The 56200-nt window shown below is 57.1% G+C and carries 62 protein-coding genes, 3 pseudogenes and 1 CRISPR repeat array (1 of these 66 cut by a window edge); of the genes and pseudogenes, 51 read left to right on the top strand and 14 right to left on the bottom strand.

Annotation, left to right across the window (positions count from 1 at the left end):
* The 26 genes from BISA_RS07335 to BISA_RS07210 all read left to right on the top strand — a co-directional run.
* A protein-coding gene (locus BISA_RS07335) for a hypothetical protein (RefSeq protein ID WP_033891080.1) crosses the window boundary here: on the top strand, window positions 1-149 show its final stretch. The gene continues 280 nt to the left of window position 1, outside the view; the window shows 149 of its 429 coding nt (coding positions 281-429); its start codon lies beyond the left edge, outside the window; the stop codon is at window positions 147-149.
* Window positions 127-1560, top strand: a complete 1434-nt coding sequence (locus tag BISA_RS07330) for a terminase (protein WP_033891078.1) — start codon at window positions 127-129, stop codon at window positions 1558-1560. Before BISA_RS07335 ends, BISA_RS07330 begins: the two co-directional genes overlap by 23 nt.
* Before the next feature lie 56 nt (window positions 1561-1616).
* Window positions 1617-3083 carry a phage portal protein gene (locus BISA_RS07325; protein ID WP_237746114.1) on the top strand — a complete coding sequence of 489 codons (1467 nt, stop codon included), beginning with the start codon at window positions 1617-1619 and terminating at the stop codon, window positions 3081-3083.
* Window positions 2995-4695 (top strand): VG15 protein, encoded by a 1701-nt coding sequence (locus tag BISA_RS12280; RefSeq protein WP_051917401.1) that lies wholly within the window; start codon window positions 2995-2997, stop codon window positions 4693-4695. The genes BISA_RS07325 and BISA_RS12280 overlap by 89 nt, the downstream gene beginning before the upstream one ends.
* Before the next feature lie 56 nt (window positions 4696-4751).
* The gene (locus BISA_RS07315; RefSeq protein ID WP_033891076.1) at window positions 4752-4955 is read left to right on the top strand and encodes a hypothetical protein; all 204 of its coding nucleotides are present in this window, start codon (window positions 4752-4754) and stop codon (window positions 4953-4955) included.
* A gap of 87 nt (window positions 4956-5042) precedes the next feature.
* Window positions 5043-5591, top strand: a complete 549-nt coding sequence (locus BISA_RS07310; RefSeq protein WP_033891075.1) for a capsid assembly scaffolding protein Gp46 family protein — start codon at window positions 5043-5045, stop codon at window positions 5589-5591.
* Window positions 5592-5630: 39 nt separating this feature from the next.
* The gene (locus tag BISA_RS07305) at window positions 5631-6572 is read left to right on the top strand and encodes a phage major capsid protein (RefSeq protein WP_033891073.1); all 942 of its coding nucleotides are present in this window, start codon (window positions 5631-5633) and stop codon (window positions 6570-6572) included.
* Entirely contained in the window at window positions 6572-6895 is a 324-nt protein-coding gene (locus BISA_RS13240) for a hypothetical protein (protein WP_033891072.1), read from the top strand. The genes BISA_RS07305 and BISA_RS13240 overlap by 1 nt, the downstream gene beginning before the upstream one ends.
* Window positions 6892-7251 (top strand): hypothetical protein, encoded by a 360-nt coding sequence (locus BISA_RS07295; protein WP_033891071.1) that lies wholly within the window; start codon window positions 6892-6894, stop codon window positions 7249-7251. Before BISA_RS13240 ends, BISA_RS07295 begins: the two co-directional genes overlap by 4 nt.
* A gap of 10 nt (window positions 7252-7261) precedes the next feature.
* Complete coding sequence (locus BISA_RS07290; RefSeq protein WP_033891070.1) at window positions 7262-7678, top strand: Gp19/Gp15/Gp42 family protein; 417 nt, start codon at window positions 7262-7264, stop codon at window positions 7676-7678.
* Window positions 7665-7985: a hypothetical protein gene (locus tag BISA_RS07285; protein ID WP_033891069.1), complete on the top strand. Its 321-nt coding sequence runs from the start codon at window positions 7665-7667 to the stop codon at window positions 7983-7985. The genes BISA_RS07290 and BISA_RS07285 overlap by 14 nt, the downstream gene beginning before the upstream one ends.
* 2 nt (window positions 7986-7987) lie before the next feature.
* Window positions 7988-8233 carry a hypothetical protein gene (locus BISA_RS07280; RefSeq protein WP_033891067.1) on the top strand — a complete coding sequence of 82 codons (246 nt, stop codon included), beginning with the start codon at window positions 7988-7990 and terminating at the stop codon, window positions 8231-8233.
* Window positions 8230-8628 carry a hypothetical protein gene (locus BISA_RS07275; protein ID WP_033891066.1) on the top strand — a complete coding sequence of 133 codons (399 nt, stop codon included), beginning with the start codon at window positions 8230-8232 and terminating at the stop codon, window positions 8626-8628. Before BISA_RS07280 ends, BISA_RS07275 begins: the two co-directional genes overlap by 4 nt.
* 37 nt (window positions 8629-8665) lie before the next feature.
* Window positions 8666-9295 carry a phage tail tube protein gene (locus BISA_RS07270; RefSeq protein WP_033891065.1) on the top strand — a complete coding sequence of 210 codons (630 nt, stop codon included), beginning with the start codon at window positions 8666-8668 and terminating at the stop codon, window positions 9293-9295.
* A gap of 144 nt (window positions 9296-9439) precedes the next feature.
* The gene (locus tag BISA_RS07265; RefSeq protein ID WP_033891064.1) at window positions 9440-9820 is read left to right on the top strand and encodes a hypothetical protein; all 381 of its coding nucleotides are present in this window, start codon (window positions 9440-9442) and stop codon (window positions 9818-9820) included.
* A gap of 77 nt (window positions 9821-9897) precedes the next feature.
* On the top strand, window positions 9898-10200 hold the full coding sequence (locus BISA_RS12860) for a hypothetical protein (protein ID WP_152597262.1): 303 nt from the start codon (window positions 9898-9900) through the stop codon (window positions 10198-10200).
* Between the two features lie 53 nt (window positions 10201-10253).
* Window positions 10254-12995: a tape measure protein gene (locus BISA_RS07255; RefSeq protein ID WP_033891061.1), complete on the top strand. Its 2742-nt coding sequence runs from the start codon at window positions 10254-10256 to the stop codon at window positions 12993-12995.
* A complete protein-coding gene (locus tag BISA_RS07250; protein ID WP_033891060.1) occupies window positions 12982-13827 on the top strand; it encodes a hypothetical protein in 846 nt (281 codons plus the stop codon). Before BISA_RS07255 ends, BISA_RS07250 begins: the two co-directional genes overlap by 14 nt.
* Window positions 13812-14951 carry a hypothetical protein gene (locus tag BISA_RS07245; protein WP_033891059.1) on the top strand — a complete coding sequence of 380 codons (1140 nt, stop codon included), beginning with the start codon at window positions 13812-13814 and terminating at the stop codon, window positions 14949-14951. The genes BISA_RS07250 and BISA_RS07245 overlap by 16 nt, the downstream gene beginning before the upstream one ends.
* Entirely contained in the window at window positions 14951-15343 is a 393-nt protein-coding gene (locus BISA_RS07240; RefSeq protein ID WP_033891058.1) for a hypothetical protein, read from the top strand. Before BISA_RS07245 ends, BISA_RS07240 begins: the two co-directional genes overlap by 1 nt.
* Entirely contained in the window at window positions 15340-15645 is a 306-nt protein-coding gene (locus tag BISA_RS07235; RefSeq protein WP_033891056.1) for a hypothetical protein, read from the top strand. Before BISA_RS07240 ends, BISA_RS07235 begins: the two co-directional genes overlap by 4 nt.
* A gap of 2 nt (window positions 15646-15647) precedes the next feature.
* Window positions 15648-16370, top strand: coding sequence for a hypothetical protein (locus BISA_RS07230; protein WP_033891055.1), 723 nt, complete (start codon window positions 15648-15650; stop codon window positions 16368-16370).
* 18 nt (window positions 16371-16388) lie between these two features.
* Window positions 16389-17231 (top strand): collagen-like domain-containing protein, encoded by an 843-nt coding sequence (locus BISA_RS12855; protein ID WP_051917400.1) that lies wholly within the window; start codon window positions 16389-16391, stop codon window positions 17229-17231.
* Window positions 17232-17355: 124 nt separating this feature from the next.
* Window positions 17356-17946, top strand: a complete 591-nt coding sequence (locus BISA_RS13490; protein WP_051917399.1) for a collagen-like domain-containing protein — start codon at window positions 17356-17358, stop codon at window positions 17944-17946.
* Window positions 17947-17951: 5 nt separating this feature from the next.
* The gene (locus tag BISA_RS07215) at window positions 17952-18155 is read left to right on the top strand and encodes a phage baseplate protein (protein WP_033891054.1); all 204 of its coding nucleotides are present in this window, start codon (window positions 17952-17954) and stop codon (window positions 18153-18155) included.
* A gap of 17 nt (window positions 18156-18172) precedes the next feature.
* The gene (locus tag BISA_RS07210) at window positions 18173-19018 is read left to right on the top strand and encodes a hypothetical protein (protein ID WP_033891053.1); all 846 of its coding nucleotides are present in this window, start codon (window positions 18173-18175) and stop codon (window positions 19016-19018) included.
* Between the two features lie 363 nt (window positions 19019-19381).
* Here BISA_RS07210 and BISA_RS07205 read toward each other — a convergent pair whose 3' ends face one another.
* The gene (locus tag BISA_RS07205; protein WP_156099589.1) at window positions 19382-19669 is read right to left on the bottom strand and encodes a hypothetical protein; all 288 of its coding nucleotides are present in this window, start codon (window positions 19667-19669) and stop codon (window positions 19382-19384) included.
* Between the two features lie 344 nt (window positions 19670-20013).
* Window positions 20014-20877, bottom strand: a complete 864-nt coding sequence (locus BISA_RS07195) for a tyrosine-type recombinase/integrase (protein ID WP_081890057.1) — start codon at window positions 20875-20877, stop codon at window positions 20014-20016.
* Between the two features lie 98 nt (window positions 20878-20975).
* On the opposite strand from BISA_RS07195, the gene BISA_RS07190 reads away from it, so the two are divergent.
* Genes BISA_RS07190 through BISA_RS07180 form a run of 3 tightly spaced genes read left to right on the top strand, consistent with a single transcriptional unit; the run spans window position 20976 to window position 22686 of the window.
* Window positions 20976-21398 carry a hypothetical protein gene (locus tag BISA_RS07190; RefSeq protein WP_033891049.1) on the top strand — a complete coding sequence of 141 codons (423 nt, stop codon included), beginning with the start codon at window positions 20976-20978 and terminating at the stop codon, window positions 21396-21398.
* 12 nt (window positions 21399-21410) lie between these two features.
* Window positions 21411-22358, top strand: a complete 948-nt coding sequence (locus BISA_RS12565) for a peptidoglycan recognition protein family protein (RefSeq protein WP_081890056.1) — start codon at window positions 21411-21413, stop codon at window positions 22356-22358.
* A 1-nt stretch (window position 22359) separates the two neighbouring features.
* The gene (locus BISA_RS07180) at window positions 22360-22686 is read left to right on the top strand and encodes a phage holin (protein ID WP_237746113.1); all 327 of its coding nucleotides are present in this window, start codon (window positions 22360-22362) and stop codon (window positions 22684-22686) included.
* Window positions 22687-23131: 445 nt separating this feature from the next.
* Here the strand turns inward: BISA_RS07180 and BISA_RS07175 are convergent, their stop codons facing one another.
* Window positions 23132-24145, bottom strand: a complete 1014-nt coding sequence (locus BISA_RS07175; RefSeq protein ID WP_033891048.1) for an AraC family transcriptional regulator — start codon at window positions 24143-24145, stop codon at window positions 23132-23134.
* 173 nt (window positions 24146-24318) lie between these two features.
* Between BISA_RS07175 and BISA_RS07170 the strand changes: the two genes are divergently transcribed.
* A complete protein-coding gene (locus BISA_RS07170; protein WP_033891217.1) occupies window positions 24319-25530 on the top strand; it encodes an MFS transporter in 1212 nt (403 codons plus the stop codon).
* 56 nt (window positions 25531-25586) lie between these two features.
* Complete coding sequence (locus tag BISA_RS07165; RefSeq protein ID WP_033891047.1) at window positions 25587-26675, top strand: glycerol dehydrogenase; 1089 nt, start codon at window positions 25587-25589, stop codon at window positions 26673-26675.
* An 88-nt stretch (window positions 26676-26763) separates the two neighbouring features.
* Here the strand turns inward: BISA_RS07165 and BISA_RS12270 are convergent, their stop codons facing one another.
* Both BISA_RS12270 and BISA_RS07155 read right to left on the bottom strand, forming a co-directional pair.
* Window positions 26764-27303, bottom strand: coding sequence for a GNAT family N-acetyltransferase (locus BISA_RS12270; protein WP_081890055.1), 540 nt, complete (start codon window positions 27301-27303; stop codon window positions 26764-26766).
* Between the two features lie 157 nt (window positions 27304-27460).
* Window positions 27461-28972, bottom strand: a complete 1512-nt coding sequence (locus BISA_RS07155; protein ID WP_033891046.1) for an MFS transporter — start codon at window positions 28970-28972, stop codon at window positions 27461-27463.
* A 146-nt stretch (window positions 28973-29118) separates the two neighbouring features.
* Here BISA_RS07155 and BISA_RS07150 point away from each other — a divergent pair, with 146 nt between their 5' ends.
* From BISA_RS07150 to BISA_RS07085, 13 genes are all read left to right on the top strand, one after another.
* Window positions 29119-29745, top strand: a complete 627-nt coding sequence (locus BISA_RS07150) for a helix-turn-helix domain-containing protein (protein WP_051917396.1) — start codon at window positions 29119-29121, stop codon at window positions 29743-29745.
* A gap of 285 nt (window positions 29746-30030) precedes the next feature.
* Window positions 30031-30288 carry a hypothetical protein gene (locus tag BISA_RS07145; protein WP_033891045.1) on the top strand — a complete coding sequence of 86 codons (258 nt, stop codon included), beginning with the start codon at window positions 30031-30033 and terminating at the stop codon, window positions 30286-30288.
* A gap of 137 nt (window positions 30289-30425) precedes the next feature.
* Window positions 30426-30704, top strand: coding sequence for a hypothetical protein (locus tag BISA_RS12000; RefSeq protein ID WP_051917395.1), 279 nt, complete (start codon window positions 30426-30428; stop codon window positions 30702-30704).
* Window positions 30705-30838: 134 nt separating this feature from the next.
* On the top strand, window positions 30839-31144 hold the full coding sequence (locus tag BISA_RS07135) for a type II toxin-antitoxin system RelE/ParE family toxin (protein WP_033891213.1): 306 nt from the start codon (window positions 30839-30841) through the stop codon (window positions 31142-31144).
* On the top strand, window positions 31141-31425 hold the full coding sequence (locus BISA_RS07130) for an addiction module antidote protein (RefSeq protein ID WP_033891043.1): 285 nt from the start codon (window positions 31141-31143) through the stop codon (window positions 31423-31425). Before BISA_RS07135 ends, BISA_RS07130 begins: the two co-directional genes overlap by 4 nt.
* 507 nt (window positions 31426-31932) lie before the next feature.
* The gene (gene cas3 / locus BISA_RS11995; RefSeq protein ID WP_202806957.1) at window positions 31933-34410 is read left to right on the top strand and encodes a CRISPR-associated helicase Cas3'; all 2478 of its coding nucleotides are present in this window, start codon (window positions 31933-31935) and stop codon (window positions 34408-34410) included.
* A gap of 321 nt (window positions 34411-34731) precedes the next feature.
* The gene (gene cas5c / locus BISA_RS07120) at window positions 34732-35388 is read left to right on the top strand and encodes a type I-C CRISPR-associated protein Cas5c (RefSeq protein ID WP_033891041.1); all 657 of its coding nucleotides are present in this window, start codon (window positions 34732-34734) and stop codon (window positions 35386-35388) included.
* A complete protein-coding gene (cas8c, locus tag BISA_RS07115) occupies window positions 35385-37181 on the top strand; it encodes a type I-C CRISPR-associated protein Cas8c/Csd1 (RefSeq protein WP_051917393.1) in 1797 nt (598 codons plus the stop codon). Before cas5c ends, cas8c begins: the two co-directional genes overlap by 4 nt.
* Window positions 37174-38106, top strand: a complete 933-nt coding sequence (cas7c, locus tag BISA_RS07110; protein WP_033891039.1) for a type I-C CRISPR-associated protein Cas7/Csd2 — start codon at window positions 37174-37176, stop codon at window positions 38104-38106. Before cas8c ends, cas7c begins: the two co-directional genes overlap by 8 nt.
* A 109-nt stretch (window positions 38107-38215) precedes the next feature.
* Window positions 38216-38902: a CRISPR-associated protein Cas4 gene (cas4, locus tag BISA_RS07105; protein WP_033891038.1), complete on the top strand. Its 687-nt coding sequence runs from the start codon at window positions 38216-38218 to the stop codon at window positions 38900-38902.
* A 29-nt stretch (window positions 38903-38931) separates the two neighbouring features.
* Window positions 38932-39963 carry a type I-C CRISPR-associated endonuclease Cas1c gene (cas1c, locus tag BISA_RS07100; protein WP_033891037.1) on the top strand — a complete coding sequence of 344 codons (1032 nt, stop codon included), beginning with the start codon at window positions 38932-38934 and terminating at the stop codon, window positions 39961-39963.
* 5 nt (window positions 39964-39968) lie between these two features.
* Complete coding sequence (gene cas2 / locus BISA_RS07095) at window positions 39969-40259, top strand: CRISPR-associated endonuclease Cas2 (RefSeq protein ID WP_033891210.1); 291 nt, start codon at window positions 39969-39971, stop codon at window positions 40257-40259.
* Window positions 40260-40584: 325 nt separating this feature from the next.
* Window positions 40585-42644: direct repeats of the CRISPR family, unit length 33 nt; unit sequence GTCACCCTCCTCACGGAGGGTGCGGATTGAAAT.
* A 770-nt stretch (window positions 42645-43414) separates the two neighbouring features.
* Window positions 43415-43678 (top strand): hypothetical protein, encoded by a 264-nt coding sequence (locus tag BISA_RS07085; protein ID WP_033891034.1) that lies wholly within the window; start codon window positions 43415-43417, stop codon window positions 43676-43678.
* Window positions 43679-43758: 80 nt separating this feature from the next.
* Here BISA_RS07085 and BISA_RS07080 read toward each other — a convergent pair whose 3' ends face one another.
* Complete coding sequence (locus tag BISA_RS07080) at window positions 43759-44895, bottom strand: IS1249 family transposase (protein ID WP_033891032.1); 1137 nt, start codon at window positions 44893-44895, stop codon at window positions 43759-43761.
* Between the two features lie 224 nt (window positions 44896-45119).
* Between BISA_RS07080 and BISA_RS13485 the strand changes: the two genes are divergently transcribed.
* Window positions 45120-45254 (top strand): hypothetical protein, encoded by a 135-nt coding sequence (locus BISA_RS13485; RefSeq protein WP_272945247.1) that lies wholly within the window; start codon window positions 45120-45122, stop codon window positions 45252-45254.
* On the opposite strand, the pseudogene BISA_RS12555 reads toward BISA_RS13485, so the two are convergent.
* A pseudogene (locus tag BISA_RS12555) lies at window positions 45226-45607 on the bottom strand (IS3 family transposase); the annotation flags it as partial. The gene BISA_RS13485 and the pseudogene BISA_RS12555 sit on opposite strands and share 29 nt — an antisense overlap.
* A 17-nt stretch (window positions 45608-45624) precedes the next feature.
* A pseudogene (locus BISA_RS13345) lies at window positions 45625-45876 on the bottom strand (helix-turn-helix domain-containing protein); the annotation flags it as partial.
* Between the two features lie 254 nt (window positions 45877-46130).
* Between BISA_RS13345 and BISA_RS07070 the strand changes: the two are divergent.
* Window positions 46131-46445 carry a DMT family transporter gene (locus BISA_RS07070; protein ID WP_033891031.1) on the top strand — a complete coding sequence of 105 codons (315 nt, stop codon included), beginning with the start codon at window positions 46131-46133 and terminating at the stop codon, window positions 46443-46445.
* Window positions 46446-46931: 486 nt separating this feature from the next.
* Here BISA_RS07070 and BISA_RS13340 read toward each other — a convergent pair whose 3' ends face one another.
* From BISA_RS13340 to BISA_RS13330, 3 genes are all read right to left on the bottom strand, one after another.
* Window positions 46932-47273 (bottom strand): hypothetical protein, encoded by a 342-nt coding sequence (locus BISA_RS13340; protein ID WP_237746111.1) that lies wholly within the window; start codon window positions 47271-47273, stop codon window positions 46932-46934.
* Entirely contained in the window at window positions 47200-47475 is a 276-nt protein-coding gene (locus BISA_RS13335; protein ID WP_237746110.1) for a hypothetical protein, read from the bottom strand. The genes BISA_RS13340 and BISA_RS13335 overlap by 74 nt, the downstream gene beginning before the upstream one ends.
* Before the next feature lie 101 nt (window positions 47476-47576).
* On the bottom strand, window positions 47577-47768 hold the full coding sequence (locus BISA_RS13330) for a hypothetical protein (RefSeq protein WP_033891030.1): 192 nt from the start codon (window positions 47766-47768) through the stop codon (window positions 47577-47579).
* A gap of 190 nt (window positions 47769-47958) precedes the next feature.
* On the opposite strand from BISA_RS13330, the pseudogene BISA_RS11985 reads away from it, so the two are divergent.
* A pseudogene (locus BISA_RS11985) lies at window positions 47959-49117 on the top strand (MFS transporter).
* A gap of 41 nt (window positions 49118-49158) precedes the next feature.
* On the opposite strand, the gene mmuM reads toward BISA_RS11985, so the two are convergent.
* Window positions 49159-50127, bottom strand: a complete 969-nt coding sequence (gene mmuM / locus BISA_RS07050; protein WP_033891029.1) for a homocysteine S-methyltransferase — start codon at window positions 50125-50127, stop codon at window positions 49159-49161.
* Between the two features lie 110 nt (window positions 50128-50237).
* On the opposite strand from mmuM, the gene BISA_RS07045 reads away from it, so the two are divergent.
* Window positions 50238-50579: a hypothetical protein gene (locus BISA_RS07045; RefSeq protein ID WP_051917392.1), complete on the top strand. Its 342-nt coding sequence runs from the start codon at window positions 50238-50240 to the stop codon at window positions 50577-50579.
* Between the two features lie 27 nt (window positions 50580-50606).
* Here the strand turns inward: BISA_RS07045 and BISA_RS07040 are convergent, their stop codons facing one another.
* The gene (locus BISA_RS07040; RefSeq protein WP_033891028.1) at window positions 50607-51167 is read right to left on the bottom strand and encodes a DUF3592 domain-containing protein; all 561 of its coding nucleotides are present in this window, start codon (window positions 51165-51167) and stop codon (window positions 50607-50609) included.
* A 156-nt stretch (window positions 51168-51323) separates the two neighbouring features.
* Between BISA_RS07040 and dtd the strand changes: the two genes are divergently transcribed.
* Complete coding sequence (gene dtd, locus BISA_RS07035; RefSeq protein WP_033891027.1) at window positions 51324-51809, top strand: D-aminoacyl-tRNA deacylase; 486 nt, start codon at window positions 51324-51326, stop codon at window positions 51807-51809.
* Window positions 51810-51878: 69 nt separating this feature from the next.
* Here dtd and BISA_RS07030 read toward each other — a convergent pair whose 3' ends face one another.
* Window positions 51879-53489, bottom strand: a complete 1611-nt coding sequence (locus tag BISA_RS07030; RefSeq protein ID WP_051917391.1) for a PolC-type DNA polymerase III domain-containing protein — start codon at window positions 53487-53489, stop codon at window positions 51879-51881.
* 318 nt (window positions 53490-53807) lie between these two features.
* On the opposite strand from BISA_RS07030, the gene BISA_RS07025 reads away from it, so the two are divergent.
* Window positions 53808-54638, top strand: coding sequence for a histidine phosphatase family protein (locus tag BISA_RS07025; protein ID WP_033891026.1), 831 nt, complete (start codon window positions 53808-53810; stop codon window positions 54636-54638).
* A 130-nt stretch (window positions 54639-54768) separates the two neighbouring features.
* Window positions 54769-56058 carry a uracil-xanthine permease family protein gene (locus BISA_RS07020; RefSeq protein WP_033891025.1) on the top strand — a complete coding sequence of 430 codons (1290 nt, stop codon included), beginning with the start codon at window positions 54769-54771 and terminating at the stop codon, window positions 56056-56058.
* The last annotated feature ends 142 nt before the right edge of the window (window positions 56059-56200 follow it).

Below are 56200 nucleotides of genomic sequence, written 5' to 3'. Positions count from 1 at the left end.
CGACCCCGGCGAATGCGATATCGAACATCAGCGCGCGCTACATCATGGTGTGCGAGAAGCTCCACGACATGGCAGGCGGCGACTCACTGCTCGACCTGGAAGATGAAGTGACGGAGGTGAGTGCGGATGTCGGAGCGTCGATTGTCTGAGATCGCACGCCACCTCACCCAACCCTCGGGCATCATATCCAGCGAGTTCACGCGCGTGAACAAGGTCGCGTGCATGGCCGGCATCCACTACGACCTGTGGCAGCAGGGGCTCCTCTATCTGATGCTCGGCAAGCGTGAGGATGGACGTTACGCGTGCGGCGAGGGCGGCACCGTGGTCTCCTCATGCCGCCAGATCGGCAAGACGTTCACACTGGGCACGGCCATGTTCATCATGGCGATACTCCACAAGGGATTGAAGGTCATCTGGACCGCGCACCACACGCGCACCAGCGACGAGACGTTCGCTGACATGTGCGACCTGGCCAAGAACAAGCTGCTGGGCCGTTACGTGGAACGCATCAGGCGCGCGAACGGCCAGCAGGAGATCGTGTTCCGCAACGGAAGCCGCATCATGTTCGGGGCTCGCGAGAACGGTTTCGGCCGAGGCCTGCACTCGGTGGACGTGGAGGTGTTCGACGAGGCGCAGATCCTCACCGTGCGCGCCCTCGACAACATGATCCCCATCGTCAACGTGAGCCCCAACCCTCTCGTCGTGTTCCTGGGAAACCCGCCGAAGCCCGGAGACCCGTGCGAGGCGTTCGAGGAGAAACGCCGCAACGCGCTCGCTGGAATCGACGGCATGGTGTACGTGGAGCTAGCCGCGGACCCCGACGCGGATTCGGATGACCGCGAGCAGTGGGCGAAGGCCAATCCCAGCTATCCGAAACGAACGTCCGAAACCGCTATTCTCAGAATGCGCAACCTGCTGTCCGATGACAGCTTCCGCCGCGAGGCCCTCGGCATCTGGGACGAATCCACGAGCTCGCGCGCCATCGACCCCGAACAATGGGCGAAAGCCGCCACCGATACCCCGAATCTGAACGGGCTGGTCGGCTACGCGCTCGACATGAGCCCCGACCGCAGCAGTCTCGCCATCGGAGGAGCCGTTAACCACCGTGACGGCACCGCGCACGTCGAACTGCGCCGCTTCGAAGCCACCAAGTCCAAGGGCACCATGTGGGCCGTGGACTACATCGCCAAGCATTGGCCCCGCACCGCGAGCGTGGTCATCGACGGGCAAAGCCCAGCCATGAGCCTCGTGCCCGAACTCAGGTCACGGCATGTCAGGGTCATCGTCACGAACGCCAACGACATGGGCCGCGCCTGCGGCCGGCTCCTTGACATGCTGCGCGACGGCAAGCTCACCCACCTGCCCGACTCCAAAGCACCCGCATTGGCTCAGGCCGTGGCGAACGCGAACACTCGCAACATCGGCTCCTCCGGCGCGTTCGGCTGGAACAAGATGGGCAGCGACATCGACATCAGCCCGCTGGTCGCAGTAACTCTCGCCCTCTATGGAACCTACATAACCAAACGAGACCCTGATAGGGTGCAGAAAGTGATGGTGTGAACATGGCCAGCCAGGATGTGGTAATCGCTGCGGGAGGCAAGCCCTGGCTGAGCGCCATGGATTTCCAGATACCACGCATCGCGGGGATAGATGACGCGGATATGCCGATGGTGTACCGGCTGCGCGACGTGTGGGCCAGCAAATATCCGGGCAACGTGCTGCGCACTCTCTACTACACGGCGCACGAGCGTTACAAGGATTTCGGGTTGAGCGTGCCGCCGCGCATCGCCGGACAGGTGGCGCCGATGATCGGCTGGCCGGCCAAGGCCGTGCGCACCCTGTCCGATCTGAGCGCGTTCGAGGGCTTCCAGCTGCCTTCCGACTCCGATATGTATGGCGTGCAGGAGATCTGCGACACGAACAGGCTCACCACCGCGGTCAGCCAGACCATCGTGAGCGCATACACGCATTCGTGCGCGTTCCTGACCGTCTCCCTCACGGAGGATGGCACGGTGGCCGTCAGCCCTCGTTCCGCCGATTGGAGCGCCGCCATCTGGGATGGTCTGCACAATCGGATCGGCGCGGCCATGACCATCACCGACACCGACGAGAACGGCAAGGTCGATGGGTTCAACGTGTGGCTGCCCCACTGCCTGTACGAATGCTCCAGAACCGGTGGCGTGTGGAGCGCCAGACGTTCCCGTAATCCGTTGAACCGACCCACGGTGGTTCCGTTCTGCTACGACCCCCAGCTGGACAGGCCTTTCGGCCGAAGCCGTATCAGCGGCCCGTTGATGGCGCTGACGGACATCGGCATCCGCACCGTGACCCGTATGGAGGCGACCGCCGAATTCTATTCGGCCCCCAAGCTCTGGTTCCTTGGAGTCAGCCCGCAGGCGTTCGACAAGGACCTGTGGAGCTCTCTCGTCTCCGTCATCAACAGCATCGACTCCGATATCGACGGCAACAAGCCCGAACTCAAGCAGGTGTCACAAGCGAGCATGCAGCCGCATTCCGACATGCTCAAGACCATCGCCATGCTCGTCGCCTCCGAGACGAGCCTGCCGGTCAACGATCTGGGCATCACCATGGACAACCCCGCAAGCGCCGAGGCCATGGCGGCGGCCGAACGCAAGCTCTCCCGCGAGGCCGACCGGCAGAACCGCCTGTTCTCCGAAGCATTGAAGGACGCCATGGGCATGGCCGTCAGACTCGCCAACCCCGGTCTGACGAGCCTCCCAGAGGAGATCAGCGGCATGCGGCCCGTATGGGCTCCCACCCGCGAGGTCTCCGACGCGGCGCGCGCCGACTACTACGCGAAAATCGCCGGAGTCAACAGCGCGTTCGCGGATTCGGACGTGGGCCTGATGAAAGCCGGATTGACGTTCGCGGAGATCCGCTCGTTCCGCGCCTACCAGCAGCGAGTGAAGGCCCAGCAGAGCATCGACCAGCTGAAACAGCGCACCCTAACACAACGGCAGGAGGTGAACGGCGATGGCTCAGACGAACAGGCTTCCGGCGTCGCCGGAACTGCGCAGACTGCTGGAACAGGCACAGAAGGACTATCAGACCAATCTCGATAATCTGACCGACGCCGCGACCGAGGACATCGAGACCGCGTTGAACCGCGGCGACCTCGACGTCAAGGAGCTCGTCAGGGATTATTCGCGGGAGGCCTCCCAGCTGGCGAACGACTACTACGACCAGTTGCGCGGTCTGTGGAGCGAATACGGCGGCGCGGACATGCCCGACTTCGAGCACACGCAGCTCATCGACCCAGACCGCGTACTCTGGCAGCAGCAGAGCGGCTTCTCGAACACCGACTTCAACGGCCTGACCTACCAGCAGGTCAAAAACGGACAGTCACGCGCCGGCATGACCATCGAAGACCTATGGCCGCCATTCAACAACGTGGATGACGCGCAGCAGTTCATCGCCGACATGATCAACACCAGCGGACGTCTGACCATGCAGCGCAACATCCGCACCGACCCCACCAAACCCCGCTGGGCTCGAGTCTGCGGCGGCGCGAAACCATGCGCGTTCTGCGTCATGCTCGCCTCCCGCGGCTTCGCCTACCTCAGCGAGGAAACCGCGCAGCTCGGCGGCTCGTTCCATGACGGCCACTGCCACTGCACCGTCGTACCCAGCTGGGGCAAAACCACACACCTGCTCGAAAAACAGGCCGAGTGGCAGGAGATGTACCAGACCGCCAAAACAATCAGTGCCAACGGTCAATACGATGGCGACGCGTTATCCGCCATGCGAAGAATCTATGCCGGCACCCTCAAGGACGGCACCCCGCTCGGCATTAGTGTCGACAGTGATCTTTATAAGAGCCTCAGCACTGAAGACATCGCCGGCATCCTCCAACTGCTTGCCAATACCAAACATGTCAAAACCGCCAGACTCTGGGCAGACCACGTCAACAGCTACCGCATCGTAGACAAGCACAACGGCGATACGCCGTTCTTCGATCCAAAACGGCTCGGCATAAGCCTCGATATCGATCATCTCACCGACGCGCCGGACGGTCACGCCCCTTATCAGACTCTCTTCCATGAAACCGGTCACATGCTTGACTGGCTCCAAGGCAATGGGAAACAGTTCTACTCGCAAACCTATCGGGACAAGAACGGCAGCAGCTTCAAAGATCTGCTCAAGCAGGACGGAGCCGATGCGCTCGACGCCGCGAAGAGGAAAGCATGGCCGATTATTCAGCGTCAGCTCGAAAGCATTCGCGACGAGGTCGCAAAACGCGGATACGCAGAAGGCCGGTACCTGCACCGGCTCGCCGACATGGGCCTCGTCAAACATAGCGAAATCAGCAAGTATATGGGCGAAAGGAAATACGAGAATGCAATCCTCCGCTTCATTGACGATGCACTGTTCGAGGAATACGTCGATGACAAAATCGCCATGAAGGCGCTCGCCGATGAAATCCACTCCCAGGGTAAGAACGCGGACTTCGACGTAGACGATATTCTCGAATTCGCATTGGGAAACCAATGGCACGACTACTCCAAGATGTACCATCCGGTCGGCTATTTCAAGAGCCATTCCGTGGAAACGGAGGCGTTCGCCGAAATGCTCGGCGGGCACCTCGCCAACGAGAATACGTGGAAATTGTTCGTGAGTTACTTCCCGAAAAGCTATAGAATGTTCCAAGACATGATAAGGAGCATGGCATCATGAAACCAGGAGACCCAGGATATTACCCCTGCTTATCTGATTACCCATCAAAGCAGGCAATGTATGAATCTCCCGAATTCGCAGCCCTTACTACCGAGGATGTTCTTGCCTGCTACCATTGTGAATTCGGCGAGGGGATTAATCATTTCAACGATCCGAAGAACCCCAAGAACGATGAGGAGGCCAAGAAGATGGCCATTGAATGCCTCATCGCAGGCAAGCCACGCCCATGGGACGAGATTCCCGAAGGCGCAGTCATCTAGCCCATAACCCATTTTTCTGTTTATAACCACCCGCACGGGTGGTTTTTTTATGCCCGAAACGGGCCACAAACCATAAGGAGAACACCCATGTTCAACATGAACCAGCCCTGGAACCCATGCCATCAGACCCGCCTCCGTCTCATCGACGCGGGCTCCGACGAAGGCGGCTCCAACACCAGTGATCCCGCAACGAGAGAGCCCGGCGCAGGCGATATCGACTGGAAGGCGAAGTTCGAGGCCGAACGCGCCCACTCGCGTGAATGGGAGAAACGCGCCAAGGACAACAAGGCGGCGGCCGACGAGCTGCAACAGCTCAAGGAAAGCCAGATGTCCGAACAGCAGAAGGCCGAAGCCCGCACCATGAAGCTCCAGAAGGAGCTCGACCAATTGAAGGCCGAGAAACAGGCCAGCGCATGGCGCTCGCAGGTGATGACCGAGACCGGTCTTCCAGCGAATCTCGTCATCGGCTCCACGTTGGAGGAGATGCAGGCGAACGCGAAGGCCATCAACGAATACGTGGCCGAGAAATCCAAGACGGGTGACGGCGGATACAGGTTGTCCGATCCCTCCAGGCAGCCGCATACCGCTCCCACCGATCTGCAGCAGTTCGCGGCCAGTGTGTTCTCCGGCAATTAATCACATCAACATAACCCTATTATTCAAGGAGGCCATATCATGGCTATTTTCGGTACCGGCGGCATCAAGGTGATGCCTAACCAGATCGCGGACGGCATCGTCGACCAGGTGCAGTCCGGCAGCGCCATCGGCGTATTGTCCCAGCAGAAGGCGATGCGTTTCGGCGAGACCAGCATCGTCACGTTCGAGAACCGTCCCCGTGCCGAGTTCGTGGACGAGGGCGCTCAGAAGTCCTCCACGACCGGCTCGTTCGGCGTGGTCAAGACAGTTCCGCACAAGACACAGGTCACCATGCGCTTCGACCAGGAGGTGCAGTGGGCGGATTCCGACTACCAGCTCGGCATCCTCAACAAGCTCGCCGATGAGGGCTCCAAGGCGCTGGCCCGAGCGCTCGACCTCGGAGTGTTCTACCGCGTCAACCCGCTGACCGGCAAGCCGGTCGAATCCTGGACGAACTATCTGAACGCCACCACCAAACGCGTGGCACGCACCGCCAGCCCGGACGTCGATGTCGAGCAGGCAATCGGCCTGATCCTCAACGACAAGGAAGGCTGGGATGTGAACGGCATCGCCATGAGCCGTCAGTTCGCGTTCGACCTCGCCACTTTGAAGGACACGCAGAAGCGTCCGCTCTACCCGGAGCTCGGCTACGGCGTGACCATGAACAGCTTCAAGGGCATCCCCGCATCCGTGACCACCACCGTCAGCGCACCGGAGTTCACCGCTCCCGCCGAAGGCGAGAACTACACGGTGCCGAACGTCGGCGCCATCGTGGGCGACTGGAAGAACGGCATCTACTGGGGCGTGCAGCGCAACCTGCCGTTGGAGACCATCACCTACGGTGATCCGGACGGCCAGGGTGATCTGCGCCGCAACAACCAGATCGCACTCCGACTGGAGATCCTGTACGCCTGGTACGTGTTCACCGACCGCTTCGCCGTGGTCGAAGGCGACGCACCCACCACGAAGGCGGGCAAGTGATGAGCCAGGCAGTTGAATTCCACCACCTGACCAGCGGCGTCACGAACGACGCGAAGCAGGCGGTCATCGAAACCCAGTTCGTTGATGAGAACGGCGATCCGGTTGACATCGGCGGTGGCTCCGCTACTCCGGCTGATGGTTCGGTGACGAACGCGATGCTGGCGGGCGGCATCACCGCGGACAAGCTCGCCGCTGGCGTGATCCCGACCGTTCCGAAGGCCGCGTACGTGGCCGACCCGGCCGGTGATGCGCCGACGAAGGCCGAATACGTGGCATTGCGCGATGCTCTGGTCACCGCGGGACTCATGTCCCCAAAAGCGTGACCCCGCCGGCATCCAACCTATGGCCGCGGATCCCGGGCCTGCCCAAAACCGTTGAAGGCGTCGAATACACGGATGCCGGCAACGGGGTCATCCACGCCAAGGGCACCGCGACGTGGTGGTCGAGCCTCGGGGAGAACGTCACCCTCCAGGAAGGCGAATACACGCTGAGCGAATCCGTCTCCGGCGATCAGAGGAACCTGTACGCGCAGATCGTGGTCGATGGCGTCTACCATACGACCGCCGCGCCGGAAGCGTCGTTCCACGTGCCGGCAGGCAGGTACTGGTGCAGCGTCAACGTGCGCAACGGCACGACCGTGGACGCGGACATAACGCCCGCGCTCACCCGGATCGGATAAGGAGGTCGAAATGGACGTTTCCGCTCCGTTCGCCACGCATTCCGATCTGGAGGATCGCTGGCACAAGCTGCAGCCCGATGAGCGGAAGCAGGCGGATATCCTGCTCGCGGACGCGAGCGAGATCATCCGAAACCGTCTGCGACCGTATCCAGAGACCCGTGACCCCATGTGGTGGGCCGGCCATCGGCGTGGCCTGGAGTCGGTGTGCTGCCAGATGGTGCGCACCGCCATGGAATTGCAGGTGTCCGGCAATCCCACGGGTGTGAGCCAATCGACCGAGACCACGGGCCCGTTCTCCAGCACCTATTCGTGGGCGAGTCCTGACGGGTATCTGCGGTTCACGGACGACATGCTGCGCAATCTCGGCCTGGGCGGCCAGAGGGTGTTCAGCTTCGATATGGCGGGAGCGCGTCATGGAACGTGTTGACGTGTATCGGGGTGCTGCGGAGGTCGATGCCGACGGGAATCCGGTGCAGGGCGAGATGAAGCATGTCGCTACGCTCATGGGTTTCGTGGCTCCGGTGGAGGCTTCGCAGTCTCCGGGAGCGGATTCGCAGGGTGTGGCCAGACGCTACACCCTGTATTTCCGTGGTTCCGAACCCACCGGGATCCTGGACACGGATTGCCTCGTGGTTCGCGGCATGCCGTTGATGGTCGATGGGCCGCCGCTGGAATGGTGGCGGTACGGGCGTCATATCGGCGACGTGGTCAACGCGTTCGTCAGGGAGGGATGACTATGACGAAGAAGGTCAAGGTGGTGCTCAACCGCTCCGCATTCAGTTCCGAGGTGCTGCACAGGGTCGTAAAACCGGTCATGGACAGCGTGCAGGAGCAGATGGAGGGCATGGCCCAGGTGCATCCGTCCATCAGGGTGTACCGCAACGAGGACACCGACCGCAGCAACGTGGTCGCCACGGCACCCGCGGCGGTGGAGGGAGCGCATGGCGTACTCACGCAGATGATCGGCAAGGTGGTCGCATGAGCGTGTTCCAGCCTCCCACGAGGACCCCGCGATTGGAGCGTATCCTGTTGAACCCGCTGCGCGAACGCTTCCCGGACGTGGTGTTCGGCACGCTGCGCAGCAGGGGCAATCCGGAGCTCGAATGCGTGATCGTGGCCGAACCGCAGCAGAAGGTCACGCCGATCAGCCAGTACGTCCGCCTGCGCTGCTCCGTGTGGGTGCGCAGGGACGACGGCACCGGCGACCTCGATGCGTCGCATGATCTGGCCGGCCGCATCGAACTGTATCTGACCGGATTGTGGCCGCCGACGCCGATCATCAGCATCGAGCATGATTCCGGGCCGGTGCGCATGACCGACGAGAACGGCTGCAACTACTCGTATCTCATCCTCCTGCTCCAGACCGAAACCGTCTGAAGCGGATCATCCAAACAAGCTTCGAAAGGCAAATATCATGGCTGACAACAGTTACATCAGCTCGGGCAACAACGCCGACCTCGTGCGCGCCATCAAGGACTACGCGCTGTTCCTGTTCGACGAGGGCGAGACGTTCACCAAGCCGGCTGGCGTCGATTGGACGCCTCCGGCGAACAAGCTGCCCATCGGCTACAACAGCGAGGATGGCACCACCATCCACCCGGAGCCCGGTGACGAGACCGAGATCAATGGGCATAACGGCGACGTGGTGTATTCGGAGACCGACCCCGGCTACTGGACGTTCCAGTTCTCCGCGCTCGAAGGCAAGAAAAGCGTGGTCGAACTGTACACGAACGCCACTGTGGACGAGGATGGCGGCATCCACGTCAAGGACGCGTCCACGTCCAAGACCATGTCGATGGTTCTCGCGGGCCTCGACCAGAAGGAACGCCCCGTCATCGTCTACGCGGAGAAGGTCAAGGTCTCCGACCGCGACGACATCTCCCTCAAATCCACGGACCTGCTCCAGTTCAACATGACGCTCAAGGCGTTCAAGGGCTCGGACGGCTACCAGTGGAATGCGTGGGGCATGGTCGTGGAATCCACTGCCGGCACGGCCGCACAGGCCGACGTCGAACAGGCATCCATCCAACAGGCTACGGCTTGACATCATTCTTCCCCACGGGTTTTCACGGTTCTCTCTTCCGCCCGTGGGGATCCTTATTCTTCCCCGTGTCCCGGATGGCGGTCCCGACGCGGGGAACCTCATACATTGACCGCCGACAACCATCACAATCTTTAGGAGACCGCCATGAACAACAGCAACACCTATGCGAAGGTCGAAGCCGACATCAGCGACGAGGAACAGTACGACGACGTGCACCTCGACGTGCTCGGAGTCAAACTCGACCTGCCCAACCTCAACAGCGCAGACCTGCCCATCGACCTGGTCAACGTGATCCTCCTGGTCAAAAGCCAGCCCGTGCTCTCCGACGAACAGAACGCGCTCGCCATGAGCGCGTTCCTCGCCTACTTCCAACAGCTTCGCCCCGACTACTGGAACGCGTTGCGCAAGAGCAGGCACGGCATGGCATGGCTCGCCGCGACAATCCGCACCTGGGCCGAACAATCGGGACTCGACCCAAAATCGTTTACCTCACCAATCTCCACGCCAGCCACCGTGAAGCGTTAGACCTCGACTGGCTCAGCCACTACCACGCCACATGGAAGCCCGTCAGCCTCCACGAATGGCTCGACGCACCGTCTGATATGAAGCCCAAAGCCAACATCAGCCTGGGCAAGGCGTGGAGACTCACCCGCGAAATCCTCAAGGACCATCGAAGCCACAGCTATGCGGCGCTCGCCGGATGGAGCTACATCCCCTCCGATGGCGAGATCGCGCTCTGGGACCGCATGGAACTCGAAGGCCGGCTGAAACGCAGGGGCTGGCGTCCATGGGCCGACAGGCATAACGACCCGTTCGCACCCGTCCACGTGGAGACCCGCGAGACCCGCGAGCGACGGCTCGAACGCCGCAGCCGGCTGAAACAGCGATACCACATCACCGACTAAACCCCGACCGCCATCGGGGGAAACCCAGCAACTCCATGAAGGAGGCAACCCCGATGGCACAGGACATCGGCACCGTATACGTGCAGGTCGTCCCCTCCGGCAAGGACTTCGGCAAAACCCTCGAAGGCGACATCACCGGCAGCGTGGACAACGCCGCCAGGAAAAGCGGAACCAACCTCACGGGCACGCTCGGCAAGGCGTTCGGCACGATCGGCAAACTCGGATTGGGAGCCATCGGCACCATCACCGGAGGCATCGCCGGACTCGCCGCCAAGGGCGGTTTCGAACGCGCGCTGAACATCGAGAACGCGCAGGCCAAATTGAAGGGCCTCGGCCATGATTCCGCCAGCGTCGCCAAGATCATGAACAACGCGCTCGCCTCCGTGAAGGGCACCGCGTTCGGATTGGGAGACGCGGCCACCGTCGCCGCATCCCTGTCGGCCGCCGGCGTCGAATCCGGCGAACAGCTCACCAAGGTGTTGAAGACCGTGGCCGACACGGCGCAGATCAGCGGCCGTGAGCTCACGGACATCGGCACCATCTTCGGCTCCGTCGCCGCGCGCGGCAAGCTGCAGGGCGATGACATGCTGCAGCTCATGAGCAGCGGCGTGCCCGTGCTGCAGATGCTCGCCAAGCATCTGAACACCACAGCCGAGGACGTTTCCGACCTGGTGACGAAAGGCAAGATCGACTTCCAGACGTTCGCCGACGCCATGCAGGAAGGTCTCGGCGGAGCCGCATTGGCCGCCGGCGACACGTTCAGCGGCGCATTGGCGAACGTGAAGGCCGCTCTCAGCCGATTGGGCGAAGGCCCCGGCAAGATCGCGCTCGAATCCCTGCGCAAAATGTTCAACGCGGCCATACCCGCGGTCGATGCGCTCTCCAGCCAGCTCACCCCGTTCGTGGAACAGCTGAACGGCAAGCTCAGCCCCTACGTGGACAGGGCCGTGCAGCTCATCGAACGATTCTCCGAGGGACTGCAGGATGGCAGCATCTCCATCCAGGACATCACGGGAAGCATCGGCTCGCTCGTGGGAGCGTTCGCCCTGTTCGCCGGAGTCGGCGGCAACGTCGACACGATCACCGGAATATTCGATACGCTCGGCAAACTGGGTGACGGTGGGATCGGCAAGCTCGCGTCCAAGGTGAAGCAGATGCCGGGCCAGCTGCAGTCGGGTCTCACCGGCCTGCAGCAGTTCAAGGCCTATTTCAACAAGGATCTGCGCGACGCGCTCGCCATCGACGGCGACCCGTTCGCCGAAACGGTCAACCGAATCCTGCAGGGCGGCGACAAGATAACCGGCCCGCTGCGATCGCTCGGCTCGAAGATCGGCAATTCAGACCTCGTCCAATCGGTCGCGGGCATGGCCGACAAGGTCGGCGTCGGCTTCGGCAAGATCACCAGCGCGTTCGACTCGAACATCAGGGTGCTGGGCGTCAAGGTCGGCGACGGTTTCGGAAACGTGTTCTCCAAGGTGTCGGACAGCAAGCTCGTATCCGGGCTGGGATCCCTCGCCGGCAAGACGAAAACCGCGCTGACCCCGGTCATCTCGGGCATCGGCGGCATGCTCGACGGAGTCGGCGACGTGTTCGGCGGGATCGGAGACATCGTCGGCCCGAAGGTCCAAGCGGGTCTCGGCAAGATAGGCTCATTGTTCGGCAGCTTCTTCTCGCCGGGCAATTTCATGAAATACATGGGCATCGCGGGCATCATCGCCGCACTGGTCGCCGGACTGGGAATGCTCGACCAGAGCATGCAGGGCCAACTGTTCGCCATGATCGGCAACATCTCGGCGCAGATACCGGGATGGCTGCAGACCCTGAACATGCAGATCACCGCGAACCTGCCTGCCATGCTCGCACAGGGGGCCGCAATACTCACCGCATTGATGAACGCGATCAGCACGAACGCGCCCCAGCTGATGAACACCGCCATGCTCATCATCACCACGCTCGTCAACGGTCTCGCCGCGCAACTGCCGACCCTGCTGCCGGCAGCGCTCAACATGGTCATGGCGCTCGTCAACGGTCTCGCGTCAAACGCCGGCCAGCTGCTCAACAGCGGCATGCAGCTGCTGCTCGGCCTCGTGCAGGGCCTCGTGAACGCATTGCCGCAGCTCATCAACCAGGCACCGACCATCATCGGCAACCTCGCCAGCTCGATAGCCGCGAACCTGCCGCAGATACTCCAGACCGGCATGCAGATTCTCGTCACCCTCGCCAACGGCCTCGCCAGCGCGATACCCCAGCTGCTCGGCAAGATACCGGCCATCGTCAAAGCGATCTGGAACGCGTTCAGCTCGGTCAACTGGGGTGATGTCGGCATGAACATCATCACCGGCATCGCCAGCGGTCTCGCCTCGGCTGCCGGCAAACTCGTGGACGCGGCCGTCAAAGCGGCGACCGACGCGCTCAACTGGGTCAAGGACAAGCTCGGCATCCAATCACCGTCACGCGTGTTCCGCGACGAAGTAGGCGTCATGATCGGCCGCGGCATGGCCGAAGGCATCACACGCAGCGAAAACACGGTGAACCGGAGCCTCGGAGCGCTCGCCAGTGGGCTTACATTGGACGGCTACACGTTCGGCATGCCCGCCATGAACCTGCCGGCCAACGCCTATCAGATGGTCAATCGTGCGGAAGATCAGAACCGTCAGGCCTCGTCGGACGAGCTGCTGGCCGAACTGAAGGCTCTCCACGAGGATCTGCCGATCATCCTCGAGCATATGGGCATCAGCATCGACGGCCGTGAGTTCGGCAGACTGACACGGAGGTACGCGTATGCAACGGTGTGAGTACATCTGCTCCACGGGTGAGAGCCTCTCGTTCGAGGGCCCCATCTACGGGGAGACGATGCCGTCATTGCGGGGACGCGCGTGGGCGTATTCGCTCGGCGCGCGCACCCTGTCGGGGGTGGCGTGGCAGGCTCGCGAGCTTACGCTCACCGTGAAGGCCGTGGCCGGCGAAACCGAACTGGACCGGCTGCGCATGCTCGCGGACCATGACGTGCTCGCGCACGCCACGGACCCCACCGTGTCAGGTCTGCTGCGTGTGGACGATGAATGGGAGTGCAGGGCGCTCATCGTCAGGAGCGAACCGCAATCCATCACGCCGCGACTTGTTGAAATCGAATTGACGGTCACGCAGCTCGGCCGGTGGCGTCGCAGCCTGCCGACCATCGTCTACGCGCCCAGCGATCCGGATGCGTACGCGTTCCTGGATTATCCGCATGACATGGATTACGACTACGGGCCCCCGTCGGCACCACCCGTGGTGGCGGTGGATGGGTTGGACCCGTTGGCGTTCCGCATGACCATACTCGGGCCATGTTCGGATCCCACCGTCACCATCGGTTCCAATCGGTACCGGATAACCGGTGACATCCCCGGTGGTGCCAGCGTCGAGGTGAACGCCGTCGAAGGCGAGAGATCCGTCATCTTCGTGACGGCGGCCGGCGACCGGATCAACTGGTTCGCGAACGCGGAACGCGGCAGTGGCATGGATTCCGGCTCGTACATCTTCCAGCCGCTGCCCGCGGGCCGTACCGAGGTGAGCTGGCCTGGAGGCTTCACGTTCGAGCTGACACCCGTCGAGGAGAGGAGCGAACCGCCATGGTCAGCCTCATAGTCACCGACGCGAGCCACACGCCGCTGCGCGCGTTGGATGATTACACGCTCGACCTCGCCTACGGGTCCGATGAGAATTCGTTCAAGCTCACGTGCATGCCGCAGCCCGAAGTGGGCTCGCTCGTCATGATCGACGGCACCGAATACGGGGGCATGGTCACCGTCCGCAACACGGACGGCAGCGTGGAGGGCCCCACCTGGCATGGCATGCTCGCACGCCGCATCCTCCAACCTGATGCGGGAGCCGACTATCTGACGGTCTCCGGCTCCGCCGGCGACGTGCTCAACACGTTGTTCAAACGAGTCGGATTGGATTCGCTGTTCGCGGCCGGCGCGCGGCACGCGGTCACCATCGGAAGCTACTCGTTCGACCGGTATACGGATGCGTACACGGGCATCAGGAAGATGCTCGCCACCGCACAGGCGAAACTCCGGCTCGTATGGGCCGACGGCCGCGTGAACGCGTACGCGCTGCCCATCGAGCATTACGGCGACAGCATCGACTCCGACGTCATCGAATTCAAGGCATCGCTTGACGGCCAGCCGGTGAACCATCTCATCGGACTGGGAACAGGAGAGCTCAGGAACCGCGCCGTAGTCCACTGGTACGCGGATTCGGGCGGCAACGTCAGCCAGACCCAGACGCTCACCGGACTGGCGGAACGTCAGGCCATCTACGACTATTCCAACGCGAAACCCGACGAGCTCAACACCGAGACCCGCAAGAAGCTCATAGAGCTCCAATCACAGGGCGAGGTGGAGGTCACCGTAACGGACAACACGTTGAGCATGGACGTGGGCGACACCGTCACCGGCCGCGACAACCGGCTCGGCATCACATTGACGGTGCCCGTCACGAAGAAGATCGCGAAGGTCGCGGGAGGTGCGCTCTCCGTGGACTACGAGTGCGGCACCGACGCCACGAGCCTCGCCGGCGCCGCCGAAACCACGAACGCCACCGCCACGGGCACGGCGCAATCCGCCATGCTCTCCGCACGCTCCGCCACGCCGCCGGTCGGATACGTGCTCATCAACACCACCGGCGAGAACCCGGCAGCGGACTACGGCGGCGAATGGCGGCGAATCGAAACAACCCCGGCTCACATGTGGGAAAGGATCAGCTGATGAACAACACAATGGGTCGAACATGCCTGCTCGAGGCGAACCTCATCCTCGTGGCCGGCATCACCAACACGTACCGGCTGCGATGGCTGCGCCGCGTCACCGACCAGCACGGTGCCACGGTCGCCAGACCGATGGACCTGACCGGCTTCAAACCGGTCATGCAGATACGCCGAGACCGGCTCCTGGTCATCGACCTCACCGAATACGTGCGGTTGGACGAGCACGGCTACATCACCGTCACCATACCCGACGAGACCACACGCAGCCTGCCGGAAGGCAGCGCCGCATGGGATCTGCTGCTCGAGGCCCCGGACGGGGAGACCATCCGACTGGCCGCGGGATCCGCGCTCATCGAAACCACCGTCAGCATGACCACAGGAGGAAACCAATGATCCGCACGTTGAACGGCTGCAGCTGCGACGACCTGGTCACCATCATCGACGACGCGATCGTCACGGAGGGCCAGAAAGGCGAAAGCGCGTATGAGACCGCCGTCAAACTCGGCTACGAGGGCACCGAGGCCGAATGGATCGAATCACTGCACGGGCAGGGCATCAGCCTCGGCCACGGCGACCCGACCAGCGAGCTCACGGCCCGCGAGGGCGACGGATATCTGAACGCCGACAACGGCGACCTATGGAAATACACGTCGGAACCGGACGGCTCCGAGGAAACCAACCAGCAAGGAGAATAACCATGGCGAACGCATGGAAGAAAATGGGCAGCCTGCGAGGCCCCGCGGGAGCGGGAGCCGACGTGGCCACCAGCGAGAAGGCCGGCATAGTCAAACCGTCAAACGATTTCGACGTCACCGCCGACGGCACGCTCAGCCTCTACACGGCGATGAGCATCAGCTCGTTCACCGGCGGCTCCGACCACGAGATCGGCGAAACCGTGGACACCGTGAACCTCGCATGGAAGCTCAACAAGACCCCGACGACGCTCACCCTCGACGGCCAGGAGATCACCAAGGGCACGGACGGCCAATTCCCCGCCAGCCAGCCGCTCACCGGCCAGGGCATCAAAGCCAACAAGACCTACACGCTCGCAGCCACCGACGCACGCGGCTCCAAAGCCCAGAAATCCACCAGCGTGCTCTTCCACTACAAACGCTACTGGGGCGTGGGCGAGAACCCCGCAGACGGCGTGGACAGCGCGTTCCTGCTCGCGCTCGCAGGCTCCGAGCTTGGCGACACCAAGTCGAAGACGTTCACGGTGAACGCCGCCGCGGGCCAGTACATCTGGTATGCGATCCCGCACTCGTTCGGCACCCCGACGTTCAAGGTCGGCGGCTTCGAGGGCGGTTTCAACCTCGTCAAGACGTTCGACCACACCAACGCGTCCGGAGCGACCGTCAGCTACGACGTGTACCAGTCCACCAACGCCAGCCTCGGCCAGACCACCGTCGAAGCCAACTAACGGAAAGGAGCATTCATCATGCCTATCCAGCTCATCGACAAGATCAAGCAGAAGAACGACGGCACGTTCTACCTCGTGGACGCCGTGGACGTCGAATACAACAAGAAATCATTGATCGACGCGTTGAAGGCCGGCGAGATCATCCCGGCCGGCTCCGGCGGCACCAATGCCGGCACGTTCCACGTCGCATCCGTCAACATCGGCTCCAACACCGCGTTCGACAGTTCGAAGCTCACCCCAAGCACGGTGGCGGTCGGCGACCTCATCGTTGACGCCAACGGCGACTTCTACACCGTCACTGCCGTGGAAGGCACCACCGTCACCCCGTCCGCCGCGTTGACCGCGGACGCAGGCGGCTCGCTGAGCCTCAAGGGAGCCAAAGGCGACAAGGGCGAAACCGGCCCGCAAGGCCCCGCAGGCCCTCAAGGCGAGAAGGGCGACGCGTTCAGCGTGGCCAAGACCTACGCTTCCGTGGCCGAGATGAACGCCGACTACAAGAACCCCGACATCCCGATCGGCTCGTTCGTGGTCATCAGCACCAGCGACGTGAACGACGCGGACAACGCGAAGATGTTCGTCAAGAACGACACCCAGTACGCGTTCGTCACCGACCTCTCAGGCGCGCAGGGCATCCAAGGCCCCGCAGGCCCGCAAGGCGAACAGGGCCCGCAAGGCGAAACCGGCCCCCAGGGTGAGAAGGGAGCCGACGGCGCACCCGGAGCCAAAGGCGATACCGGCCAGCGCGGCAACCGCATCACCGTCGGCGACGGCGAACCCGGTGAACCACCAGCCGACGCGCTCGCCGGAGATGTGTACATCAACCAGTCCAACGGTGATTTCTACCAGGTGCAGGACCAGTAACCTGCACTCGATCCAAACCATTCGAATCAATCAATGCCATAACCAACCAGCAGTAAGGAGCACATCATGGCATACGTGAAGAAACTCAACCTCACCGGCCCTCAGGGCCCTCAAGGCCCGAAGGGTGAGACCGGTCCTCAAGGCCCGAAGGCGAGCAGGCCCCCAGGGTGCGAAAGGCGACGCGTTCGCCATTGCGAAGACCTATTCCAGCGTTTCCGCGATGAACGCGGGCTACGCCACAGACGGCGTGCTCAACGGCCAGTTCGTCATGATCGACACCGGCAACGTCAACGACGCGGACAACGCGAAGCTCTACGTCAAGGGAGCCAAGGAATACACGTACATCACCGACCTCTCCGGCGCGACCGGCATGACGGGCCCTCAGGGCCCAGCCGGTGCGAAGGGTGAAACAGGTGCCACGGGTCCGCAGGGCCCGGCAGGAGCGAAGGGTGAAACCGGTGAGACCGGTCCGCAGGGTCCCAAGGGTGATACCGGTGCAACCGGAGCCAAGGGTGAGACCGGCCCTCAGGGCCCTGCAGGCCCGGCAGGAGCCACCGGCCCGGCAGGTCCTCAAGGTGAGAAGGGTGCCGACGGTGCCAAGGGTGCCGACGGCAACACCATCACCTACGGCGAAACCGCTCCTGCAGCGGGAGCCACCGGCAAGGCCGGCGACGTGTACATCCAATCGAACGGCGATCTCTACATCTACGAGTAACCGTGATGGCATACGTCAAGAAAACCAACCTGCGAGGCCCGCAAGGCCCCGCAGGCCCCACCCCAAGCCTGAAGGACGTGTTCCTCCAGGCCCACCCGGTGGGCAGCATCTACCTCACCACCGAATCCGCCAACCCCGGAACCATCTACGGGGGAACATGGCAGACCATGCCATCCCTCGGCCCCTACACATGGCTGAGAACCGCCTGAGCGAAAGGCTTTGAACAATGACAGTGGAACTCATCACCGGCTACGCCGGAACCCCACACATCAGCAGCGACGAGGTCGGCGCATACAACGCCGGACTCGTCGGGCCGGGAGACTACGCGCTCGCAACCGGCGACCAGCTTGCCGGCAGCATGACCAGCAGCACCGTGTTCTCCCTGAAATCCGGTGACGCCGTATTGAACGGCCGCCACGTGCATCTCGCAGGCACGAGCACCGTGGAGATCACCGCTGGCACCGCCGGACAGAAACGCAACGACCTGGTCGTGCTCCGCTACACGCGCGACACCGCCACCAACATCGAGGGCTGCCGTCTCGTCGTCATCAAAGGCACGAGCACCACAGGCACCGCAGCAGACCCGGCACACAACACCGATAGCATTCTTAACGGCGTCGCCACGCATGACATGCCTCTTTACCGCATCCCGTTGGACGGCATCATCGTCGGCACTCTCGTACCATTGTTCAACGTGTTGAAGCCTATGGCTGACGTGTGGGATTCACTATCCCCGGCCACGTTATGGTCGGGCGCGTTGCAGGAGGGGACGGCCACACTCGGCGCGTCCGCCAATGGGTATCGGCATCTACTGCTTGAAAGCAAGGACGATGACGGCCTGTACCGGACGTTCGTCGTCCCAGTCGTCAACGGCGGCAAGGCGACAACCACGCTCAGCTGGCATGCAACCAGCATCACGACCGGCAAGACCTGGTTCAAGGATGTGCGGTTCGCCGTCGAGGACAAAATCATCACAATCAACACACCTCGAGCACGTGATTCCGACAGCATCAGCAAACTCGTATCCACAACCAAGATTCTCACCCTGACCGCCGTCTACGGGATTCACTAACCCAGTCGCTCAGGGTCGCGCGGTTCACATGGCAGAACCAGGTCTCGTTCAACCCGGACTCGTACGGCGGCGGCATGGAAATCGTCGTGGATGAACGCAACCGGCTGCTCCACGTGGACCTCTCGGGCTTCAAGAGCACGGTCAACCTGAGCGGCGGATATCCGGTGTTCCAGTACGCTTCGGGCGTGAAGCCGTCCAAGGCAGTCGCCCTGTCGTGCCTGTGGGCGATCCAGGGCGCAGCTACGGCAAGCAGGGCACGTGGAACACAAACGGCACCGTCACGGTCGTCGGCGGCCTGTCGAATGGCGACCGCTGCCTGCACACGCCGCGCACACTGCCCATCCCCGACGGCGTCACGTTCGGTTAGACGAGCTCGCCGTAGGCGAACCACCTGGGGAACATGTCCTTCTGCGTGGCGTTCGAGTCGACGTTGCGTACGCCGAACCGGAAGCCGATCGCGGTGATGTCCTGCGCCTCAGAGAGCAACGCCACGTCCGTGCTGTTGGTCCATACCATCGGCGCCATCTTGTACGGCTTGGGGAACGTGATGTTCGTCCACCAGGTCTTGCCGCCGCCGACACCGCCCTTGACGAGGTTCACCGTGCCGGTCTGGAACAACGGCTGGGATAGTGAAACCCCTATCGGAGCCACACGGCGTGGCCGCGCGGGTACCGGCTGGTGCTGGAACTGGATTGGCTGGACGTACGGAAGTGGATGTAGCCGTCTCGGCTCACGCTCACCGACTCCGTCGGCGCGGACACCAGATACCACTCGTCGATGTCCGGGAAGGTATCGGCGGGCCGCAGTTCCTCGGGCAGAGGCCCGATCTTGTCGTCACGTCCGGGGCTGAGGCTGGTCAGATTGCCGGTGCACGTGCACCAGCAGTACACGAACTTCCCTACGGCGCAGGCCACGATCACCAGCTGGGGGTTACCCGATGCGGCCAGGTCGGTCCATCGGAACGTCTGCGGCGCGGCCGGGGTTAGTGAAACCCGTTAGCGTATGAGCGCACGCTCCCATAATCGTTGGGCTTCGCGCAGGACCTCGCTGTCAGGGCGCAGATAGTATCGGGCCGTGGTCGCGATACTGGAGTGGCCCAATGCCCGGCTGACCACGGCCACGTCGACTCCAGCGCCCAACGCGGTGCTGGCCCAACTGTGGCGCAGATTACGGCGCGGCACATAGGGTAGATCGTGTGCGGCACACCATGACCGGTATCGTCTGGCCACTTGCCCCGGATTCAACGAGCCGACGAGACGGCCGCCCTCGCGTGGCCTGATGTCACGCAATCGCAGTACCGCGAAGCGCGGCAATACGACGGTACGACGACTCAATTCGGTCTTTGGTTCCACGATGACCTCATGGCCGCCCACCCACTGCACGCCGCGTTGGATCCGTACCTTGCCGGTGTTGAGGTTCAAATCACCCCATTCGAGGCCCAACGCCTCTTCGGTGCGTAGGCCAAGGCAGACGCTGCAGATTAGCCAAGCCTCGAGCTCATGCCCGTGGAAGCCCTGCAATAGTTGACGCACTTGTTTGATGTCGAGTACCTGTGGCTCATAACCGGAGGGCCTCGGTGGCGTGACCCTGCCGGTGATATCAACGTCCAACAGGGCGAGCCGGACCGCCGAGCGCAGCATCTGACGGAGCACCGCCCATGCCTTGCGCGCAGCGCCGGCTGTGGGTATCGAATCAAGCCACGCTTGGATGCGTGGAGCCGTTAACTCGCCTAGTTCGATACCACCGAGCGCGGGTTGGATGTGCCGGTGCCATGCGCTCTCATAGCCGACTCGTGTGCACTCGCGCAAGCGTTGGCATGTAGGCCAATAGCACTGCGCCCAATATTCGTTCAACAACATTTCAGCCTCCTGGAAAACCCACACGCCGCGCGGCCATTCCGCGCGGAACATCGTGTGGGTTTCAAGGGAGTCAATCAGAAGGAGGAGGCCATGAGCCTATGACTGAGACGATTCCGGTATGGGTGGTGATAGTCACCGCCGTGATAGGTAGTGGAGCCACCGGAACCATCACCGCATGGGTGCTGGAACGAGTCAGCAAGCGGGACATGACCATCACCCGCGACGAGCTCGACGCAGCGTTGGCGGATTCGAGCACGATACGCGACCTGCAGTCCAAGTTGGATCGCGACTACGAGCGGCTGGAATCGTCGGAACGCGACCGCAGGGAACTGCGATTGGACGTGCTCCGGCTGGAACTGTTCAACCACACCGGCAGTCGAACCCAGCACGAACGCCAGTTGGAGGCCGGCAAGGAATACATCGATCTGGGCGGCAACGGATACGGGCATGCACGCTACGAGGCGTTGAAACACGACTACGTACGCCGCGAGAACGCATCCGACTGGACCTACCAGCGATAGAAAGGAACCCTTATGAAAAATTGGGAGACCCTCGAGGCTGACGAGAACCTGATTCTCACCACTCATTACACGCCCGGTCGAGCGGGCCATGCGGTCAAGGGCGTCGTGCTGCATCACAACGCGGGCAACCTGGACGCACGGCAGATCTACAACGTGTGGCAGACCCGACAGGCCAGCGCGCACTATCAGGTCGCCGCCGACGGCAGAATCAGCCAACATGTGTGGGATGCGGACACCGCGTGGGCGTGTGGCGATTGGAACGCGAACCTCGACTACATCAGCATCGAGCACGCCGACATCAGCAGCAGCCCATGGATGGTCAGTGACGCCACGTTGGACAACGGTGCGCATCTGACCGCCGCGATCTGCAAGCACTATGGCTTGGGAAGGCCCACGTGGATGGTCAACGTGTTCCCGCACAGCCGTTTCAGCTCCACCCAGTGCCCGGCCTCGTTGGCCGGCTCGCAGAACGCCGCATACATGGCCCGAGCCCAGCAATGGTACGACCACATGACCAACGGCGCGTCAGCGCCAACCACCACCAACAACACAACACAACAGGAGGATATCGATATGAGCTGCGCTCTCATGATCCGCAACGACGACACCGGACTCGTCTACTACTGGAGCCCGGAAACCGGTTTGACCGGACTGAGTCATCCCGACCAGATGAAGGTATTGGAAGCCGCTGGAGTGCCGTTGATGCATGCCAGCAAGGGAGCCCCATGGTGGATGCGCGCCCAGCAGATCACCGATTTGGTGCAGGCCAAGACTCTCGCCTATGAGACCGCGCAGACCAAGGCCCTCGAGGCCATCGCCAAAAACGCGGGAGCCGACCCTGAAACCATCACCAATGCGGTCAAGACCTCGGTCAACGCCGCGCTCGCGAACCTGAGCATCACGCTGACCAACCAGGCCAAGAACATCGAAACCACCACCGATTCCAAGGAGGAAAACTGACATGGGAGCACAGGAGACCACTCTCGATGAGACCGAAGGCGACCTGCAGCCGATGAACACTCCCGGCGTCGCCGACCACAAGGCCACCAAATCCGACTTGAACGGCGACAACGTGCCCGACTGGCTCATCCCGAGCAAGATGTATGACATCCTGAAATGGCTGGCCGTGCTCGTGCTCCCCGCGCTCTCCGTGCTCATCGCGGCACTGGGACCCGTATGGGGTTGGGGCGCATTGGCCAACCAATTGTCCACCAGCATCAATGCCGTCACCCTGTTCATCGGCGCGATCATCGGAGCCAGCGCCATCAAGGCCACAGCCAGCCGATGAGCCGGATCCGATGGGCGTTCGAATGCGCCGCTCTGATCTCGGTCCTGCTCCTGCTCGAGATCTACGCCGCCATCACCGGCGACCGTGACATGCCCTGAAAACTGAACGCCCCGCCCAGGCATCACGGACGGCTCCGCATGAGCCGCACCGCTTGCCGGACGGGGCGTTTTCCTGTATACAATTGAAGCGATACAACAAAATAGAGTGTCAATAGTGTGTACACACAAAAGGAGAGACGTCGAAACCCTTGAAAACACAGGGAAACGAAAAAACACGAGAACATTCAAGTTCTCCCCAACGTCTAAGAAGTGATTGCTTCATAGTGTCGAGGGCCTTGGAATTCCAGTGATTCCAAGGCCCTTATTTGTGTATTTGTATGTTGAGGTTGTCTTTGCTGCCGTTCGCTGCGAATGGCGGAGCAGTTGCCGGCAACTGCTCCGCGTCCTCATGTTGCCAGCTCTCGGTCTCGCCATTGGCGTGGGGTGGCGTCCATGTGCCGTCGGAACACGTAACTGAAATAAACGGGTGACGAGAAGCCGCAGGCCTGCGAAATCTCCTTGATGGACATGGTTCCCTCGGACAACAACTCACGGGCCTTGCCAAGGCGATAATCGGTGAGGTAGTCGATTGGCGTCTGCCCGGCATATGTGCGAAACAGTTCGCAGCAGACGCGACGGCCGACTATGCCGGCGCGCGCGATGTCGTCAAGAGTGATCTTGTGTGATGCGTTGGCGCGGATGAAGGCCATCATAAGCAGGAAAGATCTGAACTCAGGCCCTGGATCGTTTGCCGCGGCATGTGCCGATGAAGGAGTTGGGTATTCCGGGGTTCTTTGGTCCACCGTCTTTGGTTCGGCGGTAATGGTTCCTTCGTTGATTCTTTCCAATGCCAGAAAGCACAAGCGTGCAGACTGGGCGACTGCCGGCAGCACCGTCAGCGCGTCGCCTGTCTCCTGTTGCCTTTCGCACCGGGACATCAGTCGTTCGAGCTCGTCGATATCGAACAGCAACGTGCGGTCCCGTTCACGGGTTGAGTCGAGTACGACGTAATCAGGAGCGGTGTCATCCATGCGCTTCAGCATGGCGGCTGCCATTGGCGCATACATCGCGCCTAGCAGTGAAGCATCGATTACCGCCGAGACGAATCCGGCATCATCGCCGTCGTCGCATACCAGATAGTGCATGCGACGCGAGTTGATGAAGATGCCTTCGCCTGCATGCAACGGAATGAGCGCGCCGTTGACGAATACGCGTGGATGGCCGTTGAGAACATGGATGAATTCCAAGTCGCGATGCCAATGACACGCCATGCGAAAGCCATAACGATGCATGGAGTCACGTCTTGCGTACATCGGCAATCCCGGCAGATTGTAGTGCGGGGTTTCCGAAAGATCGGAGAAAATGGTCAGAGGATTGGACCTTTTCGGAAAGGTCTGATCAATCGTTCGATCGGCAGTCATTGTTGTCACGATTTCTATCGTAATGGAAACTATAGTGATGGTTCGTCTCGTATCTCATCGAGTTCATATCACTATCATGACAGTAGTTTCTAGGTGAGTGATGTGAACATATCGATCATCATGTTCACCTTATTTCGATAGTTAATCGTGTTGTCCAGGAAAGGATGCTCATAGTGGATGCCACGAGGGTGCGAAGTGGATCCCGGTTCTTCACCGTGCCGGTCATCACGCTTATCGCATTGACGTTTTTGCTGGGACTGAGCGAGTTCATCGTGGTTGGCGTCATGCAGCCGATTGCCTCGGACATGCGCGTTTCGTTGGCGGCCATCGGTTCATTGGTTTCTGCCTTCGCGCTCGTATACGCGCCGATGACTCCAATCGGAGCGGCCGTATCCGCCAAGTTCAATCGATTCCATGCCTTGATGGCGATGACGGGCATCTTCTTGGCCGGCAATGTCCTGTGCGCCTTTGCCCTGAATTATCCGATGCTGCTGGTGGGGCGCATCGTCATCGCCACAGTGAGCGGACCACTCGTGGCCGTGCCCATGACATTCGCACCGGATCTGGTCGGCGCATCTGATCGGCCCCGGTTCATGTCCTGGATCTTCTCCGGCATCTCCATCGCCGCGGTCTTCGGCGTGCCGATCGGTACATTCATCGCACAACAGTTCGGCTGGCGATGGTCATTCCATCTGATCAATCTGCTGACCGTGCTCGTCATCATATCGATGCTGCGCTGCCTGCCACGCGCCTCATATACAACCGGAGCCACGCGTTTCCTACCACAATTCCGTCTCTTTACCGACGTGCGGGTCTGGTACGGCATGCTTGCGGTCGTTTTTGGAGCAGCGGCGACGTATTCCTTTTACACATATCTTTCCCCCATCCTCACCGAGGAAATCGGCATCCCCGAGCGGTACCTGAGTCTTGCGTTGACCGCAATCGGTCTTGCGGCATTGTGGTCCAATTTGTACAGCGGCAAGTTGGCGGCTCGTGGCACCGGCTCGAAGCCGATCATCGGTCTGATTTCGCTGTACCTGTTGCAGGCTGTCTGTCTGGCCGTGCTGCCGTTCGCAAGTATGATTCCGGCGCTCGGGGCCGTGGATCTGCTCGCACTGGCCTGTCTCATGTACCTGCAGAATTCGCCGTCCCAGGTACTGCATACCGCCATCGCCGCCGAGCGTTTCCCTGAGTCCATGACATTGGCCTCTTCGATGAACGCGATGGCATTCAACATCGGCATAACCTTGGGGTCCACCATCAGCGGACTGGCCATGACGCATCTGGGACTGCGTTGGCTCGGCCTCTTTGGCGCGGTGCTGGCATTGGGTTCGGTCGGCGTGCTGGTGCTGCTCAAGCGCACGGAATCACGCAACATCTCGTGATGGTTTTGACTGCTGTTTCAACAACACTCAACCCAACAATGAAGTAAGGAGTAACCATGAGAACAGTGCTGTGCTCACCCGGCAGCTACATCCAACAGGAGGACGCATTAGGCTCGCTCGCCTCGGAATACGTGGAACTCGGTTCAGCAGGCGCGTATCTGATCGTCGACCCGTTCATCGACCGGATGTACCACGATCGAATCATTTCGAGTTTCGATGCCTCGAACACTCCATATCATTACGAGGCGTTCGCCGGTGAATGCTCGATGGCCGAGGTCCACCGTCATCAGAAACTGTTGGACAAATGCGATGTGGTGCTCGGTATCGGAGGCGGCAAGTCGCTCGATACGGCCAAAGCCGTGGCGCATTTCGCCGAGCTGCCGGTCATCATCGTGCCGACGGCCGCGTCCTCGGACGCGCCGTGTTCGCGGCTTTCGGTGCTGTACACCGACGACGGGCAGTTCGATCGGTATCTGCCCTTGCCCAAGAACCCGGAAAAGGTGATCATGGACACGGATGTCATCGCCAAGGCACCTGCCAGACTCCTGACGGCCGGCTTCGGTGACGCCTACGCCACCTATTTCGAGGCTCTTGCCTGCATCAAATCGAACGCGGTCACCATGGCCGGCGGCCATGCCACCAATGCCGCCGAAGCGATGGCACGCCTGTGCCATGATCTGCTCATCGCCGACGGCGTGAAAGCCTTGGCGGCGGCGCATAAGGGTCTGCGCACCCGTGCCTTGGAACAGGTGGTCGAAGCGAACACGCTGCTCAGCGGCATCGGTTTCGAGTCGAGCGGATTGGCGGCGGCGCATGCCGTGCATAACGGCCTGACCGCGCTGGAAGGCACCCATAAGTATCTGCACGGCGAGAAGGTGGCGTACGGCACCCTCACGCAGTTCATACTGGAGGATCGGCCGATGGCTGATTTCGAGGAGGCGTTTGGATTCTTCCGAGCGGTCGGCTTACCAACCACCTTGGCCGACATCGGCATTGCAGACGCCACGGACGCCGACCTGCTGCGCGTGGGCAAACTGGCCTGCTCGCCGGACGACACGATGGGCAACATGCCGTTCGAGGTCACTCCGTCCGACGTGGCCATCGCCCTGCGTGCAGTGGACTCGCTCGACGCCGTAGTCGGATAGTGGGACTTGTCCGTATGAACGGCCTGTTGCTGGAGAAACAGCCTGATGCCGTATAGCGACATCGTCGAGTTCAAGTTCTTCCCAACATCTAGGAAGTGATTGCTTCATAGTGCCGAGACCATGGAATTTCACGGGCCATCAGATAGTTGATGAACGAAACGGTTTCGATGGTCGGATGCCGGGTCTCGACTGTGCGGAATCCATGACGGGTGAAGAACGGGCGTGCGGTGATACTGGCATGGACAGTGAGACGTTCGACGCCATGGTCGGTGGCGAACTGTTCCACCCGTGTAAGTAGTAACGTGGCGACATCCATGCGCCCGTACGCCGGGTCGACGAACAGCATGTCGATGTATCCGTCGTCGTCCACATCGATGAACCCGATTGGCGTGTCGATTGCGGAGTCGGGTGAGTCGCCGTCGCAGGTGTCATCGATCGGTGCGGCGACCCACGTATGCGCCGCCCTTCGGCAGGCATTCCACCCGGCAGCCGAACCGGCTTGACTGGCCCACATGCGTGTTTGTTCCGCCGTATAATCCCGCGATGCCGTTTCGAGGATGGCGCGACGGAACGCGCACATCGTAGCCATCGCATCCGACGGCCGATACTCCCGGATGATGATTTGCATGACGTCCCAGTGTAGAAGGCACCGGTCACATGGAAGAGTAACGCCGACCGCTGCTCGAGGCTAAGAGACTATATGAGGAAGCGACGCTATATGGCGACATTGGAGCCAGTCCAGTTTCGGTCCGGTGGCGTTGCGTGCAAAAAAAGAAATGCGGTCCTCACCGCGACGTTTTACGGGATATGAGCGCGACGATTCCGAGAGTGACAACGATGATTGCAGCTGCCGCGGCGAAGCTGCCGGTTATTGCGGATTCGTAGGCGCGGGAAGCCGTCTGACGTATCATGTCGCTCGTCAGACTCGTGAATTCGGCCGCCTGCTGAAAGTCCAAAGTCACTGAACCGGCGGACTGTGAGGCTAGTCCGTTGGATTGCGCAAGAACACGGAATCCCCTCATATATAGACCACTCTGTATGCTGCCAAAGATTCCCACGCCGATGATGGATCCAAATTGGCGGAACACGGTCAATAGGCTGGAACCAGCGCCGGATTTCTCAATCGGTACCCGGCCCGTAGCCCAAGTCAGCATTGCCGGCTGGCCGGCGCCCAGTCCAAGGCCGGCCATGAGCTGCCCGATCATAACAGTCGATTGCTCCATCATTCCATTGGACCACCACATCGCACCGCCGATCGTCAGCATGCCTGTGGCCAGGCATCCCAAAGCCAACAGACTCGTGCCACGCGAACCGATTCGGGAGACAATCCAGTCGTTCATCCGTGCGCCCACAATAGATGCGACGACCAATGGCATCAGCAACAGTCCTCCCACCAGTGCATCATGGCACAACACTGTCTCCAAGTAGGCCGGCATGATGAAGATGATGCCATACATCGAGAAGTTCAGCATCATCAACGCCGGTGCGCAGGACGCGAATGACGGATCCTTCATGAGCCCAAGTTCCATCAGCGGATTGCGGGAATTGTTATCGTACAGCACGAATCCTGTGATTAGTACTACGCCGACCATCATCGGGACCCATGCGTTCACGGCTAGAATACTGTGCTGCGCGTTAACCAGACCGGCGGAGAACAGGGTGAATCCGGCGAACATCATCGCCACCGACGCCCACGGCACATGCAGCGACCGGGATTTGCGTGATCCGTTTATCCGCGGGACATTCATGAGGATAATCGCGATTACAGCAAGGAATACCACACCATCGAATCCAAAAATGCCGCGCCATCCCAGCGTCGCGGTGAGCGTTCCGCCGATAAGTGGTCCGAACGGTACTCCTAGTGTGCCCGCTATCGCCCATGCTGTCATGGCGCGTGATAGTTCAGGGCCACGAAACAGGATGCCGAGCAGCGCCTGTCCCATCGGAATGACTATGCCCGCACCGGCTCCCATGATTGAGCGCGAGACGAGCAATATCGGCACGTTTCCGGCCATAAGGCCGATTGCGGATGCGATGACGAACAATCCCAATCCAGCAAGCATGGTCTTCAGATGGCCGAGACGGTCGCCAAGGAATCCGGCAAGCAGCACTACGGCCGCGAACACAAGATTGTAGCTGGAGACGATCCATTGCTGCTCCGCCATGCTCGTCCCAAGCGATTCGGCGATGTTCGGAAGTGCCACGTTGAATGCGGTGGTGTTAATCATCATCACCAATTCGGCCGCACATAGGCAGACCAAGGAGCGATTCAGATTATCGCCTTTCGATTTAGCCATGTCTCAACCTCTTTAAGATACCAATAAGTTTCTTATAGACCGAACACGATTATAGATATCCGCAAATAAGAAACGCTATGGTATCTTGTAAAATGCTGTGAATAATCATCGGTTGCAACAACCATGCTGCATATGGAGATGAACTCATGGAAGCGAACACCGGGCCCGAGCCTAAGCAAACGCGTCGTCGTGGCAAAGCACTAGAGGCAGCCATTCTGGAAGCCGCATGGGAACAATTGTCCACGCGCAGCGCCGAGGAGTTCACCTTCGACAACGTGGCCGCCAGGGCACATACCAGCAAACCTGTGCTGTACCGCCGCTGGGTGAATCGTGCGGAACTGTTCATAGCCGCCATGAAGCAACATCGCAACCGCGCCGCCATCGAGCGTCCGAACACTGGCACGCTTAGAGGCGATGTGATTTCCATCCTCGTGCAGCTCAATCGCAAACAGTCCGACGCGGTGATGGTGCTGGCCAAGTTCGGCGTCTATGCCAATTGGTTTGGTATGAGCGCGCATGAACTATACGAACGCACGATGATAAGCGACCAGCCTAGTATCATGATGGCCATCGAAAACGCAAGGGCGCGCGGCGACATCACCTGTGAGTTGCCGGAATCGCTGCTGCGCATGCCCGGAGAACTCGGTCGCGCAATCATCCTGCGCGACATGCGCCCTCTGTCCGAAGCGGACATCGTCGCCACAGTCGATGAACTCTTCCTTCCGCTCGTCGATTATTACGAGCAACAAGCGCGAATCACCGCCAACAAGTAATACAGAATCATGGATTGTCCGATGTCAAATCGATATGGATGCTCCTGAAAGATATAGAAAGTATGTGCAGGAACGTCACCGCACATGCGACTGACTCGAAAGTGGGGATGATATTCGTGCCTATTTTAAGGCTTGCAAGGAATACGATGACCTAAGGCTTATGCTTGCTGCGCTAAGGATGTAGAGGAAACTTGAAAAGAAAAACTCGGTTGGTGCTGGACAAAATAAGCTATGACAATGCGAAACCGCCCGCGCTCGTACGCAGATGCTGTAAGGGGGAGTGACATGGACATCCATGAAGCCATAAAGCTCGCCGAGCAAGTGTACCCGAACATGGGGGTATTCGGCGCAGCGCAGAATGATGTCGCATGGATTTTCGGCCTCGATTTCAAGACAGCCGAGAATCACCCATCCGAAGTAGGGCTTCCCCAGATTGCGGTGGATAAACAAGACGGTTCCATACATCAGCTTACGCCGGGAACCGATGCCTTCTGGCATTACATGACACCTGACACGGAAGAAGTACCTCTATCGTCGCTCTAGCTTAAGTGTCGACGACATCCGTTTAGTTGCAACCATACGATGGTTTTTATGGCGTGGATGGAAGAAGCGCGCCAAGGACAACAAGGCCGCGGGCGATGAGCTGTAACAGCTCAAGGAATCCAAGATGAGCGAAACCGATGACCGCCGAAGGTCAAACCAAGTCCAGCTACGAGCGGGAGCTCAACTACGTCAGCGGCAAGGATTTCAAGGTGTGGACCACCACGCGAGCCACCTCCGAAATCAAATGGGCCGACGAGGACAACCGCTTCCAGATCATCCAGTCCATCCGGCAGGACCAGGTCGGAGCCATCGTCCGCGCCCTCGACTACGTGATCTACCACGTCATCAATTCGAAGACCGATCTGCCGCACCGACGCGCTCAACGAGACCTAGGGCATCAACGGCATCGCCATTAGCCGCACATGGGCCGCGCTTCTGCGCAAGAATTGCTTTACCCGCCACTGGCATGCGCTACTATCCGGAGATTCCGCTCAAGCTGTGTAATCCACCCCTACTTGTTTTGATGTATTCTATGGGATACAGTAATGGTATGGAAATCAAACAATCCAACGAATTCGCCAAATGGTTCAGAAAACTCAAGAACCATGAAGCGAAGGCGGCGATACAGGCCCGACTCGACGCATGCCGGCTTGCAGGTCGTCCACTTGGCGACATCAAACCGACGGGCGGGGCGGTAAGCGAGATGCGTTTTCATCTCGGGGCCGGATATCGCGTCTACTTCACCATGCGAGGCAACGTGCTCATGCTCCTGCTCGCAGGAGGCGACAAAAGCACGCAGCAAGTTGACATCAAAAGGGCCCATGATATTCTCAACGACTACAAGGAGCAGCAATGAGCGCCGAATTTACCGACTATGACACCAGCGAATACCTGGAAGACGAACAGGATGTCATCGCCTACCTTAACGCCATCGCGGAATACAACGACCCCGCACTCATGCAGATGGCGCTCGGCAACGTCGCCAAAGCACGAGGCATGAGCCAAATCGCCAAGGAGGCAGGCGTGGGACGTGAAAGCCTCTACAAGAGCCTCAGCAAGGATGGCAACCCCAGCTTCCAGACCATCCTCAAGGTCATCAACGCGCTCGGCGGTCGTATCAGTATCCAAGCCGCATAAAAACCATCGATGGTGTCTGACGATTCATAACTGTCGTGTATTTAACTACTTTGGTCATTTCCATACTTACGGTATGGGAATCAAGTAACGAATGCGCGCCTATTCTGACGTCGTCCGCTCGCCTATCTGTTGTCGGTCTAAGATGCTTGTGTGGTCTTCCGCCGCCGGTGCCGCGGCTAGGACGGTTCCGGTTCACTGGTCAATCGTCTCTGGAAGCCTTGTGCATGGTCCATGAGTACTCGGGTGCCGGCTACTTGGGCTAGCCGGCACCCTTGTTTTACTTCTTACGGCTCTTTTTGTGTGTTTGCACAATCCCGGTCGGATGGTCACGATGATGCCGCCTTAAACTGGTGGTGAGCGTCAGCTAATACTTGAGAGTTCCAAGTTCCTGCCTTTCTTGATTGATGTATCTATCAAATTGCAATAAGGGCAGGTTGTTTATAAGAATAGTCTGCTCTGCGTTAGCGTACTCTAGATAAAAAGATGTATGGACAGAAAGGTCCAATAATGCAAGGAAGCAATAATCGTTCAAACTCCATGAGTCAATATGCAGACTCTAGCCCTTTTTACGCTCGCACGAGTGATCATGGATATGAGACTTGTGTTGAACACTTGTGCATGGCCGGGTGTCTGACTGGTGGTTTTGCACAGCAATTCAGTCACCTGGATGACGGATTGTTGGCTGGCCTGTTTCATGATCTCGGCAAGTACTCGCAGGGTTTTCAGAAAAGGATTCGAGATCCTGAGCATACTGGCAAGGTAGATCATTCTACTGCAGGGGCAATGCTGTTGGTGCAGAACCGTCGCTTTGCGTCGGCCTTGGCGGTGGCAGGTCATCACGCAGGATTAACCGATTTTGGAAGCGCAGGGGATCAGGAAGGCTCAACATTTAGCGCGCGTATGAACAGAGCTTTTAGCGCGGGCGATAATAATCCGCTTACTCTGGCTGGTGCGTGGGAAAGACAAATATGCGTTCCGCAATCAGCGTTACAAGCGAAGAGAGTGACTGCTTTAGAGAAGAACTCCCAAGTCAGACAAACAGAAGACGACCAATGCTACTCCGACATGATGTTAACGCGTATGCTGCTGTCAGCATTGGTAGATGGGGACCGGCTTGATGCGGAATTCTTTACCTCCAATCGTGAAGATCGTGCCGAACACCAGTTGTTGGAGCAGCTGAAAGAGCGACTAGGTTCGGAAACACTGTCGGGGTGCCAAGCCCCAGCGTGGAATGTCCTACACGAAGCAGCATTGACAGTATCCGCTAAATATCAAGCTGAGAATCATAGTCGGATAAACCATCTGACTGATGTCGTGGAAAGTGTTGCCCGTCGGTATCTTGAAAGCTCGCACAAAACACCTCTTGACGTTAAGAGGTGTGAGCTTCTTGCGCAGTGTCTTGATCAAGGCCGTAGCGAATCATGCAAACCGGGCCTGTACACTCTCACGGCTCCTACCGGTAGTGGCAAAACCATTGCGTCAATTACATTTGCGCTTGAGCATGCTCGCACGAATAACATGCAACGGGTTATTTATGTAATTCCCTACACATCGATTATTGATCAGACCGTCGGTCAATTTGAGAAGCTTTTTGGCGAGAGCTCCGTGTTGCCTCATTATTCGGAAGCGCCATATCAGCTTAAGGATGAGTCCGATATGGACGGAATCGATCTTAAGCGTGCGCTTGCAGCAGAGAACTGGAATGCGCCGATTGTAGTCACTACAGCAGTGCAATTTTTTGAGAGTCTGTACTCGAATAAGACTTCCCGGTGCCGCAAATTGCATAACATCGCAAACTCCGTCATCGTGTTTGATGAAGCGCAGACGTTGCCGGTGCCGTACTTGCGGCCATGCGTTAAGGTGATTGCCGAACTTGTGGAGCACTATGGCGCTACTGCAGTGCTTTGCACCGCCACACAACCGGAATTACAACGGTTATTTGACCAATCATTTAGTGATGGAAGATACGCTGATATTCCTGAAATATCGCCATTCACAAATACGGATTATGAAAAATTCCGTCGCGTGACAGTTGAACGTATTGGTGATATCGAGTTGGCCGCGCTCGCAGATCGACTAGGTAGACATGTACAAGTGCTGTGCGTAGTGAACACGCGTAAGAAAGCACAGTATCTGTATAGTCGTCTTAGCCAGGGGAGTGAGTCACAAGAAGGGACATTCTGCCTTACAACGCTGCAGTGCGCCGCCGATCGTAAGCGTCTGCTCAGCAGAATTCGGGATCGTCTTGCGGCAGGGGAGCCATGCCGCGTGATGTCTACTTCGTTGATTGAGGCTGGTGTAGATGTGGATTTCCCGGTTGCTTATCGTGAAGAGACGGGACTGGACTCCATTATTCAAGCGGCCGGTCGATGCAATCGCGAAGGTAAGCGCCCTGCAGGGGAGAGTATGGTGTATGTGTTCTCCACTACAGGTGGGCAGGCGCCATTTCTGCAGCAGAATCTTGTGGCATATCGTGAGACGGCAGCTCGGTATTCGGATTTGATCTCAAACGATGCGGTTCGTGCATATTTTGGTGAACTGCTGGGGATGCTGGGCGATAATACTCACAATACAATCGTCGGTAATGATGCTTTTGATGTGCATCGAATTGTTCCTCTGCATGGGCACGACAAGGGTATGTCTTTTGAGCGTATTGCTCGATTGTTCAAACTTATCGATACGCCGACAGTGCCGGTGTATATTCCACTGTCTGATGATGAGTTGGGAGATGAAGGTGCGCGATTATGTAATCAGCTGGAGCAAGGTGACATTAATCGTGCGCTATTTCGTAAGTTGGGCAAATATGCAGTTAACGTATGGCCGCAGCATCTTGAAAAGCTACAGTCAGCAGGTGCGGTGTTATCTGTTGGGGAAGAGACTGGGGTTGTAGAAGAGAACTGCTATATTCTGCGAGATTTGAGCCTGTACTCATCTCGGCTGGGACTGCAGCTGGAGAATGTAGCAGCTGATGGCATTTTTGTTTAACAAAAACATCATTGGTGTGCTCGACTTTATGTGGTAGTCGAGCACACCGGAGACCCATGCTCCTAGACAAAAGCTAGTAAATTTCAATCCACGTCTCCAGAAGGAGAACGACTGTGAGAAGTGAGCACAGGTAGGTGTTCATCTACGTTCAGCAAGAGCGGTTCCGAACACCTCTTACATAATATCAATGGTCCTTTAGATTAAAACTAATAAGAGATTTATTTTTCTTACTTGCTTTAGTCTAATAAATAGACTATAGTTATCTGTGTTGGAAACAGTGACGTTCCCGGAGTAACCGCCACTCCATGAAAAGGAGGGTATATGCCGATTCGCTTAGAAGTTTGGGGCGACTATGCGCTTTTCTCGCGTCCCGAGATGAAGACAGAACGAGTCACGTATGATGTCATGACACCATCAGCGGCGCGCGGAATCCTGGAGGCTATTTTCTGGCATCCAGGATTGTGCTGGCGGATAGATCGTATTTACGTACTCAATCCTATCCGATTTGACAGCATTCGCCGTAATGAGGTCGACAGCGTCATTAATGTGAGCAAAATAAAATCGATGGCGGAGGGGAAAGGCGACGGTGGTGCTATTTATACATCCGAATCCATCCAGCAACGTTCAGCTACCGTTTTGCGCAATGTCAGATATGTGATTGATGCGCATTTCACGATTGATTGCAGAAAAGCGGCACCTGAAGATTCCGCAGAGAAATTCCAAAGTATGTTCATGAGACGTGCTGCGAAAGGTCAATATTTCCATCACCCGTATTTTGGTACGAGGGAATTTCCTGCAGATTTTCAACTCTGGAAGAAGAATGAGGATCCGATTGGATTCGAACAAGGGCATCGTGATTTGGGATACATGTTCTTTGATTTTGACTACCGCAATCCCGCATCTCCAAAACCATTATTCTTCCGTGCTGCACTGAATGACGGTGTGCTTGACGTTGCATCGGCGGAGGTGAAGTCATGATTATTAGTGATTTGTGCAACGAGTACAACGTATTAGTGTCTAAGCAACAAGCTCCGGTCTACGGCTATGACAACATCAATGTTCCGTATGGTCTGGTCATTGATGATAAAGGTACTTTGATTTCAGTACATCCACTGGGTGACCATACCAATAAGAAGCCGGTAAATATTATTTCGATACCAGCTCGAGTCCCCAGATCATCTGGTATAGCGGCGAACTTTCTGTGCGATACTGTTGCATACATGCTGGGGTTTGATGCCAAAGGTAAGCCGGAACGTGCGCTGCGGGCGTTTCAGGCATGCACTGATTTGCATCAACGCATATTGGAAGGCGTCACTGATGCTCCCGCTATAGCCGCTCTCGCGTTCTTTGAGAATGCTCCCCAGTGGAAAACTGCTCAACAGTTGATGGGGGACAAGACTTGGGAATCTTCGCTGACTTTGAATTTCGTTCTGCAGTATAACGATGGGAAGAACACCATGTTCGTTGGTGATTGCCCCGCGGTGCAAGAAGCCTGGAACGCATATTACGATCGGGAAGACGACGATGAGGGTGCTTTGTCATTTAGCCTGATTTCCGGTGAACCGGTCATTCCGGCTAAAATTCACCCTAAAATCAAGGGAGTCGCTGGCGCTCAGTCATCTGGCGCATCATTGATTTCGTTCAATGCACCGGCATTCTGTTCGCATGGTGCGGAACAAAACGAAAATGCACCAATGAGTCAACGAGAAGCATACGAATATACAACGGCGCTTAACACGCTACTCGCGGATCGTGATCGTGTTCAACGTATTGGAGACGACACTATTGTTTCGTGGGCGCAATGTGGTGAGACCGCGTACGTTGATTCATTCGGCGGAATGGCTTTCGCTTGGTCGTCAAATAATCCGGAAAAGCAATCCGCCGGTCTGGACGAATTGACAATCAAGAAAGCTACGCAGGCCTTGGCCCAAGGTCGACCGTACGATTTTGAGGGAATCTGTCTCAATCCAAACGAAGAGTTCCATGTCCTTGCATTGTCGCCGAATGCTGCACGGTTGTCGGTGCGTTTTTACTTGACAAACACATTCGGTGCATTCGCACGAAATATATGGCAGCATTACCGGGACCTTGAGATACGACGCCCCAGTTACGACACGACAGTGTTTCTGCCGACATGGCGATTGCTGAATCAAACCATCAGGCAACAGAGCAAAAACGTGAAGGTATCGTCGGAAATGGCTGGTGCGGTTATGAAGGCGATTCTCAACGGTACTGCATATCCGGCAAGTTTGATTAATGCTATTGAGATTCGCATTAATGCCGAACGTGATATTTCGCCTGATAAAGCAGCAATCATCAAGGCGTACTACTCACGAAAAACAACAAACGAGCAGTTCAAGGAGGTACTGCAAGTGGATATTAATAGAGACAGTGATTACGTGCCATATGTGCTTGGCCGATTGTTCTCTATATACGAACAGATTCAGTTGGCGGCCATTCCTGGCATCAATACGACGATTAAGGATAAATATTTCACCAGCGCATCCACGACGCCCGCTCGTATATTCCCGATTCTGGGCGACCTCGCAGCGAAACATATGCGCAAAACCTGGCAGTCGCAAGGCTATAAGGTCAAATTGGAAAAGGCTTTAGGCGAATTGACTGGGAAGGTGGGTGACCACTATCCGTCGAGACTTACGCTCGAAGAGCGTGGGGCTTTCCAGCTTGGATACTATTTCGAAAATCAACAGCGATTCAACAAGACTAGTAAGACCATCGAGGACGATAACCAAGGAGCAGACAATGACTGAACGCAAACCCATTGAAAACCGTTATGACTTCACGATTCTTTTTGACGTGGAGAATGGTAACCCCAATGGCGACCCTGATTCGGGTAACATGCCGCGCGTTGATCTTGAAACTGGTAACGGACTCGTGACCGATGTGTGCATCAAGCGTAAGATTCGTGACTATGTGCAAACTGCTATGGGCGAAGAATCTCCGTGGCGCATCTATATTCAGAATCGGAAGACACTCAATCGTCTTGACAGTGAGGCGTTGGAGGCTGAACACATTGATGCAAGGCCCGAAGACAAGGACTTCGCAAAAGAAATTAAAGCTTTGAAAAAAGATAATCCTGAACTGGATCGTCGCCTACGCGATTATATGTGTGCGAACTTCTTCGATATTCGCACCTTTGGTGCGGTAATGACTACTTTCGTCAAAGGTAGTCTCGCCTGTGGGCAAGTTCGTGGCCCCGTCCAGCTTGGTTTTGCCCGTTCAATCGATCCGGTGAGTATCCAGGAGATTTCCATCACCCGTGTTGCTGTGACGACAGAAGCGGATGCTGCGGAAAAGAATAATACGATGGGTAACAAGTTCATCATCCCTTACGGTTTGTATCGCATGAACGGTTATGTGTCTGCAAAGCTTGCGCAGAATGTCACCGGATTCAGCGATGAAGACCTTAACCTGCTGTGGCAGTCGATTCTGAACATGTTTGAATTTGATCGTTCTGCAGCACGAGGCAGCATGGCAGTGCGCAAGCTGTACGTATTCAAACATGATAGTGCGCTTGGCGATGCGCCTTCGTGGAAGCTGTTCGACAGCGTCGATGTTCACAAACGTGACGGCGTTGATATTGCGCGTAGCTTTGGGGATTATGCAGTAAACGTAAACAAGGACTTGATTCCAGATTCTGTTGCCGTAAGTGAAATGGTTGATGGCGTACTGTAAGTAGGCGGTGTGGCCGAGCTGGCGGTTCTTTCATCAGCTCGGCCACGCTCATATGCACAGTGCATTTTTGGATGAACCTTGTAATGACACATGAGACAAAGGGGTCTGCATGATGGAACCGGCAAGTTATCCAGAAGAGGATTGGTTGGCTCTTTCGGGTATCCAGCATTTTTCATTTTGCCGACGACAGTGGGCGCTGATACATATTGAGCAGTTGTGGGAAGACAATGTGTTGACCACGGCTGGATTATTGGAACATGAGCGGGCACATGATTATGATGCTTCGGAAAAGCGAGGAGATTTGCTTATCCTGCGCGATTTGAAGGTATTCTCACGCCGATTAGGGGTAACCGGAGCCTGCGATGTTGTGGAGTTTCGGCGGTCTTCGGATGGTGTGCCGTTGCAAGGGCGCAGCGGTTCGTGGTTACCTTATCCGATTGAATATAAGCACGGACGGCCTAAAACGCAGGATGCCGATAGGCTGCAATTATGTGCTGAGGCGATATGTTTAGAGGAAATGTTGGCCTGTAATATACGTGAAGGGGCGTTATTCTATCAGGGGACAAGGCATAGAGAAGTCGTTGAATTTGATGAGCCATTACGTAATACAGTAACGGAAATGTTTCGTCAGATGCATGACTTTTATGTGCGTGGGCACACACCAAAAGTCAGAGTCAGGAAAGAATGTCGCGCATGCTCGCTTAAAGATATATGTCTTCCCGAACTATCAAAAAAGAAATCAGCACGAGTCTATATTGATGCGCGCATTCATGAAATTATGAATGAACGTTTCTGATTGAGAATATTGAATCGAGGGGATGAATAATGCGAACTATGCTGAATACGCTGTTCGTAACCAGTGAGGACGCTTATCTCTCATTGGAAAATGACAACGTGGTTGTTCAGAATGGTGAAAAGACCTTAGCAAAAGTTCCGCTGCGTTCTATTGAGCAGATTCTTTGTTTTTCATACAAAGGAGCATCTCCTGCGCTTATGGGTAAATGTGCTCGTCTGGGCGTTGGCCTGTCATTCTATTCGCCGCGCGGACGGTTCTATTGCTCGGTGCTTGGCGAGAATAATCGCAATGTTCTGCTGCGAAGAGAACAGTTTCGTAGAGCAGATTCTCCGAACCAGGCTCGAGATTTCGCTGTCGCATTCGTGATTGGGAAAGTGTTCAACTGCCGTTGGGTTGTGGAGCGCACGAAACGTGATCATGCACTACGGGTGAATGTGGAAAGATTAACGCAACAGAGCGCGTTGTTAAAAGATGGGTTAGGAAGAATTATGGCTTCTACTTCGGTGGACGAGGTACGAGGCATTGAAGGCAAGGCAGCAAAAGACTACTTCTTTGCGTTCGACGACTTGATTCTGCGGGACAAGGACTCGTTCTTCTTCGAACAGCGTAGTCGGCGTCCTCCTATGGACAGGATGAATGCGTTGCTATCGTTCACATATGCTTTGCTGACGAACGATTGTGTTGCGGCCCTGCAGGGAGTTGGCTTAGACCCATATGTGGGATTCCTGCATGTCGACCGACCTGGTCGGCCTTCTCTCGCTTTAGATCTTATGGAAGAGTTTCGTCCGGTTGTGGCTGATCGTTTTGCTTTGACTCTGGTTAATACCGGTGCCGTACGGGTTTCTCATTTTGAAGAGCGAGAGAACGGTGGCATTTTTTTGACTGATGCAGGACGAAAAGTTGTGCTTGCGGCGTGGCGGCGACGGAAAACCGAACAGATTACTCATCCTTTTCTTGGGGAGAAGATTTCATGGGGATTGGTTCCGCATGTGCAGTCATTGTTGTTGGCGCGATGCATACGCGGTGATTTAGATGCCTACCCTCCATTCATGTGGAAGTGATAATGATGATGGTTGTGGTTGCATATGATGTGAATACCGAAACGGCTTCCGGAAGAAGGCGTTTGAGACTCGTAGCAAAAGCTTGCATGAAATATGGGCAGCGTGTGCAGAACAGTGTCTTTGAATGTGCGGTTTCGCCTTCAGGCTATTTGCAGCTTCGTCATGAGCTGAATGACATCATCGACATGGAAAGAGACAGTCTTCGTTTTTATAATCTAGGTGCGAAGTATTCAGATCGTATTGAGAATGTCGGTAAACAGCGGCATCTACCAGTTGATGATGTCATGTTGATATAAGACGGTGCGATATAATGTGCTTCGATTGGATTGGTACCGTCTCTGGGGAAGGGGATGCGCGGTGCCGCGTATGGTGCGATGTGTGAGCTGTCATAAAACTAGTAGAGGTTCGCACCGACGCTGATAAGGAATGAGGATTATTTTTCGGCGATTCGGTAATATTCCAACTTCGTTTGCGGTTTGATAACTAAAAAGTGGTTAGACAACTATCCGATATGTAGGATGCAGCGCGAGTTTAGGGTGTTCTGAAGGATGAATAGTTGATACACTGCAAGTGTCTGTGAACATATTGTCCACAATGTGGGCCGTATATTTCATGGATGCTGTCACCCTCCTCACGGAGGGTGCGGATTGAAATTCGCGAAGCAACCGTTTGATTCGTTTTGAATCAGGTCACCCTCCTCACGGAGGGTGCGGATTGAAATATATCTGGGGACGAGCCCCGGAGCGCACCGGCCTCGTCACCCTCCTCACGGAGGGTGCGGATTGAAATTGCATCGAACCGCCGGCGTAGCGGCCTCGGCTTGTCACCCTCCTCACGGAGGGTGCGGATTGAAATACCGATTGCACGCGCTGCTCGGTTTCGCAGACGGGTCACCCTCCTCACGGAGGGTGCGGATTGAAATCGGAGGTTGATAATGCTGTTGAACGAGTATTGGGAGTCACCCTCCTCACGGAGGGTGCGGATTGAAATACAGTCTGCACGCGCTGCTCGCGCTCGCAGACGGGGTCACCCTCCTCACGGAGGGTGCGGATTGAAATTACATCGACGTGAAAAGCCCGAACGGCAAAAAAGCGTCACCCTCCTCACGGAGGGTGCGGATTGAAATTGATGCAGATGTTAGCACGTGCCAATATGTTGGGTCACCCTCCTCACGGAGGGTGCGGATTGAAATTATTCGCATTCCCGTGGTGGATACTCGCCATGCATGTCACCCTCCTCACGGAGGGTGCGGATTGAAATATAGGGCCGGTGAGCTCCGTTTCCGTACCGTCCGCCGTCACCCTCCTCACGGAGGGTGCGGATTGAAATTTCAGCGGCGCGGGCAGCTGGCTCGTATCCGCTGGGTCACCCTCCTCACGGAGGGTGCGGATTGAAATTCCCGCGCATGCAAGCGGAACGGATCCCCCAGCCGGTCACCCTCCTCACGGAGGGTGCGGATTGAAATGACACGGCGAAGAACCTGATCGTCGCGGAACCGTTGTCACCCTCCTCACGGAGGGTGCGGATTGAAATCATGCATGAGGCGTTCGACAAGGCCACCAAGGCGGTCACCCTCCTCACGGAGGGTGCGGATTGAAATGCCAAAATGGCCAACGGCGTGGAAACCGCATTGGTCACCCTCCTCACGGAGGGTGCGGATTGAAATTTCGCCTGGCAGGGGTACGCGCACATCCCCGACGGTCGTCACCCTCCTCACGGAGGGTGCGGATTGAAATTCCAACGCGGCAAGCGGCATCGGCAGCGCATTGAAAGTCACCCTCCTCACGGAGGGTGCGGATTGAAATACGTCCTTGGACTCGTCATCGCCGGAGTGCTGCTTGTCACCCTCCTCACGGAGGGTGCGGATTGAAATACCGGACTCTCCGGCGCGCTCGGAAGCCTCGCGGTCACCCTCCTCACGGAGGGTGCGGATTGAAATCTATACGCCAGCGGCGTGAAGCCCTCGAAACCGGGTCACCCTCCTCACGGAGGGTGTGGATTGAAATCGGTCATCGTGTACCCGCAGGGCGTGTTCCCAAGTCACCCTCCTCACGGAGGGTGCGGATTGAAATGCCGGTCGGGTGGATGCTTGGCCAGACGACGCTGGTCACCCTCCTCACGGAGGGTGCGGATTGAAATGTCACCCAACCAACCGAGGAAACCGCACACCGAACCGTCACCCTCCTCACGGAGGGTGCGGATTGAAATGCCGCAGGCAGTTGCGTCCAGTTGCGGGTCTGGTCACCCTCCTCACGGAGGGTGCGGATTGAAATAACGTGCTGTCACCGGTTTCCGCGGCCTTGCCGCCGGGTCACCCTCCTCACGGAGGGTGCGGATTGAAATCTGAGGGTACTGCACCATTGCCGAAGAAGCCACGGTCACCCTCCTCACGGAGGGTGCGGATTGAAATTGCGGACTCCGCTGGGGCGAGGCCGCAGCATTACGCGTCACCCTCCTCACGGAGGGTGCGGATTGAAATACCGTGCGTGCGGGCCGGTTCGCGGTCAGACTCCGGTCACCCTCCTCACGGAGGGTGCGGATTGAAATATCGGCCTGGCTAATCTGGCCGGCCAATTGCAGGAGTCACCCTCCTCACGGAGGGTGCGGATTGAAATACGCAAGGTGGAATATCCTGCGTGTAGTCAACGGTCACCCTCCTTGCGGAGGGTGCGGATTGAAATGATGACGGTGCTGAACGGTTTGGAATAATCCGGTGGTTGATGATGGCGCTGACCAGTAAGGGGTCGTGTTCACCGACCGACATCGCAGGAATCAGGTGCGGTTGGCGATCACCGCCGACAGTCAGGCGCGAAGGCTCTGGGATTCCACGTTGGACTTGGATAATCTGAAGGGTTCGCAGCCGATATGGAAGAACGCGATGCTGAACCTGTTGCAGACATGGTGGCAAGGTGAGCGCCGCAACGGCTCGTTCCGAGACTCACGACAGCGCAGAAGCTCGTCGGAATATCTCAAGCGACGACGGCAGACTGTTTTCGATAACGGGATTGCAGGGCTGCTCCCCGAAGTCAAACCAACAGGGCAAAGTCCGGATATATTGGCGAATAACGTTCAGCCCCAAACGAAGAGGTCGTCAATCACGTCCTGCACGGGGAAGGCGACGGGGAGCGAGGAGGCCGTCTGTATGGTTCGAATATATTAGGCAAGACCGAGTTCCTGCAAGGATGGGACAGGAGCAGGATTCTTGACGCGATTCGGCAAGTCATGGAATCCCCGCAATGGGAGATGCATCCCGACAATGATCGAGCTTTGCACAGGTTCGGTGGAACCGTTGACGGAGTTCAGATTGAAGTCAAGGCGTACCTCGTGGATGTCAATACATCATTGACAGGGCGATGCCAATCGGCGGTCCACGGTGTGACTCGCAATACTCCAACGGGTAAAATCGCAGTCAAACGGAGCAAGGCAAAACAATGGAGGGAATCCGATCGTCATGACAATGGATGAATTGATTTCTCTCGCCGAACAATGCCTCGAAATCGTTAAAGGCCTCGATGAGATTACCGAGGAAGACGCCCGTGACATGATTCTTTCCGGAGAACCTGATCTGGCCATCGCTGACGCCCTGGACATTGCTCATTCCCATCCTGGACTATACGCAAAATTCCCAGACGGAGTATATGAGCTTGCGAAAGATCCGGATTACATGGCAATCCATGTGTATCTTGATCTTCTGAAAAACCACCGGAAGAGGTAAAGCAAACTTTATTCACCTAACCCGCCATGAAGTTCATGGCGGGTTTTCTGGGTTATAGGCCAAATTGTGTGTCTGGTGGTTTAGTTGTTTGACTGCCATTTGACTCGTGTGTGGAAGTCGTTCCAGTCGATGCCGGTGCCGTATCGCATGGGGATGCCGAACGTATCGTATAGGCCTTGCGGGCTTTGCTCCCATGCGTGCTTGTAGAGCTCTTCGAGTCGTTCGTCCGTGATCGCGTTCGCGGCCAGCCACGCGTCCGTTTCGTGGTGTTCCGTGTGCTGGTGGCACCACCAGCAGATCGCTTTCAGCTGTCGTATCAAGCGCAATCCCCGATGATGGCGCAGCATGTCACGCAGCCGACTGTTCCATGATTCGATGAGGTTGTTCGTGGATGGCACCGGACCGGCGGCCGCGGGCTCCTCGTCGAGGAACGTGAACAGCTGGTCCTCGCGGATGCGGCGGCGGATCATGCGACGTGCCTTGACGAGCCGCTGGTGCGTGTCGTTCATGCTGCCGTCCGCGTACCGGCTTTGCTCGTCGAGGAAACCAGCGAAGTCCTGCTCCCACTGGTTGTAGGAGACGAGCCACGCCGCCGCATCGTCCTTGTTCCTGACGCGCGCCAGCGCCACGGCGATCCGGCGCAGTCGTCTGCCGGCCTCGAGGCGTGGTCTCATGCCGGTCAATCCGAAGACGTTGGCCTGCACATGGAACAGGCAACGCTGGATCCTCGTGTCCGGCCACATCGTCCTCGCGGCCTTGAGGACACCGCCGCCGCCATCGCATACGAGCACGTCCGGCGGCGCGATGCGCGCCATCAGACGCTCCCACGCCGCCGACCGTTCGCTTCTGGCGATGTGCCAGCCGATCACATGCCCGCCGGCCACCGCGATCAACACCACCGCGTCACGATGCAGATGAAAACCGTCCACATGCACCACATGATGGATCTCGTCCACCAACGGCACGGGAGCCCACAGACTCCACATCAGTTCGCACCTGCGGCGCAGCGTGCGCGCCGACAACCGGTGCTCGGCCTGGGACCGTTTCGAGAACAGCCAATCCAAACCACACCGCAGATCACGGGCGCTGTTGTCGCGTGGCTGGGTACGCGAACTACCGCAGTCAGCGTTCCGGCACCGCCACCTGATCCGTCCCGAACTCGTCCTTCCGTTCCGCTTCATCGGCTCGCCGCATACGGCGCAACTGGGTGTATTCATCCACCCAATCTGCCATGCCAACTCGAAAGCCACTCAACCGTTGTCCCGCAAGGCTTTACGGCCTATTCCAGACACACATTCTGGCCGACCTCAAGTTCCCCGCCAACACAACTTAAACATGAGAAACACCTACTACCACAAAGGAAAACAAGCCAAAACAGACACACGTTTTGGCCTATATCCCGGTTTTCTTATGCCCGCAGGACGGGCGGAAAGGAACCATCATGGCCGATGAAACCAACGAGCAGAACAACACTCCCGAGCCTCCGGACGGACAGCAGAACGCCGACACCAGGCAGAAGCCGCCGTGGGAGCGAGATGGAGAGGAGTTCAGCCCGGAAGTTGGACGTGGTTTATGAGGGGGTACCTGATTGGCTGTGAGGGACATGTTAATTCCTTCGGGGTGTGTCCCTCGAGTCGTTTCTGCCTTCGTTTGTCGTTCCAATGGACCATGTACGCGTCCAGACCAGTCTCGACTCCTTGTAGGAGCCGAACTCGCGCCCGATGTAGAACTCGTCCTTGAGATAGCCGAAAGCCTGCTCGGTGGCAGCGTTGTCGATGCTGTTGCCCTTGCGGCTCATGGGCCAGTATATGTCCAGCTCCGCGAGCCTGTTTCTCCACCAGCCGTGGCTGGTACTGCCAGCCCATGTGGGGAGTGGAGAATCGGCGCAGCTCTTTCGGGCAGCCGCTGCTCGAACATTGCGAGCAGTCTGTACTAGTTGGACTAGGGCGGTGCGGCGCGGGTTTCTGTTTGGACTTCGCGCTTTTCGGACTGCCCTTGGGCTTCGGTCGCAGCGCGTCCGGTCCTCCGCGGCGATAGTTCTGGCGTCACTGCTTCAGACACGTTTGGCTGACGATACCATAACGTTCCATGACCTCGGCCGTTGTCGGTCCATGATTCACATGGTCGAGCACAGTGTTGAGCTTCGTCTCGTAATCGTATTTCCTGTTGCCCCGTTCTTCCTTGAGCGCCGCCTCTCCAGCCGATTTGGTATGGCAGCAACCTTTCTCTCGTCACATTCGACGATTGGTATTTTCCGGATGCTGATTTGCAAGATGCCACAGTACATAAGTCGTCGGTTCCACGGCCGGCAGTGTGGAATGAATCATGGATATACGCAAATCTATTCTGTTTCGGCTTTGCTATCGTGTATCGATAGAGCTAGCGTTGCTCCCGGACGATGGACAAGTACCCAGTTTGACAAGACTTGCCATGTATGAGGAGTATGACGGTTATGCCTTGGTTTGTTCTTATAGTTTCCGGCATCTGTGAATCCGTGTGGGCTATTGCGCTTGACCAGTCCGAGGGATTTTCCCGACTGGTTCCCACTGTGGTGTTTGCGATTGGCCTCGTTGCCAGCATGGGTGGACTTGCCTTTGCAATGAAACACATCCCCATTGGTACTTCATACGCGATATGGGTTGGCGTTGGTGCGGCAATCACTGCTGTTTACGGCATGCTTAGCGGAGAGGAAGCCATTTCGCTAATGCGGATTCTGCTCATCATTGGGCTGGTCGCCTGCGTCATAGGGCTAAAGCTCGTTGATTGATAACAGATATACAGAGCCCATTCTTTGAATAGGGGAGTGGGCCATTCTGTTTCTGCGGTTCCGTGCTGGCATTCAGGCTCATTGCTTTCGTCCGGTGAAAGGGACAGCCTGAACAAAACCGTTGAAACCAGACGATTGATACTGTGTCCTTGGAAGGTTGATGACGCATCCAAGGCGTGGTCTTTTTGTCCAGATACGCTTCCAATCCCGGAATCGGTTTGCTGTGCAGATGGCCGTCTCATACCAGTGTCGAAGGCAGCATGGGAGCAGCTGGGCGCACACAGTGCCGAGGAGTTTATTCCGACTAACGCGGTTGCCAAGGTACATATCAGCAAGCCAGTGTTGTACCGGCGATGGTCGAATCGCATGGAATTGTCCGTGACCACCATGAAACAACAGAGTGTCCGTGCCCCCACAAAAACATGGAACACGGCTCAACATCCAACCGATACGGTTCGAGGAAGTCCGAGATATTGATGTTGCTAGTTATTTCATCCAGCGAAGTCTGCCGTCCGATGCAACTCGACATGTCAGCAAAGTGCCTGCTGACGATCTGCCGGTAGCGCCTTGGTTGCTGCAGAATGATCCACCGTGTACTGTTCCGGTTGATGATTGGGGAGCTGACTGCTGAGCTTGTTGTTGTTGCTGCTGCTGCTGCTGTTGCTGTTGCTGTGCTTGGCGTGCAGCCTCTTCTGCTGCGGCCTGTTGTTCCGCTTGCTGACGCGCTGCCTCCTCGGCTGCCTTCTTTTCTTCTTCAGCTTTTCGTGCTGCCTCTTCTTCGGCTTTTCTTTTTTTCTTCTTCAGCTTTCTTTCTGGCTTCCTCTTCATCTGCGACTTTGTTATGCACGCGGATGACTCCATCTTTTGCGGACAGTACAATCCAGTTCGATGGTTTGAGCACAGCTTTCCCGCTGTCGCTCTTAATCTTATAGTCTGATGTGGAGTAGCCTTCATTTTCCAGCTGAATAAGTACTTCGTCGAGCATCATGCCTTTTTCAGCGATATCAGGTAAATCCGAGTTGTCGCGCACTGCGTTAAGCGTTACAGATATAGACGTTTTCTGCTTGCTATCCGATTCTGGCGTCTGACTCTCTACCTTCCATTTTCTGTCGCCTCCTTTCGTATCAGGGGTTACGGTGATTTGAGTGAAGCTTCCTGATTGAGTGTGGTTTTAGCTTCGGCGACTGTTTGCCCAGTGACGTCAGGTATGTTTTTTGATGGGGTGAATATGTATCCAATCAGTCCGATGGTAAATAACGCAATGATGAGGATGCCCCACCAACGCTTGTACCATGGCTTCTTTTTGGTGGCTCCAGCGCCCATGATTCTTTCTCCTTCAGATGACTCCGATGTCATGCAACAAAATCCTACAATTTTAGATTACCTGGCTTGTGAGGTTGAATGGCTAAAAGTCTCGAAGATTCCAACCTGCGGCATATACTCGGGACGGTTTGTTAGCGCGCACAATAACAGTGCGATGGATATAAACAGCTAGGGGATAGGGGAGAGGCATATGAAGCAAAGCTTGCTATCGATTGCCACAGGAGGGTTCGTGCTTGGTGCGGCCGAATTCGTGATGATGGGCATTCTGCCGCAGACGGCGGCCGCCATGAATGTATCCATTCCGACCGCAGGCCACTTCATCTTCTCGTACGCCATCGGCGCGTGCGTTGGCGTCACCATGCTGGTGTTCGGCCGTAAAACCAGTCCGAAACATCTGGTGATTCTCTTTATGGCGCTTGCCTTGATCGGCAATGCGTTGAGTGCCGCTGCGCCGAATGCCATCGTGCTGGTCAGCCCGATTCATCGCTGGTCTGCCCCACGGGGCGTTCTTCGGCACAGGCACGGTAATCGCCAAAGCGCTCGCCGACAAAGGCCGTGAAGGTAAAGCCGTATCCGTGATGGTCACTGGCCAGACCCTTGCCAATATGCTCAGTGTGCCAGCAGGCACACTGCTTGCCGAATACCTTAACTGGCGACTTGCTTTCATCATTCTGGCTCTTGGTGCAGGGCTCACCATCGTGTTGACGTTGGCTTGGATGCCGCTTATTGCAGCCGTGCCTGACGCCGGACTTGCCGGTCGGTTCCGATTCCTTGCCAAGCCTGGCCCTTGGCTGGTGCTTGGCACCGTGTTCGTCGGTAATTCCGGCGTGTTCTGCTGGTGGAGCTACGTCTCCCCGTGGCTGCAGAAAACCGGTGGCTATGATTCGCAGCTGATTCCACTGCTGATGATGCTGGCCGGATTCGGCATGGTGGTCGGCGGTCTCGCCGGCGGTCATCTCGCCGACCGCTGGCTGCATTCGGTGACCGCTGCGGTCGGTCAATCGATTTCCGCGGCAGGCCTATTGATGGTGTTCATAGTGCCCGGCAATTTGGCGACCTGCGCGCTACTGACGTTCTGGATCGCGTTCGGATTATTCTTCATCAATGGCCCGCAGATGCTTCTGATGGCCGAAGCCGGCAAGGACGGCGGTGAGCTCATCGGCGGTGCAGCCGTACAGATTGCGTTCAACGGTGGCAATGCGGTCGGCTCTCTGATTAGTGGCATGGCATTGAACGCATCCGGCATGAACTATCACACGATTGGTCTTGCAGGCCTGCCGTTCACGCTGGCCGCAGTCGGGCTGCTTGTGATGTTTGCACTGCTATACGAGCGGAAGAAAGCTCAGTAACCTGCAGCAAGGTCAATAACATCGGAGATTGCAGACCCCGACTACCGATGCAGCGCCTTAGCCAAATCGTAAATATCGGCAGGGGAGGTGCGGCAACAGCCGCCGATAAGCGAGGCTCCTGCTTCGACCCATCGAGGAGCCAGATCGCTGAGAGATAAAGCATCCGAACAGCGCGTCCAAGTCTTGGTGTCAGGATGGTAGACATCACCATTATTCGGATACACAATAATCGGTTTGGCGGTAACAGCCGATATATGGCCGATTGCGTTAGTAACCAGCTCAGGTTGCACGCAATTGACACCAATCGCACAGATGTGCGGGCATGCATCGGCGATGCTTACAGCCGTCTCAAGCGAGGTGCCGTCGCATAAATGGCCGGAATCGCTCAGACTGAATGACACCCATGCCTCACGGTCAGGGAACTCATCAGTCAACAACCCAATCAATGCCTGAACCTCACTGATATTGGGCATGGTTTCAAAAGCAAAAAGATCTACGCCGCTATCAGCGAGAATCTGCATTCGACTGCGATGAAAATCGCGATAGTCGGTGTCTGAAAGATGGTAGTCGCCCGTATATTCGCTTCCATCAGCCAAGAATGCACCATAAGGCCCCACGCTACCTGCCACTAGCAATGGTCTTGCATAGTTAGGAAATGAGTATGCCAATGCATCATCGGCATTGGCATGATGCTGCCGATACCTCTCCCGCGCTTCCAATGCGACGGATACGGCTGTGCCGATAAGATGCTCTGCTTCTTCATGAGATATCCCGCATTTCTCAAACGCGGGAATGTTCGCCTGATAAGTGTCGGTGATGGCGATATTGGCACCCGCCTCAAAATATGTTTCGTGCACATCGCGCACAGATTGCGGGGCCTGAATCAACGCAATTGCAGCCCATAGTTCATTCGTTGTATCCACACCACGCTGCTCCAGCTCGGTGGCCATCGCGCCATCAATGATAAGCGGAGATTGCGCAGCGAGCGCTCGCCCGATGACACCGAGCATGGTTGCCTCCTCATATATGGATATGCGCCATAGGCGTAATCACTATGGTCATACGCTAATCTATAGGACAACCAAGAATGTAAAAGTTAGATAGCCAGATGGGGAACAAGATGATGCAGCCAGTAGCTGAAGCTTTGCATACTGCCATTGCAGGTGTGGATTTGAATAATGTTGATTTGTCGAACTTGGATTTGTCGGTTCTCGATAGGATAGCGGTGTGGTATGGCGGTTTGCCGTCTTCTGTGCAGACTGGTGTGACCATCGTAGTCGGTGCCGTTGTGGCATATGTGGTTTTCAAAATCGTGGCCAAAATCATCAAGGGTCTGATTATATCGATTATTGCAGCGGTGCTGGCATTCCTATTGACTACCGTGCCCGGCAATATGATTTTGTCTAATGCTTACGATCGTGTGGAACAACAGGTTTCCACCAGTCTTTCTCAATCGCAGTGAATTCCTTATTATCTTGCGCTGTCTTATTCAGTACGGCAGCTGCTGTGATGCTTTGCTGTTGGGATTATTGATTTTGTGAATCACCACTGCTACAGGCAATACAGCTGTGAATCCTATACACATGATTGTGGCGGAGCCATACAATACGAGGGCCGAATTATCGCCTTTCACCACATATCGGCTTGGATCAGCTGGATCATACAATATCGCAACAGCCTGGCCAATCTTGTATCGCGGTGGAGATGATGCTATCGAGGACTTTTGCTCGTATGACTGTCCATCAACGATATACCGAAACACCGGCGTCCAAGTATCCGAGGAATCATCATCGGATTCATCGGCAGGATTCAGGATAAGTTGCGTTACGATGCCATCCGTGGGCTCGATGCAGTCTCTACGAAGCTGTACTTCGCTGATTAAGGCCAGCAAAGCGGTCACCAGCAGAATCGCGCCAATTATGCTGAAGAAACCACAGATGAAAGCCCATGACCATCCGTTCTTGGATGCATGACCTCCACGACGACCGGAAACATCATGATGATTGATGGTGTTGGTTGGCGCGGAGGTGCCGTGATAATCCGATGCCATGATTCCTGCTCTCTATGGGCGCTTGTGATTACTGCAAACAAGGCGACGACGATGACACTGCGAAAACCACTCGATTCAAGCGTATCAGTCATGTTGCGTGCGCTCGCCGAAAACCTAAGCATGTCTTGTTTCGCGGGAGATGGCATAATCAGGCGTATGCGTATTGTGATTCAGCGAGTAAGCCATGCCAGCGTTGACGTCGTCAACGAACTGGGAACCCTTGATCCCACGTTCGAGCCGCAGCAAATCGGCCCTGGCTACATGATTCTGGTTGGCGTTTCTGATACTGATGGCGATGCCGAAGTGGCATGGCTTGCCCACAAAGTATTGAACCTGCGTGTTTTCGAGGACGAGCAAGGCAAAATGAATCGTTCGATTCAGGATATCGGCGGTGAGATTCTCTCCATCTCGCAGTTCACCCTGTACGCCGACGTGCACAAGGGCAATCGCCCAAGCTTCATCAAAGCCGGCAAGCCCGAACATGCGGATATTACCTGGATCAAGTTCAACGAGGCGTTGCGCTCCGGCGGAGTGCCAGTCAGGGAGGGTCGATTCGGCGCGCACATGCGCGTCGGCCTCGTCAACGACGGCCCGGTGACCATCATTGTCGATACCGAAACCAATATGCCGCATAAGGGCTAGTATCCAAAAATGGCGTTAGTTTCTCTTATTGAGAAGCTAACGCCATTTATCTATTTGCGCTACTGATGTTCAGTCATAAATCGGCGTGCGGCGCTCACGGCGCACGAAATGGCGCTTTTTAGTAATGCGCTTGCCGCCCACACCGGCCTTGCCGTCAGGACCCCAAGGGCCGCGAGCCTCAGCCTTGAGCTGGGTGAGATGATGCTTCATCGCCAGCAGCATGATATGTGTATCCTCAAGGCCCAAGTGGCGTTCATTATCATCCTCGCGCAGCGCCCCCTGACGCTTGGCGTACGCATCCAGAGTGTTGTCGCCATCTGGGTGGCCTTCGCAAGGAATCGAGCCTTCATCCCACAGGCGGCTCATCGGCAGCGTATCGATGATGGTCACATGGCCATTGCGGTATGCCTCGGCATATCCGGCAACATTCAGCATGAAGAAGCTATGCTCGAACGTGGCCATATGCGCCACAAATGGCTGTGAAGTCAAGCGCTTCAGCAAATCAGCCTGAGCTTCAGCGTCCTCATCAAACAGCGGATACTCGTCGCCCACTCGCTGGCTCACATCAATACCGGTCAGCTGGATGATGAATGGATTACCGTGACGTGCGGCTTCCGGCGTCACGCCAAACGAGAAACGATGCTGATCGTACGCATCACCACCCTGATAGTAATCCTTGTCATAGGTGTAGCCGGTTGGCGCATCAGCCGGACGCGGCGACTTCATATTCATATACTCGAAGCCCACATCGATAATGTACGTGCGGTATGGCTCAGTGCCATTGGTTTCCAAATCGATACCCATCACCTTATCGACATCGCGACCAGGCAGGAACACTGCACGCCAGTATTCCTTGGTCTCCGCGTTTTGGCGCGAAGCCACATGTTCGGCTGCGGCATGGCGGAACCGAGCGAAAGTAGGTTCGGAAACAGCGGTTTCATCCACCGCAACCTGTTCCGTAGAGGGCACTGCAGGATTGTCATCATTGATGACCGGCTGACCTTCGACCAAATAATCAGGAGAGCCAGCATCCGAACTGGAATCGGCAGGCGCGGACTCATCAGGACCGGCCTCAACAGAACCGTATTTCACTTCGTCGGCATCGAACAATGCCATCTGACGATGGTGACGTTGAGCTTCGCGCGCAGCCCTGTCAGCCTTACGCTGTTCAGCGCGAGCATTGACAATCTCAGCCGTATGATCCTGAATATCATCGACAACAACACCATCGCGTGCCGCAGTCAATACCGGCACCGTTACACGCTGACGTTCCTCATCGGTAACAGTCCACAGACCTTCAGCCACACCGCGATCACGCAACAGCACAATCTGATCATTCAAACGACGATTCGCATATGCCAGTGCACGCGGCAGCTCATAAGTCTTGATATGACGGTCGAAATCCCGCATGAACACCATGCTCATCTTCGCGATAATCGCTTCCAAACGATCGCGAATCTCAAGATCTGTTTTCAATAAATCATGCACATCCGAACCAGCCCCCGGTTCGTAATCGGCCGGCGAAGCTACGCCAATGCCGTGTTCGAGATCAAGCGAACGCACCCAATCCCAATCAATATCGTTATTATCTGCATCCTTCAACATAATGTATGACCATTGGCCGATGCTCTCCTTAGCGGAAGTCAGCCATGAACGGTCGATTTTTGAATTATTCCCCATGCTTCCATATCGTAGTGCGTTCAGGTTTCGTTGCGAAAGCGTAAACCAGTATTGCAGCCGAGCCAAGGCTGAACACCTGGTGAATTCTTTGATTCAGCTCGGGGAAGAAAGGCGCAAACACAGGCAGTTTCGAGTAGGGTAGTGGGCAATTGCTTCCGCATGGAACTATTTACCCAAACGTTATGATGCGAGATAGATGAGATGGGGCAACGTTTTGCTTGCCCCTGAACGTGGAAAATGAGTAACACCTGTGACGCGGAAGTCAGGTTAAGCAATCAAAAAACAGTAGACGTTATATGAAATGAGGGACTGAAAACTATGAGCATGCCGCTTGATTTGTATGTGATTCGGCATGGTGAATCCGAAGCCAATGTGATTGTGCAGGCCGGCGAGCAAGGCGACGAATCCTTGTATACGCAGGATAATGTGACGGTGCCCGACCGCTCTTGGCGTTTGACCGCTACCGGCCGTAAACAGGCCGACTGCATTGGTCGGTGGATTGTAAGCCAGCAGCAACTGTTCGACCGCTACCTGGTCTCCCCATATGTGCGTACGCGTGAAACCGCGGCCACTATGGCATTACCTAAGGCGAAATGGGAAGAGAATCGTGTGATTCGAGAACGCTCCTGGGGTGAAATCAACACCATTACCAAGGATGAGTTCAAAACCAATTATGCACGCAACTGGATGTTCAAGAACACGGACCCACTGTACTGGCGCCCACCGGCAGGGGAGTCCATCGCCGACGTGGCCGAAGACCGTGTACACAATGTGCTCACGTCTTTAAGCCGCAAATCCGATGCCGAATCGGTGGTGATGGTCACCCACGGCGACTTCATGTTGGCTATGATGCTCACCATCGAAGATTTGTCGGACGAGGAATTCCTGCATCGAGCCGACGCGGATGAATGGCGCATCACCAATTGCACTTGCCTGCATTATTCGCGTCGGGATCCGGAAACCGGTCGCACTTCCAAACGTGTGCGTTGGGAGCAAACCGCTCGACCGGTTCAAGATCCGGAGACCGGGCGTTGGGAAGTCAAAGTGGAACCGTGGCGCGAATTCAAGCGCCCATATCTTTCCAACGGTGATTTGGTGGACGTGGTGCGTACGGTGGACCCGCACCTGTTGGAGTATTACGGCAAGTAAACGCAGTTGGCAATCCGTTGATATCCGTTCCCGATAGTGCCATTTCGGACAATCTCCATGCGATACAATGGCGAGCAGTGCGCGGCCGGAGGTATGGCCGCGCCCTCAGCCACAAGCGAGGAGAGAAGTAATGTCCAATATCTTTCAATGGCAACTGCACGGCGACGGTAAGACGTTGCAGCCCGGCGAAGTCGTGGAGCCTGATGAGCGCCTGACTTGGGTGCGTACCGCAGGCATCGGCGCACAGCACGTCATCGCCATGTTCGGCGCCACCTTCCTGGTGCCGATTCTGACGGGATTCGATCCGTCCACCACTTTGTTCTTCACCGCAATGTCCACCGCACTGTTCCTGCTTATCAACAAGAACGTGCTGCCAAGCTACCTTGGCTCTTCCTTCGGTTTCATCGCTCCGATCACCGCAGTCACCACTGCGCATAAGGGCATTGCCGTGGCCAGCTTCGGCATCATGGTCACCGGTATCCTGCTCGCCTTGATTGGTGTGCTGGTGCATTACGCCGGTGCCAAGTGGATTGACATCATCATGCCGCCAGTGGTCAACGGCGCCATTGTGGCCATCATCGGCTTCAACCTGGCTCCCTCGGTGTGGACGAACTTCCAGGCCGCTCCGGACACCGCCATCGTCACTTTGGTGGCGGTGCTGCTCGTTGCCGTGCTGTTTAAGGGTCTGCTTGGTCGACTTAATATTCTGATCGGTGTGCTCATCGGCTACGTGTACGCATGCTTCCGCGGACAGGTTGATTTCTCCGCCATCGCGGATGCCGGCTGGATCGGCTTCCCGAAGTTCCACCTGCCGCAAGCCGACTTCACTATTCTGCCGATGTTCATTCCAGTGGTGCTCGTGCTGGTGGCCGAGAACGTTGGCCATGTGAAGTCCGTGGCCCAGATGACCGGCCGCGATTACGACAACCAGATTGGCACCGCCCTGATGGCTGACGGTTTGGGCACCACGCTCGCCGGTTTCGGCGGCGGTTCCGGCACCACCACCTACGGTGAAAACATCGGCGTGATGGCAGCCACCAAGGTGTACTCCACCGCAGCATACTGGTGTGCAGCTGTATTCGCTCTGATTCTGTCCCTGTGCCCGAAGTTCGGTGCTGTGATCAACACGATTCCGGCCGGCGTGCTCGGCGGCGTGACCACGCTGCTCTACGGCATGATCGGCATGATCGGTGTGCGCATCTGGGTTGAGAACAAGGTCAACTTCGATAAGCCGCTGAACATCATGGTGGCCGCCATCACGATGATCATCGCCATCGGCCAGTTCGCCTTCACCATTGCCGGCACGTCCTTCAATGGCATCGCTATCGGCACCATCGTGATTCTGGTGGCCTACCACGGTTTGAAGGCCATCGGCAAGGCAACCGGCACTATCGACAAGGATGATCCGGATATTCTGTAATCAACATCTTCCTTGGCTCCCCTCTGTGAGGGGAGCTGTCAGTGAAGGCTGACTGAGGGGAGATATTAAGCGAAAAACTTGAACTATTGAGCGGCGGCCTCACTGCGGTGAGGCCGCCGCTTTTGCAAGTGGTGAGTAATAA

The organism is Bifidobacterium saguini DSM 23967, from assembly GCF_000741715.1.
GTDB classification, from domain to species: domain Bacteria; phylum Actinomycetota; class Actinomycetes; order Actinomycetales; family Bifidobacteriaceae; genus Bifidobacterium; species Bifidobacterium saguini.
Note: the sequence above shows the minus strand (reverse complement) of the source record. Positions and strands in the feature narration are given on the sequence as shown.

Coding starts and splice junctions, on each gene's coding strand:
- BISA_RS07235 (WP_033891056.1), top strand. CDS start 15,340: ATGATCCGCACGTTGAACGGCTGCAGCTGCGACGACCTGGTCACCATC.
- cas7c (WP_033891039.1), top strand. CDS start 37,174: ATGACTGAACGCAAACCCATTGAAAACCGTTATGACTTCACGATTCTT.
- BISA_RS07265 (WP_033891064.1), top strand. CDS start 9,440: ATGAACAACAGCAACACCTATGCGAAGGTCGAAGCCGACATCAGCGAC.
- cas8c (WP_051917393.1), top strand. CDS start 35,385: ATGATTATTAGTGATTTGTGCAACGAGTACAACGTATTAGTGTCTAAG.
- BISA_RS07330 (WP_033891078.1), top strand. CDS start 127: ATGTCGGAGCGTCGATTGTCTGAGATCGCACGCCACCTCACCCAACCC.
- cas4 (WP_033891038.1), top strand. CDS start 38,216: ATGATGGAACCGGCAAGTTATCCAGAAGAGGATTGGTTGGCTCTTTCG.
- BISA_RS07280 (WP_033891067.1), top strand. CDS start 7,988: ATGACGAAGAAGGTCAAGGTGGTGCTCAACCGCTCCGCATTCAGTTCC.
- BISA_RS07310 (WP_033891075.1), top strand. CDS start 5,043: ATGTTCAACATGAACCAGCCCTGGAACCCATGCCATCAGACCCGCCTC.
- BISA_RS12855 (WP_051917400.1), top strand. CDS start 16,389: ATGCCTATCCAGCTCATCGACAAGATCAAGCAGAAGAACGACGGCACG.
- BISA_RS07180 (WP_237746113.1), top strand. CDS start 22,360: ATGGGAGCACAGGAGACCACTCTCGATGAGACCGAAGGCGACCTGCAG.
- BISA_RS12000 (WP_051917395.1), top strand. CDS start 30,426: ATGACCGCCGAAGGTCAAACCAAGTCCAGCTACGAGCGGGAGCTCAAC.
- BISA_RS12270 (WP_081890055.1), bottom strand. CDS start 27,303: ATGCAAATCATCATCCGGGAGTATCGGCCGTCGGATGCGATGGCTACG.
- BISA_RS07245 (WP_033891059.1), top strand. CDS start 13,812: ATGGTCAGCCTCATAGTCACCGACGCGAGCCACACGCCGCTGCGCGCG.
- BISA_RS07215 (WP_033891054.1), top strand. CDS start 17,952: ATGGCATACGTCAAGAAAACCAACCTGCGAGGCCCGCAAGGCCCCGCA.
- BISA_RS07145 (WP_033891045.1), top strand. CDS start 30,031: ATGGACATCCATGAAGCCATAAAGCTCGCCGAGCAAGTGTACCCGAAC.
- BISA_RS07045 (WP_051917392.1), top strand. CDS start 50,238: ATGATGCAGCCAGTAGCTGAAGCTTTGCATACTGCCATTGCAGGTGTG.
- BISA_RS13485 (WP_272945247.1), top strand. CDS start 45,120: ATGGCCGATGAAACCAACGAGCAGAACAACACTCCCGAGCCTCCGGAC.
- BISA_RS07080 (WP_033891032.1), bottom strand. CDS start 44,895: ATGAATACACCCAGTTGCGCCGTATGCGGCGAGCCGATGAAGCGGAAC.
- BISA_RS07210 (WP_033891053.1), top strand. CDS start 18,173: ATGACAGTGGAACTCATCACCGGCTACGCCGGAACCCCACACATCAGC.
- BISA_RS07270 (WP_033891065.1), top strand. CDS start 8,666: ATGGCTGACAACAGTTACATCAGCTCGGGCAACAACGCCGACCTCGTG.
- BISA_RS07155 (WP_033891046.1), bottom strand. CDS start 28,972: ATGGCTAAATCGAAAGGCGATAATCTGAATCGCTCCTTGGTCTGCCTA.
- mmuM (WP_033891029.1), bottom strand. CDS start 50,127: ATGCTCGGTGTCATCGGGCGAGCGCTCGCTGCGCAATCTCCGCTTATC.
- BISA_RS07190 (WP_033891049.1), top strand. CDS start 20,976: ATGACTGAGACGATTCCGGTATGGGTGGTGATAGTCACCGCCGTGATA.
- BISA_RS07250 (WP_033891060.1), top strand. CDS start 12,982: ATGCAACGGTGTGAGTACATCTGCTCCACGGGTGAGAGCCTCTCGTTC.
- cas2 (WP_033891210.1), top strand. CDS start 39,969: ATGATGGTTGTGGTTGCATATGATGTGAATACCGAAACGGCTTCCGGA.
- BISA_RS12280 (WP_051917401.1), top strand. CDS start 2,995: ATGGCTCAGACGAACAGGCTTCCGGCGTCGCCGGAACTGCGCAGACTG.
- BISA_RS07325 (WP_237746114.1), top strand. CDS start 1,617: ATGGATTTCCAGATACCACGCATCGCGGGGATAGATGACGCGGATATG.
- BISA_RS13240 (WP_033891072.1), top strand. CDS start 6,572: ATGAGCCAGGCAGTTGAATTCCACCACCTGACCAGCGGCGTCACGAAC.
- BISA_RS07150 (WP_051917396.1), top strand. CDS start 29,119: ATGGAAGCGAACACCGGGCCCGAGCCTAAGCAAACGCGTCGTCGTGGC.
- BISA_RS07315 (WP_033891076.1), top strand. CDS start 4,752: ATGTATGAATCTCCCGAATTCGCAGCCCTTACTACCGAGGATGTTCTT.
- BISA_RS07290 (WP_033891070.1), top strand. CDS start 7,262: ATGGACGTTTCCGCTCCGTTCGCCACGCATTCCGATCTGGAGGATCGC.
- BISA_RS07230 (WP_033891055.1), top strand. CDS start 15,648: ATGGCGAACGCATGGAAGAAAATGGGCAGCCTGCGAGGCCCCGCGGGA.
- BISA_RS12565 (WP_081890056.1), top strand. CDS start 21,411: ATGAAAAATTGGGAGACCCTCGAGGCTGACGAGAACCTGATTCTCACC.
- BISA_RS07240 (WP_033891058.1), top strand. CDS start 14,951: ATGAACAACACAATGGGTCGAACATGCCTGCTCGAGGCGAACCTCATC.
- BISA_RS07135 (WP_033891213.1), top strand. CDS start 30,839: ATGGAAATCAAACAATCCAACGAATTCGCCAAATGGTTCAGAAAACTC.
- BISA_RS07255 (WP_033891061.1), top strand. CDS start 10,254: ATGGCACAGGACATCGGCACCGTATACGTGCAGGTCGTCCCCTCCGGC.
- BISA_RS07275 (WP_033891066.1), top strand. CDS start 8,230: ATGAGCGTGTTCCAGCCTCCCACGAGGACCCCGCGATTGGAGCGTATC.
- BISA_RS07030 (WP_051917391.1), bottom strand. CDS start 53,489: ATGGGGAATAATTCAAAAATCGACCGTTCATGGCTGACTTCCGCTAAG.
- BISA_RS13340 (WP_237746111.1), bottom strand. CDS start 47,273: ATGAAGAGGAAGCCAGAAAGAAAGCTGAAGAAGAAAAAAAGAAAAGCC.
- BISA_RS07130 (WP_033891043.1), top strand. CDS start 31,141: ATGAGCGCCGAATTTACCGACTATGACACCAGCGAATACCTGGAAGAC.
- cas1c (WP_033891037.1), top strand. CDS start 38,932: ATGCGAACTATGCTGAATACGCTGTTCGTAACCAGTGAGGACGCTTAT.
- dtd (WP_033891027.1), top strand. CDS start 51,324: ATGCGTATTGTGATTCAGCGAGTAAGCCATGCCAGCGTTGACGTCGTC.
- cas5c (WP_033891041.1), top strand. CDS start 34,732: ATGCCGATTCGCTTAGAAGTTTGGGGCGACTATGCGCTTTTCTCGCGT.
- cas3 (WP_202806957.1), top strand. CDS start 31,933: ATGCAAGGAAGCAATAATCGTTCAAACTCCATGAGTCAATATGCAGAC.
- BISA_RS07165 (WP_033891047.1), top strand. CDS start 25,587: ATGAGAACAGTGCTGTGCTCACCCGGCAGCTACATCCAACAGGAGGAC.
- BISA_RS07285 (WP_033891069.1), top strand. CDS start 7,665: ATGGAACGTGTTGACGTGTATCGGGGTGCTGCGGAGGTCGATGCCGAC.
- BISA_RS07195 (WP_081890057.1), bottom strand. CDS start 20,877: ATGTTGTTGAACGAATATTGGGCGCAGTGCTATTGGCCTACATGCCAA.
- BISA_RS13330 (WP_033891030.1), bottom strand. CDS start 47,768: ATGGGCGCTGGAGCCACCAAAAAGAAGCCATGGTACAAGCGTTGGTGG.
- BISA_RS07070 (WP_033891031.1), top strand. CDS start 46,131: ATGCCTTGGTTTGTTCTTATAGTTTCCGGCATCTGTGAATCCGTGTGG.
- BISA_RS07040 (WP_033891028.1), bottom strand. CDS start 51,167: ATGGCATCGGATTATCACGGCACCTCCGCGCCAACCAACACCATCAAT.
- BISA_RS12860 (WP_152597262.1), top strand. CDS start 9,898: ATGAAGCCCAAAGCCAACATCAGCCTGGGCAAGGCGTGGAGACTCACC.
- BISA_RS07085 (WP_033891034.1), top strand. CDS start 43,415: ATGACAATGGATGAATTGATTTCTCTCGCCGAACAATGCCTCGAAATC.
- BISA_RS07175 (WP_033891048.1), bottom strand. CDS start 24,145: ATGACTGCCGATCGAACGATTGATCAGACCTTTCCGAAAAGGTCCAAT.
- BISA_RS07305 (WP_033891073.1), top strand. CDS start 5,631: ATGGCTATTTTCGGTACCGGCGGCATCAAGGTGATGCCTAACCAGATC.
- BISA_RS07020 (WP_033891025.1), top strand. CDS start 54,769: ATGTCCAATATCTTTCAATGGCAACTGCACGGCGACGGTAAGACGTTG.
- BISA_RS07025 (WP_033891026.1), top strand. CDS start 53,808: ATGAGCATGCCGCTTGATTTGTATGTGATTCGGCATGGTGAATCCGAA.